Origin of the sequence: Nocardioides sp. CPCC 206347 (assembly GCF_048654605.1) — a bacterium.
Lineage (GTDB): Bacteria > Actinomycetota > Actinomycetes > Propionibacteriales > Nocardioidaceae > Nocardioides.
In genome coordinates this window covers 675,749-733,419 of the sequence record NZ_JBMCYZ010000001.1, presented here as the reverse complement: position 1 = coordinate 733,419, position 57,671 = coordinate 675,749, and the positions used below count along the sequence as shown (strand labels likewise).

The 57,671-nt window shown below is 66.4% G+C and carries 49 protein-coding genes (2 of these 49 running past the window's edge); 32 read left to right on the top strand and 17 right to left on the bottom strand.

Annotated features, from left to right (window positions below):
* Together ACOACQ_RS03485 and ACOACQ_RS03480 are read left to right on the top strand one after the other, a co-directional pair.
* Positions 1 to 1,257, top strand: the 3' portion of a protein-coding gene (locus tag ACOACQ_RS03485) for a type IV secretory system conjugative DNA transfer family protein (protein WP_378597006.1). Its footprint begins 210 nt before the window's first position; 1,257 of the gene's 1,467 nt are visible here — the last part of the coding sequence; its start codon lies off the left edge, out of view; it ends in the stop codon at positions 1,255 to 1,257.
* Positions 1,254 to 1,961 (top strand): hypothetical protein, encoded by a 708-nt coding sequence (locus ACOACQ_RS03480; protein ID WP_378597004.1) that lies wholly within the window; start codon positions 1,254 to 1,256, stop codon positions 1,959 to 1,961. The genes ACOACQ_RS03485 and ACOACQ_RS03480 overlap by 4 nt, the downstream gene beginning before the upstream one ends.
* Before the next feature lie 329 nt (positions 1,962 to 2,290).
* On the opposite strand, the gene ACOACQ_RS03475 is transcribed toward ACOACQ_RS03480, so the two are convergent.
* Complete coding sequence (locus ACOACQ_RS03475) at positions 2,291 to 2,629, bottom strand: histone-like nucleoid-structuring protein Lsr2 (RefSeq protein WP_378597003.1); 339 nt, start codon at positions 2,627 to 2,629, stop codon at positions 2,291 to 2,293.
* A 242-nt stretch (positions 2,630 to 2,871) separates the two neighbouring features.
* Complete coding sequence (locus ACOACQ_RS03470; protein ID WP_378597002.1) at positions 2,872 to 3,243, bottom strand: hypothetical protein; 372 nt, start codon at positions 3,241 to 3,243, stop codon at positions 2,872 to 2,874.
* Between the two features lie 156 nt (positions 3,244 to 3,399).
* Here ACOACQ_RS03470 and ACOACQ_RS03465 point away from each other — a divergent pair, with 156 nt between their 5' ends.
* On the top strand, positions 3,400 to 4,716 hold the full coding sequence (locus ACOACQ_RS03465) for an NYN domain-containing protein (RefSeq protein WP_378597001.1): 1,317 nt from the start codon (positions 3,400 to 3,402) through the stop codon (positions 4,714 to 4,716).
* A 188-nt stretch (positions 4,717 to 4,904) separates the two neighbouring features.
* Positions 4,905 to 5,693 (top strand): alpha/beta fold hydrolase, encoded by a 789-nt coding sequence (locus ACOACQ_RS03460; RefSeq protein ID WP_378597057.1) that lies wholly within the window; start codon positions 4,905 to 4,907, stop codon positions 5,691 to 5,693.
* Between the two features lie 288 nt (positions 5,694 to 5,981).
* Here the strand turns inward: ACOACQ_RS03460 and ACOACQ_RS03455 are convergent, their stop codons facing one another.
* From ACOACQ_RS03455 to mobF, 3 genes are all read right to left on the bottom strand, one after another.
* Complete coding sequence (locus ACOACQ_RS03455; protein ID WP_420287613.1) at positions 5,982 to 6,713, bottom strand: hypothetical protein; 732 nt, start codon at positions 6,711 to 6,713, stop codon at positions 5,982 to 5,984.
* 196 nt (positions 6,714 to 6,909) lie between these two features.
* Positions 6,910 to 7,458 (bottom strand): hypothetical protein, encoded by a 549-nt coding sequence (locus ACOACQ_RS03450; RefSeq protein WP_378596999.1) that lies wholly within the window; start codon positions 7,456 to 7,458, stop codon positions 6,910 to 6,912.
* A 186-nt stretch (positions 7,459 to 7,644) separates the two neighbouring features.
* Positions 7,645 to 13,524 (bottom strand): MobF family relaxase, encoded by a 5,880-nt coding sequence (mobF, locus tag ACOACQ_RS03445; RefSeq protein ID WP_378596998.1) that lies wholly within the window; start codon positions 13,522 to 13,524, stop codon positions 7,645 to 7,647.
* A gap of 300 nt (positions 13,525 to 13,824) precedes the next feature.
* Between mobF and ACOACQ_RS03440 the strand changes: the two genes are divergently transcribed.
* Positions 13,825 to 14,202, top strand: a complete 378-nt coding sequence (locus ACOACQ_RS03440) for a hypothetical protein (protein ID WP_378596997.1) — start codon at positions 13,825 to 13,827, stop codon at positions 14,200 to 14,202.
* Positions 14,195 to 14,707, top strand: a complete 513-nt coding sequence (locus ACOACQ_RS03435) for a hypothetical protein (protein WP_378596996.1) — start codon at positions 14,195 to 14,197, stop codon at positions 14,705 to 14,707. The genes ACOACQ_RS03440 and ACOACQ_RS03435 overlap by 8 nt, the downstream gene beginning before the upstream one ends.
* 259 nt (positions 14,708 to 14,966) lie before the next feature.
* On the opposite strand, the gene ACOACQ_RS03430 is transcribed toward ACOACQ_RS03435, so the two are convergent.
* From ACOACQ_RS03430 to ACOACQ_RS03410, 5 genes are all read right to left on the bottom strand, one after another.
* Positions 14,967 to 15,200 carry a hypothetical protein gene (locus tag ACOACQ_RS03430; protein ID WP_378596995.1) on the bottom strand — a complete coding sequence of 78 codons (234 nt, stop codon included), beginning with the start codon at positions 15,198 to 15,200 and terminating at the stop codon, positions 14,967 to 14,969.
* Complete coding sequence (locus ACOACQ_RS03425; protein ID WP_378596994.1) at positions 15,197 to 15,442, bottom strand: hypothetical protein; 246 nt, start codon at positions 15,440 to 15,442, stop codon at positions 15,197 to 15,199. The genes ACOACQ_RS03430 and ACOACQ_RS03425 overlap by 4 nt, the downstream gene beginning before the upstream one ends.
* Entirely contained in the window at positions 15,439 to 15,726 is a 288-nt protein-coding gene (locus ACOACQ_RS03420) for a hypothetical protein (protein ID WP_378596993.1), read from the bottom strand. Before ACOACQ_RS03420 ends, ACOACQ_RS03425 begins: the two co-directional genes overlap by 4 nt.
* 82 nt (positions 15,727 to 15,808) lie before the next feature.
* Entirely contained in the window at positions 15,809 to 16,813 is a 1,005-nt protein-coding gene (locus ACOACQ_RS03415) for a DUF932 domain-containing protein (RefSeq protein WP_420287612.1), read from the bottom strand.
* A 115-nt stretch (positions 16,814 to 16,928) separates the two neighbouring features.
* A complete protein-coding gene (locus ACOACQ_RS03410; RefSeq protein ID WP_420287611.1) occupies positions 16,929 to 18,488 on the bottom strand; it encodes a ParB/RepB/Spo0J family partition protein in 1,560 nt (519 codons plus the stop codon).
* Between the two features lie 310 nt (positions 18,489 to 18,798).
* Here ACOACQ_RS03410 and ACOACQ_RS03405 point away from each other — a divergent pair, with 310 nt between their 5' ends.
* From ACOACQ_RS03405 to ACOACQ_RS03385, 5 genes are all read left to right on the top strand, one after another.
* Entirely contained in the window at positions 18,799 to 19,257 is a 459-nt protein-coding gene (locus tag ACOACQ_RS03405) for a hypothetical protein (protein WP_378596989.1), read from the top strand.
* A gap of 309 nt (positions 19,258 to 19,566) precedes the next feature.
* On the top strand, positions 19,567 to 19,959 hold the full coding sequence (locus tag ACOACQ_RS03400) for a single-stranded DNA-binding protein (RefSeq protein WP_378596988.1): 393 nt from the start codon (positions 19,567 to 19,569) through the stop codon (positions 19,957 to 19,959).
* Between the two features lie 17 nt (positions 19,960 to 19,976).
* The gene (locus ACOACQ_RS03395; RefSeq protein ID WP_378596987.1) at positions 19,977 to 21,014 is read left to right on the top strand and encodes a DUF4192 domain-containing protein; all 1,038 of its coding nucleotides are present in this window, start codon (positions 19,977 to 19,979) and stop codon (positions 21,012 to 21,014) included.
* Between the two features lie 13 nt (positions 21,015 to 21,027).
* Complete coding sequence (locus tag ACOACQ_RS03390; RefSeq protein WP_378596986.1) at positions 21,028 to 21,183, top strand: hypothetical protein; 156 nt, start codon at positions 21,028 to 21,030, stop codon at positions 21,181 to 21,183.
* The gene (locus ACOACQ_RS03385) at positions 21,176 to 21,847 is read left to right on the top strand and encodes a hypothetical protein (RefSeq protein WP_378596985.1); all 672 of its coding nucleotides are present in this window, start codon (positions 21,176 to 21,178) and stop codon (positions 21,845 to 21,847) included. Before ACOACQ_RS03390 ends, ACOACQ_RS03385 begins: the two co-directional genes overlap by 8 nt.
* Before the next feature lie 304 nt (positions 21,848 to 22,151).
* Here the strand turns inward: ACOACQ_RS03385 and ACOACQ_RS03380 are convergent, their stop codons facing one another.
* Positions 22,152 to 23,834, bottom strand: a complete 1,683-nt coding sequence (locus ACOACQ_RS03380) for a TIGR02391 family protein (RefSeq protein ID WP_378596984.1) — start codon at positions 23,832 to 23,834, stop codon at positions 22,152 to 22,154.
* Positions 23,835 to 23,864: 30 nt separating this feature from the next.
* A complete protein-coding gene (locus ACOACQ_RS03375; protein ID WP_378596983.1) occupies positions 23,865 to 24,950 on the bottom strand; it encodes a DNA cytosine methyltransferase in 1,086 nt (361 codons plus the stop codon).
* A gap of 143 nt (positions 24,951 to 25,093) precedes the next feature.
* Here ACOACQ_RS03375 and ACOACQ_RS03370 point away from each other — a divergent pair, with 143 nt between their 5' ends.
* The 10 genes from ACOACQ_RS03370 (at position 25,094) to ACOACQ_RS03325 (ending at position 41,907) form a co-directional block, all read left to right on the top strand.
* The gene (locus ACOACQ_RS03370; protein ID WP_378596982.1) at positions 25,094 to 25,786 is read left to right on the top strand and encodes a hypothetical protein; all 693 of its coding nucleotides are present in this window, start codon (positions 25,094 to 25,096) and stop codon (positions 25,784 to 25,786) included.
* A gap of 1 nt (position 25,787) precedes the next feature.
* Positions 25,788 to 26,216 carry a very short patch repair endonuclease gene (locus ACOACQ_RS03365; RefSeq protein ID WP_378596981.1) on the top strand — a complete coding sequence of 143 codons (429 nt, stop codon included), beginning with the start codon at positions 25,788 to 25,790 and terminating at the stop codon, positions 26,214 to 26,216.
* Between the two features lie 78 nt (positions 26,217 to 26,294).
* Positions 26,295 to 29,060, top strand: a complete 2,766-nt coding sequence (locus ACOACQ_RS03360; protein WP_378596980.1) for a DUF1156 domain-containing protein — start codon at positions 26,295 to 26,297, stop codon at positions 29,058 to 29,060.
* 37 nt (positions 29,061 to 29,097) lie between these two features.
* On the top strand, positions 29,098 to 32,481 hold the full coding sequence (locus ACOACQ_RS03355) for a Swt1 family HEPN domain-containing protein (RefSeq protein ID WP_378596979.1): 3,384 nt from the start codon (positions 29,098 to 29,100) through the stop codon (positions 32,479 to 32,481).
* On the top strand, positions 32,478 to 33,980 hold the full coding sequence (locus ACOACQ_RS03350) for an ATP-binding protein (protein ID WP_378596978.1): 1,503 nt from the start codon (positions 32,478 to 32,480) through the stop codon (positions 33,978 to 33,980). The genes ACOACQ_RS03355 and ACOACQ_RS03350 overlap by 4 nt, the downstream gene beginning before the upstream one ends.
* Positions 33,970 to 34,974, top strand: a complete 1,005-nt coding sequence (locus tag ACOACQ_RS03345) for a PD-(D/E)XK motif protein (RefSeq protein WP_378596977.1) — start codon at positions 33,970 to 33,972, stop codon at positions 34,972 to 34,974. Before ACOACQ_RS03350 ends, ACOACQ_RS03345 begins: the two co-directional genes overlap by 11 nt.
* A 5-nt stretch (positions 34,975 to 34,979) precedes the next feature.
* Positions 34,980 to 37,931, top strand: a complete 2,952-nt coding sequence (locus ACOACQ_RS03340) for a Z1 domain-containing protein (protein WP_378596976.1) — start codon at positions 34,980 to 34,982, stop codon at positions 37,929 to 37,931.
* An 84-nt stretch (positions 37,932 to 38,015) separates the two neighbouring features.
* Positions 38,016 to 38,240: a hypothetical protein gene (locus ACOACQ_RS03335; RefSeq protein ID WP_378596975.1), complete on the top strand. Its 225-nt coding sequence runs from the start codon at positions 38,016 to 38,018 to the stop codon at positions 38,238 to 38,240.
* Between the two features lie 65 nt (positions 38,241 to 38,305).
* Positions 38,306 to 39,400: a PIN domain-containing protein gene (locus ACOACQ_RS03330; protein ID WP_378596974.1), complete on the top strand. Its 1,095-nt coding sequence runs from the start codon at positions 38,306 to 38,308 to the stop codon at positions 39,398 to 39,400.
* Positions 39,401 to 39,654: 254 nt separating this feature from the next.
* Complete coding sequence (locus tag ACOACQ_RS03325; protein WP_378596973.1) at positions 39,655 to 41,907, top strand: hypothetical protein; 2,253 nt, start codon at positions 39,655 to 39,657, stop codon at positions 41,905 to 41,907.
* Between the two features lie 374 nt (positions 41,908 to 42,281).
* Here ACOACQ_RS03325 and ACOACQ_RS03320 read toward each other — a convergent pair whose 3' ends face one another.
* The 4 genes from ACOACQ_RS03320 to ACOACQ_RS03305 form a co-directional block, all read right to left on the bottom strand.
* Positions 42,282 to 42,461 carry a helix-turn-helix transcriptional regulator gene (locus ACOACQ_RS03320; RefSeq protein WP_378596972.1) on the bottom strand — a complete coding sequence of 60 codons (180 nt, stop codon included), beginning with the start codon at positions 42,459 to 42,461 and terminating at the stop codon, positions 42,282 to 42,284.
* Positions 42,462 to 42,664: 203 nt separating this feature from the next.
* A complete protein-coding gene (locus ACOACQ_RS03315) occupies positions 42,665 to 43,762 on the bottom strand; it encodes a tyrosine-type recombinase/integrase (protein WP_378596971.1) in 1,098 nt (365 codons plus the stop codon).
* A gap of 709 nt (positions 43,763 to 44,471) precedes the next feature.
* A complete protein-coding gene (locus ACOACQ_RS03310; RefSeq protein WP_378596970.1) occupies positions 44,472 to 45,338 on the bottom strand; it encodes an alpha/beta fold hydrolase in 867 nt (288 codons plus the stop codon).
* A gap of 117 nt (positions 45,339 to 45,455) precedes the next feature.
* Positions 45,456 to 46,082, bottom strand: a complete 627-nt coding sequence (locus tag ACOACQ_RS03305; protein ID WP_378596968.1) for a TetR family transcriptional regulator — start codon at positions 46,080 to 46,082, stop codon at positions 45,456 to 45,458.
* Positions 46,083 to 46,174: 92 nt separating this feature from the next.
* Between ACOACQ_RS03305 and ACOACQ_RS03300 the strand changes: the two genes are divergently transcribed.
* Genes ACOACQ_RS03300 through ACOACQ_RS03280 form a run of 5 tightly spaced genes read left to right on the top strand, consistent with a single transcriptional unit; the run spans position 46,175 to position 50,480 of the window.
* Positions 46,175 to 47,422 (top strand): NADH:flavin oxidoreductase/NADH oxidase family protein, encoded by a 1,248-nt coding sequence (locus ACOACQ_RS03300; RefSeq protein WP_378596967.1) that lies wholly within the window; start codon positions 46,175 to 46,177, stop codon positions 47,420 to 47,422.
* Positions 47,419 to 48,318: an SDR family NAD(P)-dependent oxidoreductase gene (locus tag ACOACQ_RS03295; protein ID WP_420287610.1), complete on the top strand. Its 900-nt coding sequence runs from the start codon at positions 47,419 to 47,421 to the stop codon at positions 48,316 to 48,318. Before ACOACQ_RS03300 ends, ACOACQ_RS03295 begins: the two co-directional genes overlap by 4 nt.
* Position 48,319: 1 nt before the next feature.
* Positions 48,320 to 49,153 (top strand): alpha/beta fold hydrolase, encoded by an 834-nt coding sequence (locus ACOACQ_RS03290; RefSeq protein ID WP_378596965.1) that lies wholly within the window; start codon positions 48,320 to 48,322, stop codon positions 49,151 to 49,153.
* Between the two features lie 41 nt (positions 49,154 to 49,194).
* Positions 49,195 to 50,019 (top strand): SDR family oxidoreductase, encoded by an 825-nt coding sequence (locus ACOACQ_RS03285; protein ID WP_378596964.1) that lies wholly within the window; start codon positions 49,195 to 49,197, stop codon positions 50,017 to 50,019.
* Positions 50,016 to 50,480 carry a DUF4345 domain-containing protein gene (locus ACOACQ_RS03280; RefSeq protein WP_378596963.1) on the top strand — a complete coding sequence of 155 codons (465 nt, stop codon included), beginning with the start codon at positions 50,016 to 50,018 and terminating at the stop codon, positions 50,478 to 50,480. The genes ACOACQ_RS03285 and ACOACQ_RS03280 overlap by 4 nt, the downstream gene beginning before the upstream one ends.
* A 55-nt stretch (positions 50,481 to 50,535) precedes the next feature.
* Here ACOACQ_RS03280 and ACOACQ_RS03275 read toward each other — a convergent pair whose 3' ends face one another.
* Positions 50,536 to 51,213 carry a TetR/AcrR family transcriptional regulator gene (locus ACOACQ_RS03275; RefSeq protein WP_378596962.1) on the bottom strand — a complete coding sequence of 226 codons (678 nt, stop codon included), beginning with the start codon at positions 51,211 to 51,213 and terminating at the stop codon, positions 50,536 to 50,538.
* A 110-nt stretch (positions 51,214 to 51,323) separates the two neighbouring features.
* Here ACOACQ_RS03275 and ACOACQ_RS03270 point away from each other — a divergent pair, with 110 nt between their 5' ends.
* The 6 genes from ACOACQ_RS03270 to ACOACQ_RS03245 all read left to right on the top strand — a co-directional run.
* Positions 51,324 to 52,307, top strand: coding sequence for an enoyl-CoA hydratase/isomerase family protein (locus ACOACQ_RS03270; protein ID WP_378596961.1), 984 nt, complete (start codon positions 51,324 to 51,326; stop codon positions 52,305 to 52,307).
* The gene (locus tag ACOACQ_RS03265) at positions 52,307 to 53,266 is read left to right on the top strand and encodes an alpha/beta hydrolase (RefSeq protein WP_378597055.1); all 960 of its coding nucleotides are present in this window, start codon (positions 52,307 to 52,309) and stop codon (positions 53,264 to 53,266) included. The genes ACOACQ_RS03270 and ACOACQ_RS03265 overlap by 1 nt, the downstream gene beginning before the upstream one ends.
* A 5-nt stretch (positions 53,267 to 53,271) precedes the next feature.
* Positions 53,272 to 53,841 carry a hypothetical protein gene (locus tag ACOACQ_RS03260; RefSeq protein ID WP_378596960.1) on the top strand — a complete coding sequence of 190 codons (570 nt, stop codon included), beginning with the start codon at positions 53,272 to 53,274 and terminating at the stop codon, positions 53,839 to 53,841.
* Position 53,842: 1 nt separating this feature from the next.
* Positions 53,843 to 55,387, top strand: a complete 1,545-nt coding sequence (locus tag ACOACQ_RS03255; RefSeq protein ID WP_378596959.1) for a hypothetical protein — start codon at positions 53,843 to 53,845, stop codon at positions 55,385 to 55,387.
* 40 nt (positions 55,388 to 55,427) lie between these two features.
* The gene (locus tag ACOACQ_RS03250; RefSeq protein ID WP_378596958.1) at positions 55,428 to 56,108 is read left to right on the top strand and encodes a DUF169 domain-containing protein; all 681 of its coding nucleotides are present in this window, start codon (positions 55,428 to 55,430) and stop codon (positions 56,106 to 56,108) included.
* Positions 56,109 to 56,375: 267 nt separating this feature from the next.
* A protein-coding gene (locus ACOACQ_RS03245) for a long-chain-fatty-acid--CoA ligase (RefSeq protein ID WP_420287609.1) crosses the window boundary here: on the top strand, positions 56,376 to 57,671 show its 5' portion. It continues 249 nt past the right edge of the window; 1,296 of the gene's 1,545 nt are visible here — the first part of the coding sequence; it begins with the start codon at positions 56,376 to 56,378; its stop codon lies off the right edge, out of view.

Genomic DNA, 57,671 nt, shown 5'->3' with positions numbered 1-57,671 from the left:
CTCAGCCTGACCGAGCGGTCCCGCGAGGACCGACCCTGTGTCGTACTCGACCCGTTCGGCCTGGCCGAGGGCGTCGTCGACGAGTTGATCTGGGACCCGATCGCCGGCTGCGTGGATCCGAAGGTCGCCGAACGGCGCGCCAAGGCCTTCACCGCCGGCACCGTCAAGGGTGCGATCAACGGCGGCACCGGAGACGAGGCGGCCAGGTTCTACGCCGCCGAATCCGCGAAGGTCCTGCAGGGCTACTTCCATGCCGCGGCGCTGACGGGGAAGACCCTCGAGGACGTCTTGCAGTGGGTGGCCAACCCTGGCGCCGCCACCCAGCCGATGGAGGTCCTGCGCCGACACCCGCACGCCGAGGCGTTCTGGCACGGCCTCCTGCACGGGGCGCTCAACGGCGACGACCGCACCGCCGGCAACACCGTGACGACCGTCCAGCAGGCCGTGTCGCTGTTCTTCCAGGCTGACATCCGGCGCCGGTGCATCCCCAGCCCCGGACACCCGGCCACCGATCTGGCCGACGTCATCCGCCGACGCGGCACGATCTACCTGCTGGGCCGCGAAGACCCCTACGCCTCGGCCAGCCCGCTGATGACCGCGGTGGCCGAGCACGTGCTAGACACGGGCCTTCTGCTGGCCAACAACTCCCCATGGGGCGGCCGCCTTTGCCCGCCGCTGCTCTCGGTGCTCGATGAGCTGCCCTCCACCGCGCCACTTCCGACGCTGCGCACCAGGATGGCCAACGAGCGAGCACTGGGGCTCTCCTTCATCTGGGCGGCCCAGACACGACCGCAGCTGACGAGCATCTTCGGCGAACACGAGGCCCGCGCCCTGCTCGGACTCACCAACGCCCTGGTCATGTTCGGTGGTTCGAAGGATGTCTCGTTCAACCAGGAGATCTCCGACCTGCTCGGTACGGTCCGCATCGGCCGCGTCTCTCACTCCAGCGGCGGGTTCAACGGAGGCGGCCGCAGCTTCTCCGGTGACGACATCCCCATCATGAGGCCAGAGGAGGTCCGCCAGCTCCCCGAGCGGCAGGCCCTGGTGATCGCCGAGAACGGCAAGCCGATCATCGCCAAGCTGACCCGATGTGTGGAGGGCAGGGCCGGCGAACGACTGCTGGCCGATCAGCGCGCCCTGCGTGCTCGGCTGACCAACGACCGGCGCATGGTCATCACCCCTGAGGCACGAGCCACCGCCGCCCTGGTCGAGGCCCGCCGACTCGGGTTCCTCGACGACGTCGGGAGCGAGCTGTGACCATCGACCCGCAGACCCGCCGGTCAAACGCGGCGCCGATGGTCTACCCGTTCCCAGTCCCCGGGGATCAGGTTCGCCTGGCCTACCGCGAGCTCCACATCGCCGTCAACGGCACCGAGGATGAGCAGAAGGCTCTGGGCAACCACACCCTGCTGCCCCGCCCCTGGGAACCGGCCACCTGCCTGGACCCCGCGCTGCGGCAAGAACTGTGGCAGTGGCTCGAGGAGGTCGTGATCTGGCTCAACCACGATTACGCGTGGGACGTCGCCGGCCTCATCCCGAACTGCTGGCCACTGCACCCGCACCTGGTTCACGAGATCGCGGTCCTGGCCGACCAGCGTCGGCGTGCCAGCCTGGCCAAGACGAGCGACGCGCTCGAGGAGTGGCACCGCTACTGCCTGCCCGCGTTCGCCGACCGGATGCGCAACCGGCTGCGCGCTCACTGCGACGACGAGCACAAGCGGTGGCCGGGCAGGCCGCGCCACAACGAGCACATCGCCGAGACCAACGCCCAGCGCCGTGAGGACGCCTTCGCGCTCGACGTCGACGCGCTGCCCGCCAGCCGACGCACGCGCGACCAGCAGGAGCCGCCCGGGCAGCCGCGCTTTGGTCTGGTCGACCTCGACACCGGTGAGATTCGCGACGACAAGTTCGACCCAGGCGCCGAGCCGCGGACCCGGACACAGAAGGGTCCACGTGTCTGACTCACACAAGAGCATCGGCGGCGCTGCGACCCGCATCGTCGGGGACGGTACGCGGCTGGAGAGACGCGCCTTCGGGAAGCCAAGGCGGCCGCACGAACCCTCAGACCCTCCATTGGCAGCCGGCTGTCGACATCTGAACCTCAGCAGGGGCGGTTTCGCAAGCCGTCGGCCAGCGCCCACCTTGCCGAATGCGGCTCCGTAAGGGGCGATTCGAGGTTCGGCGTGCGTGGGCAGCAGATACTCCCCAGCGATCGATCGGCTCCGTCCCTACCCTGTGGCAGCAAGGTCCCGCCACCCGGGAGCGCTGTCGGCGGGCGCGATTGAGCTCGTTACAGAGAAGCGCTATAGGCGTCGAGCACAGCCTTGGGGAGTCGACCACGGTCTGACACCTGGTGTCCGTTCTCCTTTGCCCACGCGCGGACAGCGGCCAGATCTACCGCGGAGTTCCCGGAGTTCTTGGGTCGCGCAGGGCGGGTCGCAACTGAACGCCGGCCACTCACCTTGGTGCCAGCCTCGACGTACGGACGCAGAGCCTTCTCCAGGGCTTTTCGGTTCTTGTTGCTGAGGTCGATCGCGTATTCGGTTCCCTCGAATGCGAAGCGAACTTCGCTTGCATTTGCGGAGCCGTCGAGATCGTCGCTGACCTGAACGATAGTGGTCTTTGCCATGGCGGGATCGTCCCGCCTCGTTTCTCAAATGTCCAACGGCAGTGCGGCCGGACTAACTCAGATGCTGGGCCGCGGGCCAGACGCTGACCACCGGCAGATGCCAGGAACGACGTCCTTCGGTAGATGCGGACGGCTCTTCGGCGACTCGGTCGGGCTGGCGTCATGGTCCGCTGGCGGAATGACGCACTCACCGCGGCGGATGAGGCTGCTCGCGGCCGCCGGCCGGTCAGCAGCATGACTCCTCAAATGTGCTGCTTCAACCACTCCGGCATGTTGGGGTCATCGACCTCCCAGGAGGCTTCCAACTGCTCGTCTTCCGACCAACTGTTTTCTTTGCCGTCAAAGAACTTCTGCCTGTGGCATTTGTACTTGGAAACGACGCTTCCTTCGAGCCTGTACTCGTTCCAGTAGTAGTTTTGCTTGCCGTAGCCGTTCCATTCGTTCGTGGTGTAAATCGTCGCCATATGTTTCACCCTTTCGCTCTCGGAACGTTCGTCTTCCGTCGCATCCGCGGCACAACCAGGCATGACCGATCGTGCAAGGTCAGTCGGGGGTGTATGCGTCCACAGTGAAACGATATTGGAGAGTGCTCGGTGCAACTTGACGTCGGTCATGGCAAGTCACCTGGCGAAACAGGCCGACCCTCCCCATGGTTCGCCACACGCGGTGAGGCACTACGCCTGACGCTAGACCTACTCGCTGTCCCGCGGCCTCGCGGCGGAAGGACGCAACGTCGAGTCACCCGTGATGTTCACGGCTAGGTTTTCCACATGTGTCCATCACGCAGCGTTCTGTACCTCGACTTCGACAACGTGTTCAGCGGATTGCTCAAGCTCGACCCGAAGCTGGCATTGCGCTTTGTCGAGGAGCCGCAGATATGGCTCGACGGCTTGGCGGCCGGATCACAGGACGAATCGTCGCGCCGCTGGCTGGTGCTCCGCTGTTACATGAATCCTGCCGGCTGGGTACCGCACCCGAACATCGAGGGCACGAGGCTCTACTTCTCGCGGTTTCGCCCGTTCTTCACTGACGCGGGCTTCGAGGTCGTCGACTGCCCTCGCCTGTCGCACACAAAGAATGGCGCCGACATCCGCCTAGTGATCGACGCTGTGGAGGCCCTTCGTGCGGACGTGCACTACGAGGAGTTCGTAATCGCTTCTGGCGACTCCGATATGACTCCGCTCATCGTTCGCCTCCGGGCCTCGGACAGAAGGATCACGCTTCTCTCGCCGTCGGACTCCGCTGTGGTGCTTGCGGCCGTTGCCGACCGATTGATCGGCGGCGAGGAACTTCTCGAGATGCTCGAGTACCCGTCGGCCGAACTAGCAGATGTGCGAGGTGTCGGAGCTGACGAGCATCTCGGGCTCGATGGGCAGGCGCCGCAAGACGTAGGCACGGACGGCTCGCTAACCGAAGCGGAGGGCAGGGCAAGGTTCGCGGAGATTGTGCAAATCCGCTACGCGGAAGCATCTGAGCCTATGAACCTTGCTTCGCTGGCTCACGAACTGCGGCGTGAGCTGGGGGCGGTTGCTGCCGATAGCCAGTGGTTTGGATACGGCGGCTTCGCCAGAGCGCTCCAGGCACTCAACCTGGCCGGGGTGCGGATGTCACAGCACTTCATCTGGGACAGCACCCGACACACCGCGGTGGCGCCCGATGAGGAACTCCAGCAGCGACCGACGTTGCCTGAACCGGTGGACCGCGTGACCCAGGCGCTGAAGTTGCCTTCGCTGCCGGACCAGAGCTGGCACCACGTGCATGATTCGCTCGCCGCATTTGTGGCCTCATACGAATTCAATCTGACGGAGGCAACGCGCTGGTCCCGAGACCGCCTCGCGGAGAAGGGAGTGCGTGTTAGCCGCCAAGCCGTCGGCGTCGTCGTTCGCGGCGCCGCATACGGCGGCTGTCCGCTATACCGCCAACCGTCGCCGCGGGCCGAAGAGATCGCCGAGGCATTCGTAAACAACGTCCTCAGCCGTGCCGAAGCAGCAGATGTCGACCTGTCTTCGGAGGACATCGAGGTGGTTCGGAGGTGGTTCGGCTCGCTCCGCCGTGACGACGTAGCGACCCCGGCCCCGGCATTGTGACTTGCCCTGTCGCGGCGAAAAGACTGTGAGGATCGCGGCAATCCCGGATGGCTCGACAGGGCGCTATTCGTTTAGTTCAGGTCTGGATAGCCTCGGCGTGTGAACTTGCGGCTTGACCAGACTGTCGACCTGCCGGACGGGCGGCCCTCGGATACGCCGAGGTAGGCGATGCGGCGGGCGCGCCCCTACTGCACTTTCACAGCAATCCTGGCTCGCGGCTCGACTTCGCCTTCGCGCAACACGACGAGGCGCTCCTTGAAGCTGGAGTGCGCCTCATCGGGGTCGACCGCCCAGGCTACGGACTCTCTGACCCCAAGCCGGGTCGCGGGCATGCCGACTGGCCCGCGGATGTGAGTGCCCTGGCTGATTCGTTGGGCCTTGATCGCTTTGCCGTGCTCGGATACTCGCGGGGCGGACGCTACGCCCTCGCATGTGCCGCGCTGATACCCGAGCGGCTGACGGCGGTCGGCATGTTGAGCACCGGTACTACCCCCGACATGCCCGGTTATGCCCGCGCCTTCCCTCGCCTGGCGAGGATGGACTTCGCGTTTGCCCGTCGTGCGCCGGCCCTATGGACCAGGGTCACGAACTCGGCTGTCAGGCGCGGCAACAAGAACCCAGCGGCGGTGTTGACACCGTTCAAGCTCGTCCTGCGCACTCCGGCTGACCGGACCCTCATGGCCTCGTACCCTCACGAGCTCGCGAGAACCATCATCGAGGCCGCACGACAGGGCCCGACGCAATGGCGATTTGAGGAGACCAACCAGCCTGACCCGCTCGACTTCGACGTCGACGAAGTGAAACTACCGGTGAAGATCTGGCACGGGACCGCCGACACGCTCGTTCCCATCGTGCAGGCTCGCCACCTCGCAGATCGCCTCGCCTCCGCCGAGCTCGTGGAACTGCCCGGCGTCGGGCACCTGCACACGCCTGAACGCGTATCGCAGATCGCCAGCGAACTAACCCGACCCAAGTAGTGCAGAGCCGAGTGTGTGACCCCAGCACCAGAAGCTCATAGCCCCCCTCGCGGAATGATGCACCTTCTCTGAGTACACATGGCCGCTGATGAGTGCGCTAGCCCGGAGTTCCCACCCACCTCCACGCGAAAATGGGCTATCAGCTGTCTAACCCGCGGCCGGTTCCACGTAGTCACACCTATCAGCGCAGCCCGAGGCGAGAATCGCACTCTGAGAACCGCACGGGTGACTCTGTACCACCAGAGGGGGGGTCGTGTGGCGAGCCCGCGTACCGAAGACGCATCCGCTTCACGGTCGGCCCCCGAACGGGGACGGCGGCACGTCAAGTTGGACACCTACCTCGGCCGCGGCCGCAGCGAGCTCCTCAGCCGTTCGGGCCGGCATCGGCACGGCTTCCCACGGACGGTCCTGGCTGAACACCAGTCCCTTGCCGGTCTGCGGGATGAACAGCGCGACCGCTCCCCGAGTCGGGTCCGTGCCCGGAATGATGTTGAAGTCGTATCCGGCAGGGTCTCCGCCCTCTGGGACCGACATCATCATCGTCATGTCCCCGTCAGTCACCTCGACCGACGTGACCTCCATCCGGTTTGGACCGACCTTCATGTAGTCCCCGATGAAGAAGAAACCTTCCTGCGTCCCTTCCACTCTCATCGTGATACCGCCGACGCTCGGGACGACTCCGAAGGAGGTCAGGAACTGCATTGAAGACATCATCCGAAACGACAGCCCAAGCGCATCCGGCCCGCGGTCGCCCATGCGGGTCTGGAAGACCTCGAACGCAGCCAGGTCGCCGGCCCAAACCCGGCCGGCCTCCCGTGGCCCGTCGATGTGTCCACCGCCGACGTTCCACAGCCGCGCCGGGGATATCGCAGCGACGACGAACTCCGCATCCGCTTCGCCGAGGAGGTGCTCAAGCACTTCGTCGACCAGTCGTTCGCGGACTGTGACGAGGCGCTCGACGACCCGGTCCGGGTCGTCACCAGTCACGCCGACCACGAGGTCCGGACGCAGGATGACCATCTTCGGCAGAGCGCTCAGGTACAGGTTCCGGCTGCGTCCCTCGGCGACTCCGCCGCGGGTGTACGTCACCTTCGAGTCCGCGACCATCGTCACGTGCCCGTCCTCGATACCGGCAACCACCAAGCTCACCGCTCGACCGTACGACCTCACCCGGGCATAGAGGCCAAGAACGACTAACCGACTAGCGCCGGTGGGCCTACAATGCTTCCTCGTCGACCGCCCGGAGAAGCTCGTTCGCCACCTCGCGTGTCACGACCTGCAGGCGTCCGCCGACGTAGCCATAGAGCTTCCGGAGGCGCACATCAGACAAGAACACCTCGATCCCGGTTTCGTAGAGCTGGGGGTTCCGGGCCTGCACCAGACCCCACACGGCTGGCTTATCCGGGTCGGGCACCTCACGAGTGTCGTCGCGTCTGTCGCTCATCCGGCGGTAGACCGCTACCCGCAGCCACGGGCAGACCTCCACGGCGTACTCCACGCACTCCCGATGGCCCATTGCCTCCGCGATGAACCGCCCCTCCTTCAGCGAGAGGGGCTCGCCGACCGCCCACCAGATTCCGCGCTCGACGGCCTCGCCGCACATCGCGCAACGGCCAGCAGCAATCAGAGCTCGGAAGTGCTTGTAGTCCGCGGCCTGGAAATCCACGCCATGCCGTCCCTCCGCGAACGCGGGCACGGGCAGGTCCCACCGCTCATCCTTCGGACGTCGGCGCATCTTCGACGGAACCGGAATGGAGCCCTTCACCTCTCCATCCTCTGGAGTCCGTCAAGGCCCTGACGATGTCCGCGGCGGTAGCGACGCTGTACCGAGGCCATCGCACATCTACGCCCGGCATTGCAGCGTCACTCTGGGCTATGTCGCAGGTCTGCACGCGGCTGCCTCGCATGTCTGACAGCTCTTTGTTGTGGATCTCACGCCTGTGCTCGGGGCCTACCGGCGGAGACTGCGGCGCACTGGGTTCGAAGAGCCAAGCTCTTGTCCAGTACCCGCGTCGCGCCGGAGCCCCGGGGCGTCACGGTCGGTGGCTTCGGCGTCGTGTTCGCCGAGTCCAACCTGCCGAACGAGCCGGTAGCGCAGTTCGCGGGCCGGGCTGTCACCTAGGGGTGCTTCGGCGACCAGGGCGCGGGTGGCGGCGCTGACGTCATGGCCTTGCTCGTGGGCCTGCTGCAGCATCGCCGCGGTGGCCGGCCAGTCGCCCTGCTCCACCAGTCGCGGGTCGAGCTCGCGGGCCAGCGGCGCCCAGCGTTCCGCCGGCGACTTGGCGGACGCGGCCTCGATGCGGGCGCGGACCTCGCTGCTGCTGTTCAGCTCGGCCTGGGCGGCCTTGCGGGGGTCGGCGTCCCACGCCTTGACGGCGTCGCGCAGGTCCCGCCGCGACTGCAGTTGGGAGAGCTGCAGTCGGGCACTCACGTGGTTGGTGCCCGGCGCCCAGGCGCGGCTCGGCCGGGCCGCAAGGACCCGCATCGCGGCCACGCGGGCCTGCTCGGGCGCGAAGTTGTCGAGCCGCTCGGAGAGCAGTTGGTCGCCCAGCGTCTGGCCGCTGGCCAGCGCCGCAGTGAGGGCCGCGGGGCCGCGGTGGGCGAGCAGGTCGGCCGGGTCCAGGCCCTCGGGGAAGCGGGCGTAGCCGGGGTCGAGACCGTGCGGGGTGAGCATCCAGAAGTCGCGTTCGGCCGCGACCTGGCCGGCGAGGTCGGCGTCGGTGGCCACGATCGGGTCGCGGCCGATCGTGGCGAGCTGGGAGGCCTGCTCGTCGGTCAGTGAGGTGCCGAGCGGGGCCACGCCGAGGTAGCGGCCGGCGCTGGCCAGCGTGACCGCGATCGCGTCCATGGGGCCCTCGACGATGACCGGGACGGCGCCCTCGGCGAGGAGCTCGTCGACGACGCCGTACAGCTGAGCGCCCTTGTGGAACAGCGGGGTGTCGGCGGTGTTCAGGTACTTCGGGCCGCCCTTGTCGGCGTCGGTCAGGTCAGGTCGGCGTCGGCCGACGAACCCGAGCACCTCACCGTTGTGGACCACCGGGAACATCACTCGGTCCCGGAACCGGTCGATCAGTCGGCCGGTGCTGGCGGTGGTGGCGACCCCGGTGGCCCACATCTCGGCGTCGCTGACGCCACGGTGGCGTAGGTGGTCGACCAGGTTGGTCCACCCGGCCGGCGCCTGTCCTGGACGGAAGTGCTCGTGCCCGGCGAGGTCGATCCCGAACCGGTCGGTGAGGTAGTCGCGACCCCACGAGTCGGTGAACCGGGACTCGAAGAACGCCTGCGTGATCTCGTTGATCTCGAGCATGCGCGCGCGGGTGACCGGGCTGGCCGCGGCCTCCTGCTCCCACTCGTAGACGCGGCGAAGGTATACGTCGGTGGGTTCCAGCGGAGTGGCGTTGTCGCGGCTCAGCTCAGAGAGGAGCAGCTGCCATTCGATGTCCTGCTCCTCGTCGAGGACGGGTTCGGCCGAGACGTCGATGTCGCTGACATGGTCGGCAGCGTCGATGACCTGATCCGGCTCGGGGTGGTCGACCATGGGGTCGCCGTCGGCCTCGAGGTCGTGCGGGAGCGGCCATTCGATGTCGTCGGGATTGTCGACCAACGTGGGCGGGTCGGGCTCGACGCCGTCCCACAAGTCCACCGGCGGCTCGTCGAAGTGGTAGTCGTGCTCGTGCTCGTCGGGGATCGGTTCGAGCGCGATCGAGGTTCGCCACACCAGCGCCTGGCACTCGTCGACGTCGTCGGAGGGCAGGGCGGCGGACCCGGCCGACAGCAGGGCTTCGAGCCGCCAGCCGCGCTGCAGTCCGTGGTCGACGTTGGAGACCAGCGCAGGCCACCAGGCGCTCGCCTGGATGCGGGCGGCCCGCTCCTCGCCGAGCAGTTCGGGCAACTGCGCTGCCCAGCTGGTGGTGACCCCCTCGCCGTGAGAGCCGTCCCCGACCTGGGCGGCCACGGCGGGCGAGAGGTGGCGTGCCATGCGCCACCACAGCGCCGCCGCGGCGTGCTCGTCAGGAAGAGGTCCGGCCCCAGTGTCACCCGCCGCGGCGGTGCGGAGCAGCTGGTGGGCCTCAACGCCGGCGCGCGACATGGCCGCGAGCCGTTCGGCCAGGAGCGGGGTGAACTCGTCGCCGCGCACCTGCGGGGCCAGAGAGTAGAGCAGCTGGCGCCATTCCTTGAGCGCCGGGGTGTGGTCGCCGGTGATGCGACGGTTGAGCCGTCGCTGGTAGGTGGAGGAGGCCTTCTGCAGCTGCGGCGCGCCGGTCGGGCGACGGTCGTCGACGGGGACCTGCATGGCCGCTCGCCAGACCTCGACGTCGGCCACAGTGTCGGTGTCGGGTCGGATCCCGTTCTGCGCCCAGGACGGCAGCGACGTCTGTGCCCCGGCCCGGCCGCGGACCTCGTCGGCGAGCTGGTCGACCAGGTGAGCGCGCTGGTCGAGGTAGGCACCCCAGTGCGGGTCGTCGGCCAGTCGCTCCGGGACGCCGGGCATCCAGGGCAGTGGGCCGGTGCCGGCGTTCCGCATGCCGGAGGCGTCCAGCCGCCAGTCGAGCACCGCGGCGCGGTCCTCGGCCGAGACCAGTTCTCGGTCGCTCGCGGCCGTCCGCAGCGCCTCCACGGGGTTCTCACCCGCGGCGCCAAGCAGCAGCAGATGGGCGCGCAGCGTGGGCCAGGCAGCCTCATCGGACAGGCCGGGGAGCAGCTGGTCGACGGTGCTGTCCAGGGCCTCGACGACATCGGGACCGACGCTCGTTCGAAGGAGGTTCTCGGCGGCGACGTAGAGGCTGTCGAGGTAGCGCTGGGCTGCCTCACCGAGCCGGGTGGCGGGGTCGGCCTGCTCGCGGATGAGGCTGGTCGCGGACCGCTGTGCGTCGTCGCGGGCCAGCATCGACTCGAGGATGTCGGTGGGGGTGAGCGGACGGACCAGGGTCGGGTGGATCACCGAGTGCGGGTCGCCGTCCCCGACGACCTCGAGGTAGACGTGGTTGCCGCTCTTGCCGCGGGTGAGCATCGTGTAGAGCTGCTGGCGCGACTCGTTGCCGGTGGCCAGGCCGTGCATGGTGTCGGCGGTGACGCCCTGGGCGGTGTGCACGGTGCAGGCATAGCCGAGCTCGGTGGAGGCCTCGACGTACTCACGGGGGAGGCGGACGGTGCGGCCGTGCTGGGTGTGCTGCACGGTCAGGTCGCCGCCCTCGTGGAGGTCCAGGACGGTCCATCGGTCGCCGTTCTTGACCCAGTCGGTGGCCGAGGTGCGCAGCTTGCGGTCGTTGGTGCGGGTGATGATCAGCTCGCCAATGCTGGTCTCGTTGCCGTCGGCCAGGCGCCGGGTCGGGCCGACGCTCGCGGGGTCGGCCCCCTCGAGTCGGTGGGCGCGGGCTTGCTGGTTGAGCTCGCTGACCAGCTCTCGGGTCGGGGCGAGCATGATCGCGTCCAGCCCCGCTGCACGGTCGGCCTGCCAGGCCGCGAACACGTCCTCGGTCATCGTGGCCAGGTCGCCCACGTGCACCCGGTCGCGGTCGAGGTAGAAGCCCAGGGCCTCGCCCTTGCCCTCGCGCAGCGCCAGCGAGGCGGCGCCTTCGGCCGGGTCGGTGAACCGCACGAGTTCGGTCAGCTGCAGCGCGCCGTGGGTGGCGCGGATGTCGCGCAGCACGCCGCCGGCGCCGATCGCGGCGAGCTGCTGGTCGTCGCCGACCAGGCGGACACTGCCGCCGCGCTCGAGGACGTGCTGCACGGCGATGTCGAGGGAGAGCGTGTCGGCCATGCCGGCCTCGTCGATCACCACGAGCGTCTGGGGGCCGATGCCGGCGACCCAGTCGGGGGCATCGCCGGTGATCAGGGAGTGGGTGAGTTTGGCGAGGGTGTCAGTCTGGGTGTCGATCTGGGAGCCCATAGAGACCCTCAGCGCGTCCGCGGCCGCGGCGGAGGGGGCGAGGCCGATCACGCTGCCACCGCCGTCGGTCCAGGCCTGGGCGAGCGCCCGCATCGCGGTGGTCTTGCCCGAGCCGGCGGGCGCGATGGCCAGCTGCAGCCGGGCGCCGGAGGTGGCCATCTCCCTGACCAAGGTGGCCTGGCCGGCGTTGAGGGTGACCCCGTTGGCTTCGGACTCCAGAAGCGCCAGGGCGACGTTCTGCTCGTCGACCGCGTAGCCGTCGCGGCGGCCGGCGGCCTCCACGAGGCGCTGTTCGGCGGCCAGGACCTTGCTCGAGGTGAACAGGTGGACGCCCCCGACGGTGTAGACCGAGGCGCCGTCCAGCTTGCGCAGCTCGGGCGGCTCGGAGATCTCGTCGAAGGGGCGAGTGATGCTGACCGAGCGGCCGTCGAGGACCTCGCTGACCAGCAGGCCGACGACGGTGCTGACCTGGTCGGTGGGCACGTTGGCGGCCCGCACCTGGCGCTGGGCCTCGGCGTAGACGTGCCAGTACTGCCAGGTGGCGCGACCGCCTTCCATCGTCGTCACGATCCGGTCGCTGGTCTTGGCGAACCACGCCGCGTCGGCGACCGGGACGGTCCCGGCGGCGGTCGGGTTGATTGCGCCGTGGAGCATCTGCTGGAGGCCTCGCGGTGAGCCGAGGACCTCGACCGCCTCGCGGTTCCAGGCCTCCCGCTGCTCGGCCAGCGAGCGGGGCTCGTGCTTGGCCTCGCGGGTCTCCAGCGTGGCCCGCTGGGCCAGCTGCAGCGTCTCGATCGGTGTCGGCGGGCGGCCGTGGGTCGCCTGGAACTCGGCGGCCAGCTCCTTGCGGCGGGCCTCGACGCTGACGCGGCGCTTGGAGAAGCGGTGGTTGAGGTCGGGGTCGACGCCGACGATCTCGCGCACCGGCCGCTTCCGGGCGTCGGGATTCGGCCGTTCCGCGAACCGCACCCCCAGTGCGTCGCCCAGGTGCCGCTCGAGCGCGGTGTTGAAGGTCTCCGAGGCAGAGACCTTGGCCTTGTAGAGCAGCCGGCCGTCGATCGCCAGCCACTTCCCGTCGCGGGTCTGGACCTTGTTCGCGACCGCGACGTGGGTGTGCAGATCCGGGTCGCCGGCGCGGGAGTCGCGGTGGGTGAACGCCGTGGCCAGCAGGCCGCGGACGTCGACCTGGCGGATCCCGTTGGTGCCCTGTCGGGTGAACAGCGCCTTGGTCTCGATGAAGTCCAGCGCGTCCTTGATCGCCGCCTGGTGGGCCCGTTCGATGACCGCGGCGGTCTTGGGGTCGGCCAGTGCCCACAGCGTGGAGACGCTCTTCACCGGCGAGAACGTGAGGTCGTATCCGGCCACGGCGTTGGTCTTAGGCCGGGAGTGCTTGGCGATCGTTGCGGAGAGCTCGCGCGCGTCGGCAGGCTCGCGGCCGTGCTCGGCCCGGAAGAAGTCACGCCCGACCTCGGTGCGGATCCGCGCCCGCTCCTGAGCTGGGACCGGCCAGTCGCCCGGCAGTCCGGCGGCCTCGTTGACGGCCGTAAGGCGCTTAGCGACCTCGACCCGGAAGGCGCTGACGTCGTTCTCGTAGACCTTGTACGGGGTGCCGAGACGAGCGGCAGCCTTGTAGTCGGCCTCGGTCGGGCTCCCGACGCCGGCGCGCCCGACCCGCAGATCCAGCTCCTTGGTGCGCGCGGTGGCCAGCGGGTGGTGCCCGGCGCCGAACAGGTTCTGCATGTGGTCGGCGGTGACGACGTCGCCGGCGTCCAGGCCCTCGATGGCCTCCATGCCGGATCCGACCCACACACCGGGGGTCTCGCCCTTCTCGGTGTAGTAGCTCGCGAGCCCGACGTGACCCTTGTCGGTGGCGTCCATCGCTGCGACCTGGCGGGTCAGGTAGTCGTACCCCGACCCGGCCGTCAGCTTGTGGAGGCTCATCGTCACGGGCACCTACGTCCGATCGGGGCCTCGGAACGATCAATTTCGCCGGGAAACTTCGTCTGTTCTTTCTATTCGGCTAACCGGGAATGCACTAGGTGTGTGGAGGTTGGAAGGCGGGTGAGCGTTTGGGGGGACATCGGGGTGCTCGGGGGTGGCTGAGGGGTGTCGGTCTGAGGGCGTTGGACGGTGAGAACTCTGGGGGGCTGGAAGGTTTCTCGGCGGTAGTGATCGCTCGGGGACCGGGACTTGACGTAGGTGACTGTCAGAGTCCTATCGACACAAGTGAGGGATGAGCAGATGAGCCAGCAGACGATGCGCCAGAAGGCCCGACGTGACGCGCGGACCGTGACGTCGAAGCGACGCGCTGCACTCTTGGAACGGGCCAAGCGGCTGGAAGACCTGGCGGTGCAGGTGATGACTGCGATCGGTGAGCGGGACGCTGCGGTGGCGGCAGCAGAGCAGCGGGCCGGGAACGCGCTGCGCGAGATGACGACGGTCGAGGGCGTGACACTGCGCGAAGCCGTCGAGTGGTGTGGCGACCAGATCGGCGTACGGGAGGCGACGCGGCTACGTCGGCTGGCCGACGACGACCAGGACGACGGCGCGACCGCGACGATCACAACGACGGCGACCGCCGAGAGTGGGGGAGCGGGTGCCGGTACGGCGGTTGGATGACGCCGGCCTCGCGGCAGTCGCGGCGGCGATCGCGGACCCGAGGGCGCTCGTCCGCTATCGGGCCAAGGTGGCGACGGTGCCGGGAAGTGAGTGCCTGTGGTGGACCGGCGCGGTGGCGGGCCGGTCCGAGCGTGAGGGCACGGACGGCGGCGGGCATGGCCGGTTCTGGTACGCGCCGGGGCGGGTGATCATCGCGCACCGGTTCGCGTTCGCGGTGATGAACGGCGTGGACGCGCTCGCGCAGGCGCGGCTGCTGGGGCACCGGTGTCACAACCCGCTGTGCCAGCGCATCGCACCCGATCACGTGGTGGTGTCGAGCGCGGCGCAGAACCGGCATGAGTGGGCGGTCCAGCGGCGGCTGCCCTACAGCCCACTTGCTGACCCGCGCGGGCCGCGTCGGCGGGCACGGGAACTGCGCGACCTCGCGCGTGAGGACCCGCAGCTAGTGGCCGACGACCTCGCGCGGCTCCAAGAGCTGCTGGGCGAGCAACTGACGCTGTGGTGACCGGCAACGCGTCGTCACCACAGCGCCGCCTGGACTCCGGCACTAGCCGGTGCGTGCTGGGCGCAGTCGGTGGCGATCAAGTGGCGGCCGTCGCTGGTCGACCAGCACATCGAGTCCAGGCAGGCGTAGTGCTCACACTCGATCCGAACCAGCGGAGGTCGGCCCGTGCCGATGACCCCGGATAGGAAGTTGATCCGACGCAAGGGCCGCCCGCAGCGGACACAGCGCTGCGGGCGGCCTGCGTGTCGACGGGCCACGCTCACCCGGCCTCGGCAGCGAGGTCGAGCCGCGCGGATGCGGCGGTGGCTACGGCGGTGATCCGCGCGGCGAGCGCTCGCAACTCGGCGGGCGTTCCTTGGATCGCGATCACGTCGTCCTGGGCGAGGGTCAGGACCGGGCGGCGGTGCTGGCCAGCACCCACCCAGTCCTCGCCGGGGGTGAAGATCTGGACGCTGGTCTCGGCGGCGGCCAGCCATTCGATGTGCGCGCTCATGACTGCTCCTGGTGGGTCGGGGTGGTGCGGTGGGCGTACTCGGCGTGCAGGGCGTCCAGCGCCGTGGCGACCCTGGACAGGGCCGCGTCCAGGTGGGCGCGGGCGGGCTCGGGGGTCCAGCGGCAGAGGTCGCGCAGTCGGTGCTCGACCACGATCAGGTCGCAGGCGACCTCGCTGAGGGTGCGCTGGTCCTTGGCGGCGCTGGCCTTGGTGTCGGCGGGGGTGGCGGTCGGCTGGTTCATCGCAGCACGTCCTCGACGGCGCGGCGCTTGGCCTCGTCGAGCGTGGGGGTGTTGATGGCCCAGTGCTGGCCGTACCCGCCGTCGATGTCGGCGTAGAAGCCGGGCGCGAGGTAGGTCGCGTGGTCGCCGGGGGTGATCCGGATCAGGTACGTGCGACCGTGGGCGTGGACGCTGGCGGTGTGCTCGGTCCAGCGGCCCGGCCAGCGGTCGTCGGCGTCGACAGCGTGCCACTCGACGGGCGCGGCCTGCGACGTGGTGTCGGCGGCGGTGGTGGTGTCGGTCATGGCTCCTCCTCCTGCGGTTGGGCCGGTGGCGGGCCGGACTCGGGGTCTCAGCCCGCCACCGGAGGAACTGCGTGGTCGGCGCTCAGGCCGGTGCGAGCGCGGTCCAGGCGCGGCGCTTGATCCGGTCGGGGTCGTCGCTGGTGAGCACGCGCGTGGCGCGGGCTGCGGCCTCGTCGCCCTTGGCCCGGACCGGGGCGTAGTGGTCGACGTACTCCGCGACGGCCTGGTAGCCGGCCCACGCGGTGTCACGGATACCGGCCTGGGTCTCGGCGTCGGCGAACAGCCAGTGCAGCCGGGAGCGGCGACGGCGCTCGGTCTCGCGGACCCGCTTGGTGGCACCTGCCTCGGCCTTGCCGAACGTGGCGTCGATCAGCGCGTCGAACGCGGCGTCGGTCACGGTCTGCTGGATCAGCCGCTCGGCCTCGACCTGGAACGCGTCGATGTAGGTGAATGTCAGCCCGAGCGCGTCGCGGGCGGCCTGGACGGCGGCCTTGGCGTTGCGGGTGTGGCGGATCGAGAACGACGACTCGTGGTTGCGCAGGGCCCCGCTCTGGGTGTTCGCGCACACGACGCGGACAGGGGTGACGAGGATGCGGAACGCGCTGGTGCCGTCGTGGCTGTTGAGCGCGGCGATGTTGAGGTCGACGCGGTCGGTGCCGCCGACCGTGAGCGAGTTCGGCAGCTGCATGGTGATGAACACCTGCCGTCCGCCGCGCAGGGACCCGGCGGTGTCGAAGATCGCGCCGGACTCGTCGGCCAGCAGGTTCAGGAACTCGGCGTGGTCCTCGTTCTGCAGCGGGGTGTAGCCGCCGCCGACGACGCCGAGCGCCTCGGGTGCTCCGGTGAACGGGTTGGTGCGCACCGTGGCGAAGCCGGGGACCTCGATGGCGGTGACGCCGCCCTCGCTGACCTCGGCGGTGGTGAGCGGCAACTTGCGGACGTCCCAGCCGCCCAGGTGGCCGAGCCTCATGGCCTCCTCGGCGGTGAACGCGCGGTCGCGGACGGTGGTGCCCAGCCGGTGCCAGGCGTCCTTGCGGGCGAAGACGGCTGCTGCCTGCATGCCGTGGGTCTCGATCTCGTGGGCCATGTCGGGGTCCTCCCTGTGTCGGAATCAAACGATCTGAGTTCATTCTATGGTTTCTATTCCACTGTGGGCGGTTCTCCACAGGAAGAACCGCCCACAGGGGGAGGGGTGGAACTGATCAGGCCGCGCTGTCACTGGCCTCGGAGTCGGTCTCGTCGGTGGCCTCGGCCTCGACGCTGGCGGGCTCCTCACCCAGCAGGATCCGCTCGACCTCGCTCGGCTCGTAGCCCCACTCCATGAGCGCGCCCAGCATCCGGGCGTCCCAGTGGGACGGGTTGCGCCACGAGTGCTTGCCGGTCGTCGCCTCCCACGCCGAGACGACGGCGGCGAGGGTGGTCATGGTCGCGGCCTTCGGCGTGCTGGCCTTGGTGGCGATGTTGGCGACCTCGCTCGCGGAGTCCCAGCGCGACTTGTCTGCGCCGTGGTCGAGCAGGGTGCGCAGCATCGGGTGGTTGGCCTCCATGGCTTTGTAGAGGAAGTGCTGGCCGGTGACGACGGCCTCGCAGATCAGGGCCTCGGCTCCCTTCGGCGCGGTCTTGCGTGCCAGGAACCCGGCCAGCCACTCGCGGCGCACCGTCTCCGCGCTGGCCCAGGCCTTGTTGTTGGCGATGACGCGGCGGCGCTCCTCGCGGCGGGCCTCGGCCTGCTCCTGGCTCTCGCCGTCGTCGCTGGTGCTGCCGGTGCCACCCGCGCCGATCTGCCCGCGACGCCGGAGGCCGGAGGCGTCGAGGTCGGTGACGACCCACACGGGCACGTACTGCTGGTAGGGCTCGGCGGCCTCGTACTCCTCGTCGTCCTGCTCGCTGGCCTCGTGCTCGTCGGTCTCGTCGTACTCGTCTTCGGGGTAGACCCACTCCTTGACGACCTGGACACGGGCACCGGGCACGCTCGGCCACTCCTCCTCGGGAAGCGGCTCGCCCTCGGCAGTGACCAGCCGCTCGATGCGCAGCACCTCGTCGGCCTCCGCGACATCCTCGGCGCTCAGCACCGGCAGGCCCTCGTCCCGCAGCCGCTCGACCTCGGCGGCGTCGGCCTCCCGCTCGGCAGCCTCGTCGCGGAGTCGCTGGGCCTCGTGAGTGAGCGAGCGTCGCCAGCGCTTGGCGTTCTCCAGGCGCTCGGCGGCGTCGGGGTCGTGCTCGAACTCGGCGAAGATCGCGGCCTCTTCCAGCGTCAGGTCACCGGCGTCCAGCCGGTTGCGGCTCTGGTCGGCCTTGGTGACCGCGAGGGCAGCGTTGACGGTCGGCCGGGCGATGCTGGTCCGCTTGGCGATCTGGGCGGCGCTCACGCCGAGCAGGGCCAGCTGCTCCACGCCCGCGACGATCTCGGTCTCGCGCATCGCGGCGCGGTGGATGTTCTCGACCATCTGGTCACCGATCCTGTCGGCGTCGGCGGGCTGGGGGACGACGCGGGCCGGGATCAGGCCGGTGGGGGTGCCGACCTCGGCGGCGGTGACGGTGCGCCGCTGGCCGCGCAGCAGGACGTACTGCCCGTCTTCGTTGCGGTAGACCGTCACGGCCTCCAGCACGCCGCGCTCCTTGATCGACTTGCGGAACTCCTTGTGGTCGGCGCGCAGGTCGGTGCGGACGTTGGTGCCGACGATGATGTCGGCGGGGTCGATGTGCAGGAACTCCTCGGCCTCGGTGGCGGTGTCGGTGGGGGTCTGGATGGTGTCGGTCATGCAACTGTCCTCCGTGAGTAGAATAGAAAGAACTGACAGGGCTAAGCCTGCCAGCGGGGACCGACGCGTACCCGCCTTCGGGCCGGACCTGTGGAAAGGTGGGCACGGCTCCGAGGCTGGGGAAAACTCCGCTCGGCGGGCGCGACCTCGGCTGCGGTGGCGGGGCGCGACTGCTCCCCTTGGATGCTGGACAACGGAAGGAAGGCGCGACGGTGGGAACAGCTGGACACGGCCCCGACCGGGAATGCAGCGGCGTTGGTGTTAGCCGCTGCAGTTCGACGCCGGCGGACGAGACCAGGGGAGTGACCAGGTGACGAGCCAGACCACGATTCCAGTGGGGATCTACTGGAAGCCCGGCATCTGGGACCTGGCCAGGTCGGCCTACGTTGCCGACCTGGACACCGACCCGGAGTCGCCCGGCGCCTTCGTCGGCTGGCTCGCCCGGGCGCTCGAACTGCACGCCGGACGCTCCCCGCAGCAGCGGGCCGAGCTCGCCGCGGCCGCCGAGCAGCACCCGGCCCAGGTGAGCACCAGGAAGAGCTTCAACAAGAAGCACGACCTGCCAACGTCCACGATCGAAGCCGTCGAGGACGCGATCGTCGAGGACCGCCAGGAGCTCGGCCGCGTCGTCGCCCGATCGGCGTTCGCCCAGGAGGCCGTGATCGCGGCCGCCGACGAGGCCCGCCGGCGTCTGGGTCGAGAGCTTCCCCCGCCGCCGCAGAAGCTCAGCAACCGACCGCCGCGGCGTCGGCCGGCGCGCCAGGGGTGAGCTCGACGCCGCGCTCGAGCACGGCATCCGCGGCTACTCTCGGGCGCACGCCCCGATCCGGTACCCGAGAGCCGGATCGGGGCGTTCTGCTGCCCGGGCCCGCCCGGGCCCTTCTGGTGCCGGCACCCAATCGCCCCGGGGCGCTGCCCGGCGACCTTGGGTGCTGACCACCTTGTGCCTGCTGACGAGGAAGATCCGGCGGCCTGCGTCGCTCGAATTGCTGCGAGGTGATCGCTGCGGGGCGTCGATCCGACCTAGGTGACTGCGGACCCGTATCCGCGGTGTTCCGCAGCCACCGAGGAGGAATCCATGTCAACGACCGTCACCTTCGCGGGGAACCTCGCCGAGGACCCCGAGCTTCTCTCCACCCACGACCAGAAGCCGTTCGTCAGCTGCCGAGTCCTGGTCAACCGCCGGATCCAGAACGAGGTGGGGGAGTGGGTCAACGACGAGCCCACGCCGCACAACGTCAAGGTCTACGGCTCCGCCGCCACCCACGTTCACGACAGCTGCGGCTCCGGGGACCCGATCATCGTGCACGGCCTCGAGCGCACCGAGATCTGGCGCGACAAGGAGACCGGCGAGAAGCGCACGAAGAACGTCGTGGTGGTCGACAACCGCTTCGGCGAGGTCGGGGTCTCGCTCAAGTTCGTCTCCGCCCGGATCGAGCGGGTCGAGCGCGCCGCGGCCCAGGCCAGCTGAGGATGGGGGCCGGCCCGATGGATCTCGTCGTACAGTCCCCAGACGAGCTGCTCGCAGCGATGCCCCACGTCCTCGGCTTCAAGCCCGAGGAGTCGATCGTCCTGGTCCCGTTCGGGCCAGGCCTGCCCACTACGCGCGTCGACCTACCCACGACGGCCAGGGACAGGGAGGAGGTCTGGGACGCGCTGAGCGGCCCCTACGGCCGGCACGCCCGGCCCGGTGCCCGCGTCGGCATCGTGTGCATCACCCAGGACCGCCGCAGCGCCGAGCTCGCCAGCCATCACCTGTCCAACCGGCTGGAGACCGTCGGCATCGCCACCCACCTTCGGCTGTGGGCCGACGGGGAGCGCTGGCGGGAATTCAACACCGGTGCCACAGGTCTGCAGACCCAGGAAGCGGCCGAGCGGATCGCCGCCGCGACGGTCCTCACCGGCACTGTCCAGCCGGCGGCTAGCCGGGCCTCCCTGGCGGCCTCGCTGGTCGGGGACCGGGAACCGATCGCCCAGGTCCTCGAGACGGCCCGGGCATCCGCGGCATCGAGCACACCCAGCGCCGAGCAGGACTGGGCGCTGGACCGACTCGGGCAGTTCCACGCCGACGGCAACCGCCTCTCCGACGTCGAGGGCGCCCGGATGCTCGTGGCGCTGGAGACGATCAGCACCCGCGACGCGCTCTGGGAGGACATGAGCACCCAGAACACCGCCTCGCACATCGCTTTGTGGGGCGACCTGACCCGCCGTGCTCCGGACGAGGTCCGCGCCGCCTCGGCGTCGATGCTCGGCTTCGCCAGCTGGCTGCGCGGGGACGGAGCCAAGGCCTGGTGTGCGCTCGACCAGGTGCCCGTCGACCGGCCCTACTCCATGGCCGCCATCGTCGCCTCGGCCCTGCAGAACGGCCTCCATCCCCGGGAGTGGGAGCGCCACCAGGCGCAGATGCGCGAGGTCGCCAGCGAGCTCGACGAGTCGTTCGTGCCGAAGCCGCCTGGCGGCCATCACGCGCAGCGGGACGTCCCGCGCACTCAGCCCACCACTGACCGGCTGGCTCCCGGCCGCTGAGGAGGACATCTCGATGGACGAGCAGGACAACACCGCCACCCAGCAGAGCGTCACCGAGCGCCAGCTGCGCCGCCTGGTCGTGCCGGCGCCCGCCGCGTACGACCCCAGCAGGCGCATCGACGTCATCCACGAACCCGACCTCGACCTTCTGTGGGGTCCGGATGAGTAGCGCCCGCGACTTCGAGGCCCCTGATGGCGAGCTCGGCCGATGGATCGACGCTCGGACTATCGAGCTGCTTGAGGATCTGGAAGAGCACTGGGGAGGTCGCTTTGACGAGGCACGAGCCCGCGAACTGGTGACGGCGTACCTCGGGCTGCGTGGGTCGACCGAGGCCCTGTCGGAGGAGGATCGATTCTCCCTTCTCAACGGCGCAGCTATGGCACTCCTCGGCGATGAGTACCGACCGCCTTCGCCGACGTCGGAGTTCAGTGCCCCGGTCGATCTCAATGCAGGATTCAACGCGTTGGCCTCGCTGAGCATCGCCGCGCGTGACTGGCATCGCCACCACGCTGAGGTCCCTGATGCCGAAGGCCTTCAAACGACCCTGGTCCAACTCCACGCCTGGATCGACGCACTCGCCGACACGTGCTTCGAACTGGCCGAGCAGCTCGAACGGCTCATCGTCAGCGAACAAGGCGAGTTCGACGACTCCGTACTTGTCACCGCCCAGGTAGCCACGACCAGCGCCGACCTCCTGGATTCCGTAGCGGACCGCGCCGAACGTGAATACCTCGACACAGATGATTCGAAAGATCAGTGGGCCGCCATAGCGGCTTGTGCCAGCCTCCGGACAAGCGTCGATGACCTACGCCAGGCGACCGGAGCTCCGTAGACGAACGAACCCGACTCGCCAGCAACCCCGACGAAACCGAGCCGTCGACTGGCTCCGCACCCCGCGCGGCCCGAAGTGGGTGTTCCCGGTGGCCGTCGTTGCAACACCCGCCTACATCGGAGCGATGGCCGGCTGCATCCACCTCGCCACCCGACCCGGGCTGGGCTGGCTCAACGGGCTGGTCTTCCTCTTCCTCTGGACGCCGCCAAGTTCGCTTGGATAGGAACCCTGAGCCCGGTGCTCGCCGTCGCATCGTTCAGGTGCACACGCGGGAGTCGGATGGCCATGTAACGAGTCCACTGATCTACGGAGTGAGCACCGCGTCGTCGAGCCGTCGGCGGAGATGAGACATCAGGCTGAGTGCGTCGAGGCAGTCCTGGTGGCTGATCACCCCGAGGGACTTGATCGTCTCCAGCGTCTCGTGTGAGAGCGGATTTCGGAACGCTGACCAGATGGCTTTGGACAGCTCACGCTGTCCGTTCTCGAGATTCGTGGCGGAGGCGCCAGAGATCGATGGTGTCCCGGAGCGGAAAGGGGATGTGAAGTTCAGGCGTGGCCCGGAACCGTCACCCAGCGCCTTGCCGAACAGGGATGCCTCGGCTTCGTCAGGCAGGTTCGCCGCGGATCGAAGATCGGCAACATATTGCTTGCAGGCCTCCAGGAGCGCTTGGTAATAGTCGCCAGCCTTGAAGTAGGTCTCGCAGGCGGTCTGGATGCTGGGATGTAGGTGGCGCCAGATCAGATCTGCGTACGGCGGGGCGATTTCCTTCAGGCTCTTGACCGCCTTTCCGCGGTCCTCGTCGCTCATGTCGGTGTCGTCTGACTCGATGATATTGATGAGCTCCCGGAGTGGCTCCTTCTCGGGACCCTGCACGGTGTCAGCCCAGCCGTCAGGGTCAACCCCTGTCTCGTCTTCGATCTGCTTCTTCTTCTTGGCTGCCCGAAGTTGTCTGCGCAGCTGCGCAACCTCCTCGACCATGCGCTTGAGCAGCGCACGAATCCTCGCTGCATCTGCTTGGTCCCAGTTGACGGCTCGGCGGTCCGTCGCAACGACGTCGGGCTTGATGGCGTCCAGTCCGTCGACGGCGATGTAGCCGGTCAGATATGCATAGGCATAGCTAGAGTCCGAAGCGCCGAAGAACTCGGGCTCGTTCACGAGTCGTCCGTTGGCATATACGGCCACACCGCGCATCTGCGTTGGCAATGGCTTCTCGGCCGCGATCACGATGCCGACCACGCCGGCGCTAGACAGGTCCTGCGAACTCTCCGGCAGGTCGGAGGGGATGTCCCACTTGAACTCGCTAGCGACCGTTGAAACCCGGAGCTCCCGAGTGACCGGGATCTCCGACCCATCGCGGCCGATCACCTTGAGGTCGACCTCGCTGTCGCTGTACTGGAACAGCCGAGAGAGGCTCTCGGCGAGGTCTGCTGGCGAAATGTCGCTGGAGCGAGTCAATCGCGAGACCGTCACCGAGGTCCCGTGCGTGGACGGCTCAGCGGGCTCGGACCCTGAGGTCGGCTCGTAATCTCCGTCGTCGGTGCCGATCAAGGCTTCCCAGTTCATCGTCACGATGAGGCGTTCCGCTTGGCCTTCACGGGTCGTCGAGACTTCGATTTCGTGGCCGATGCCGAAGAGTGCCAGCTTGCCCAAGCCCTTCTTGCCAGAGACCGTTCGCTTGCCGCTCTCGGACTTGGCCGTGGCCGATGTCCCACGCCGGTTCCGGCCGATTCGCAGGTACTTATCACGGACGTCATCGCGTGACATGCCATGCCCATTGTCCTCAACCACGATGCGTTGCGACTCACCGCTGCCGATGACATGAACGGAGATCTCGGTGGCGTCGGCGTCGTAGGCGTTCGCGACGAGTTCGGCGACCGCGTTCGGGAGGCGTGAGTACATGTTCGACCCGAGGTGCTCGATCGTGTGCGGGTCGAACTTGAGGACGAGATCGTTAGCGGTGGAGTCCGCAGGAGCGACGTCAGTCATGCTGGTGCGAGGGTAGTCGGAGGCCGCGGGTCATGCGGCGTCGAAGGCCGAAAGCAGATGCCCGCCGATGGCCTTGCCGAGTGGGATCGGCACAGCGTTTCCGATCTGCCTGGCGATGGCTGTCTTGGATCCCACCCACTTGTAGGTGTCACGGAAGCCTTGGATCCGGGCCGCTTCGTGATGCGTGAGCGCGCGGGGTTCCGATGGATGCAGGTAGCGGCCCTTTTCCGGCTTGAAGAACTCCGTTCGGATCGTCACCGACGGTCGGTCCCACCAGAGTCTTCCCATGACATCGCCTGAGCCGGTCGTGTGCTTCAGCCAGCAGTCCGACTTCAGGCTGTCGGGAAGCTTGAAGCGGTTCTCGCCTTCCTTGATGTAGGCGAATCGCTTCAAGGAGATCTCCTCGTAGTGGCGCGTCAGGTGGAGTTCGTCCGTGCGGTAAGTCCCGGCCAGGGACTTTCCTGCGAACTCGTGCTCGCGGTCCGGGAGATTCCGCCGTCGGACCTCGACCGGAAGGTTGCTGAGTGCCTGGCGCAGTGTTCGCCAGTTGGCGGGATCCTTGAACTGAGACTTGATCTCGGGAAATCCGGGGTGCGGCAAGTCCTTATGGTGTCCGATCAGGATCACGCGCTTCCGGACCTGGGCCGCCCCATACTCGGCGGCATTCAGAACCTTCGCTTCGAAGCTGTACTCGCGTAGCGCGCCGTTCGGTCCGCACAACTCCTTGAACTGTTCGAACTGCGGTGACTCCAGGAACCGCGGGACGTTCTCCAGCACGAAGAACTTCGGCTGGGCCTGGACGATTGTTTTTGCGTAGTACTCCCAGAGGCGGTTCCGCTCGTCGTTCACATTCTTCTTGCCCAGTGCTGAGAATCCTTGGCATGGAGGACCGCCAATAATGAGGTCGGCAGACGGGACCTCCTCGGTCGCGAGCCAATCCTCGATCGCGCCGGCGAACACCTTGGCCTTGCCATGGTTCGCCTCATACGACGCGGCTGCGGGTAAGTCGAACTCAACTGCTCGAACTGTGGAGTAGACCCGAGTGGCGGTCTTTGCCGCGGAAGCGCGCTTGAAGCCCTCGCTGAGGCCGCCCGCGCCGCTGAAGAGGTCGAGCACGCGTACATGGGCGCGCGACGCCGACCGAGAATCCACCATAGTCCGCAACTCTAGCCGGCCCGGCCGACAGTGCGTGGGGAGTTCGGTAGGACTCGCCGGCGACACCATACGCCGGCTGCCCGACAGCGCCGTACGCTCGAAGCGTGTTGCACGAGGTGTCGGCAGAGGCCGGGTTGGGGTTCTGTCATGCCGCCCTGCCCGAACTTCTGCCGGTCGGCTACCACGGCCCGCTCGTCGTGGCCCTTGACTCAAACGTGCTGATCGACTTCCAGACGCACGGCAGCGAGATGCTGAACGACGAGATCGGCGTCGCTGAAGCGAAGTACGCCGAAGAGTTGCGGTGTCTCGCGACCTTGCTAAACCTCTGGATGCTCCGAGACATCCGATTCGTCGTCACCCCACGGGCACGCAGCGACGCCAAACGCTCGATTCCGGGCTTCGACGAGATGATCGACGGCCTGGCTGAGTCTCTGGCGTTTCAATTCGGCGACTGGACCTACCCCGCACCATCGAACGAACCTGCGCCTCCGCCGGTCGGCGATGAGCATGGTCTGCCGCCCGGTGCCGACCGCGACTTGGTGTTGGAGGCACAAGCCGCCGGTGCACACACATTCGTGACCCGCGATCGCCGCGTCCTTCGGCGGACCGTTCTGACCGGGCCACCGATGCGGATCTGCGCTCCGAGTGACCTTGCGGACGAACTGGTCACGTCTGGAGTCGGACTGATGGCCGGTGGTCTCTGCGAAGAGCAGGGGTGCCCTTACGGCAACACGATGACGCCCGCGCCGGACATCGGCAAGTGGGGTCCCTTGTTCGCCCACTTCGAAGACGAGTGACATGGGCGTCCCTGTGCCAACCACCGACTCCCGAACGGCGCAGCGCATGGCGAAACAGCGCACCAGGGATACCGCGGCCGAAGTGCAGCTGCGTCGGCTTCTCCACGCCCGCGGGCTCCGGTACCGCGTAGACGCGGCGATACCAGGGTTGCCGAGGCGGCGGGCAGACCTCACCTTCGCGACCAGTCGCGTCATCGTGTTCATCGACGGCTGCTTCTGGCACGGCTGCCAGGAACACAAGTCCCTACCGCAGAACAACGCCGACTGGTGGGCCACGAAGCTGGCCCGCAACGTCGAGCGTGACCGGGAGACGGACGCTCATCTCGTCGAACAAGGGTGGCAGGTGGTTCGGATCTGGGAGCATGAGGACCCGGAGTGCGCGGCGGATCGCGTCGAGGCCGCTGTTCGATCGGGGCAATCCAGGTCATAACGGGTTCTGTCGGACCGCTCTGGTACCTATTGAGTGGAGCCGTTCGGCTCCGCACCGGGGTCGAGTCGAGGGAACAGATTGAAGCGCAAGCTCATCGAGGTGTCGCTGCCGCTTGAGGCGATCAACAAGCAAGCCGCCCGCGAGAAGTCGATCCGCCACGGACACCCATCAACCCTGCACCTGTGGTGGGCGCGTAGGCCGTTGGCCGCAGCCCGCGCCGTTCTGTTCGCACAACTCGTCGACGATCCGAGTGCCCGGCCGGACGAGTTTCCAACAGACGAAGACCAGCGGATCGAGCGCGAGCGACTGCACGGGATCGTTGAGCGCCTAGCGGACTGGGATCACCTTCGGGACGAACGTCTCCTCGCCGAGGCACAAACCGAAATCCTTGCGTCCACAGGTGGGGTAATGCCGCGGATTCAGGACGTCTTCGCCGGTGGAGGCACGATCCCGCTGGCGGCTGTCGGCCTCGGTCTCGACGCCGAGGCATCTGATCTCAATCCCGTGGCGGTTCTGATCAACAAGGCCCTGATCGAGCTCCCCGCAGCATCTCGGGACCAGCCGCCAGTCTTCCCCGGACTTGCGGATGGCCAGATCGGTGGCTGGAAGGACGCCGCCGGACTGGCGGCCGACGTTCGTGCGTACGGACACTGGCTCCGGGACGAGGCCGCTCGCAGTCTCCGACTCAACTACCCGGACGCCAAGCTCTCCGATGGATCAACCGCGATCTCGATTGCATGGATCTGGGCCAGGACGGTTTCCTGCCCGAATCCCATGTGCGGCATATCGGTTCCACTGGCTCGAAGTTGGTGGCTTGGCAAGAAGAAGGGGAAGGAAACTTACGTCGTCCCGAGGCTGGTCGCGGACAGCAGCCATCCGTCCGGTCAGGCAGTTCGGTTCTCGATCGGGCGAGGCGCGAGCAGTGCTCCGCCAAAGGATGCCGACGGCACGGTCAAGGGGAGGGCAGGGGCGACCTGCGTGTCCTGCGGGACGCACATTCCGATCAGCTATCTCCGAGCCGAGGGGAAGGCCGGCCGACTCGGCACCCAGATGCTGGCCGTCGTCGCGGAGGGGACCCGCCAACGCCACTATCTCGAAGTAGATGACATCCATCTTCGTGCTGCTGAAGTTGGTGAGGTTGACTCGCAAATTTCCGGCATGATTGCCGAGAACCCGCGCTGGTTTTCACCGCCGGCTTACGGTCTGACGTCATTCGCCGATCTCTATACGAGCCGTCAGTTGATGACGCTCGCAACGTTCTCTGATTTGGTTTCTGTGGCCCGCGAACGTGTTGTCGAAGACGGAGGGACCAGCGCCTACGCGGACGCGGTTGCCACATACCTGGGATTCGCTGTGAGTCGCCTCGCCGACTACGGGTCGTCAATGGCAACGTGGATGCCCGATCCGAAGAACGAAGGACTGCGAAACACATTTGCGCGCCAAGCGATCCCGATGACTTGGGACTTTGCAGAGGCCAATCCGTTCTCGGATTCCTCTGGAAACTTCGGCTTCATGCTCCGAGGAATTGTTCGTGTGTTGGAGAGCCTGATGCCACGGGCGATCGGGGTGGCTCGCCAAGCAGACGCGTCGTCCGCATCGCTTCCCGGAGCGGTGCTATCAACTGATCCGCCGTACTACGACAACATCGGATACTCGGATCTGTCGGACTACTTCTACGTGTGGCTTCGCCGTTCCTTGAAGGGCGTATACCCGGATCTGCTCTCGACCCTTTTGGTACCAAAGGCTGAAGAGCTAGTAGCGAATCCGTATCGCCACGGGGGTAAGCGCGGCGCGCAAGAGTTCTTCGAGGACGGGTTCCGCAAGGTTTTCGCGACTGCCCGGGCATCCGCTTCTGATGGATATCCCATCACCGTCTACTACGCGTTCAAACAAAGCGAGGCTGATGAGGATGGCGAGGCTTCGACAGGATGGGAAACACTGCTCGAAGGCATGATCACGGCGGGCTGGGAAATTACCTCGACATGGCCGATGCGCAGTGAGCGAAGTGGCCGAATGATTAGCCTCGGAACGAATGCCTTGGCGTCGTCGATCGTCCTGTCGTTGCGACCTCGACCGACGTCGGCACAGATCATCGACCGTCGCGGATACCTGGACTTGCTTCGAGACGAACTGCCGTCGAGGTTGCGCGAACTGCAGCACGGTGCGATCGCTCCAGTCGATTTGGCGCAGGCCGCGATCGGGCCGGGCATGGCGGTGTTCTCAAGATTCACCCGAGTAGTTGAGCCAAACGGGACAAGCGTGACCGTTCGTGCTGCCCTCCGCGTTATCAACACTGTCCTCGGTGAGGTCCTCTCCGACCAAGAGGGAGACTTCGACACTGACACGCGTTGGTGCGTGAAGTGGTTCGAGACGCACGGCTTCGACAAGGCTGGCTACGGCGAGGCCGAGACGCTCGCGGGGGCATACAACACGTCGGTTGCGGGACTCGACCGATCCGGTGCCGTCTACGCCAAGGCGGGCGAGGTCCGACTGTTGACGAGTGGCGAGCTTGCGAGGTCGTACCGCCCGGAGCGCGACGAGCACATCACGCTGTGGGAAGTGGCGATGCATCTGGTCAAGGCACTCGACGAAAGCGGACTGGCCGAGGCGGGACGGATCCTCGACGGAGCGTCGACACGCGTCGACGTCGAGGCTGTTAAGGAACTCGCGTATCTCGTGTTCTCCCATGCGGAGAAGCGATCCATGGTCCAGGTGGCTGGCATGTTCAACGCGCTAGTGACGTCGTGGCCCGAGGTCACCGCGGCTGCGAAGGCTCACGCAACTGCTGCCCCAAACGCGACCGAACAGGTCATGCTTCTTATTGATGACGAGTTGGACGGGTAAGGAGGGGGCATCAATGGCAGTTAGCAATCGTGAGCGCGTGACGCGTGCACTGGAGATCTCGGCGGACGCTCTCGGGCCGTTTGTCTCCCGCCAGCTCGCCCCTCATGTCCCGGCTGGGATGGAGTGGCCGTCCATCCTCCGTGTTCTTGACGAAGAGAAGGGGAACGACAAGGCTGGCTTCCTCTACGCGCCTTCGGACCTTGCGCTTCAGCTGCGCGTGATGACCGAACGCCTCGGCGCGCTCGGCTTCCCGTTCTCCACCGCGTTGTCGCGTGCCGAGCAGAACCTCGCGGGCGAACTCCGCGAGGTTCGGAATCGAGCGGCTCACGGGGCGCCGTTCAGTTTCGATGACACGTACCGTGCGCTGGACACGGCTGAACGGTTGCTCCGCGCCGCGGACCAACCTGCTGCCGCTGACAGGATCAAGGCCGAGCGAAACGACCTTCAGCGCACCCAGATCGAGGCAGAGACCCGCCGCGATGTCCGAGAGAGCACGTCAATCTCGGGGCTCGGCGACGTCGACCTCACGCCGTGGCGTGAGGTGTTGAAGCCGCACCCGGACGTGCTAAGCGGGCGCTTCAAGGAGTCCGAGTTCGCGGCGAACCTGCACTCAGTCGCACATGAGACAGGTACCACCTCCGCCGAGTACTCGGACCCTGTCGAGTTCTTTCGGCGAACGTTCCTCACTACGGGGCTCAAGGATCTCTTGACGCAGGCAGCCAACCGTGTCGCCGGCGGAGCCGCCGCGGCTCCGGTGATCAATCTTCAGACAACGTTCGGTGGTGGCAAGACGCACTCGATGCTCGCTGTCTGGCACCTCTTCTCGTCGGTGCCGTCGGCCCAGCTCCCGCAAGAGATCCAAGAGATTCTCCACTCCGCCGACCTCGCCGACACCGATCGAAGCATTCGTCGTGTGGCCGTCGTCGGCAATGAGATTGCCGCTGGGCAAGCCCGCGAGCGTGACGGGCTGACAATTCGGACGCTTTGGGGGGAGATCGCGCGCCAGCTCGGAGGAAAGGAAGCATTCGACCTGTTGGCGGAGTCCGACGCCAACAGCACAAGTCCGGGCGACCACCTCCGGGACGTCCTGACTCGCTACTCGCCGTGCGTGATCCTGATCGACGAGTGGGTTGCCTACGCCCGCCAACTCGGGGACGACGACCTTCCAGGCGGCACGTTCGAGACCCAGTTCACCTTTGCCCAGCTTCTAACTGAAGCCGTTGCCGCGACGCCCGGTGCGCTCCTGCTGGTGTCGATCCCTGCGAGCGATGTTCGCCGCGAGCAGGACGGAACGTCCGAGTTTTTGGCCTCCGACCTGGAGACTGGTGGCGAACGTGGTCGTGCCGCACTGCGCCGACTTGAGCACGTTGTTGGCCGGGTCGCTCATCAGTGGCATCCCGCTTCGGCCCAGGAGTCGTTCGAGATCGTGCGGCGTCGGCTGTTCGAGCAGCCCGACGCACAGGCCTTCCGACAGGTGGCAGCCACGGCCCGCAAGTTCGTAACGTTCTATCGCGAGCACCAAGGCGAGTTCCCCCGTGAGACGACCGAGGACGCCTACGAGCAGAAGATCCGTTCTGCATACCCGATCCACCCCGAGCTCTTCGCACGGCTCTACGAGGACTGGTCGACGCTCGAACGTTTCCAGCGCACCCGGGGTGTGCTTCGGCTCATGAGTGGCGTGGTCAAGGAACTCTATGCGGCAGATGACGACTCGCCGTTGATCATGCCGGGGTCGGTCCCGATCGCGGCTGACCAAGTCGTCGGTGAACTGACTCAGTACGTCGACGCTCAGTGGCGCTCAGTCATCGACTCGGACGTCGACGGGCGTGACAGCCTCCCGTTCCAGATCGATCGCGAGCGCCCGCTATTCGGCAAGCGTGGCCTCACACGACGCATCGCGCGCGCCACGTTCCTCGGCTCGGCAGCGACCCTGCAAAGCGCACACAAGGGGATCGAGCGCAACCACATCTTCCTGGGTGTCGCGATGCCAGGCGACACAGTCGGCAACTTCGGGTCCGCACTCCAGATGTTGAGCGACCAAGCGACCTACCTGTTCTCGGAGGGCGTCCGCTACTGGTACGACCTACAGCCTTCGCTCAATCGCACTGTCAACGAGCGCGCAGCGAACCTGCATGAAGAAGACGTGTGGGCCGAGGTCGTCACCCGGCTCAAGCAGGCGGGGCAGGCGGGTGCCGACTTCGCGGGAGCCATCGTCGCTCCTGAGGACACCTCCGACGTGCCCGAGGCGGAGGCCGTCCGATTGGTTTACGCCCACCCGCGATTCACGCACAAGAACAAGGACACAGACTCCCGAGCGATCAGATTCGCACGGGACGTCGTCGCCAACCGCGGGAGCGCCAGCCGCGAGCGACGAAACACCTTGGTCTTCCTGGCCGCCGACGAGCAGCGCTACGCCGAGCTGGAGTCGATCGTCCGACAGCACCTCGCATGGCGCAGTGTCGTCAAGGACAAGGACCATCTCGACCTGACCCAGCAGCGCGTTGCGCTCGCGAGCGCCAAGGTTGACGAGACAAACAAGGTTGTCTCGCAACGGATCGGGACCAGCTGGATCTGGGCGCTCTATCCGCGCGATCGCGGCGAGAATGAGCCGTTCAGCATCTCAGTCGTGCGCGCGGACGGGGACGACGATCGACTAGGCGTCCGCACCGGTAAGAAGCTCGTCAAGGAGGACGTGCTCCGGGTGCAGATTGCGCCGGCCACGATCCGCCACGACCTGGACTCCAAGCTGCATCGGGTCTGGAACGAAGGACGCATCCGCGTCGGCGACCTGTGGGACTACTACACGAAGTACCCGTATCTCCCACGCCTGCGCGACAAGACCGTCCTGGTGCGCGCCATCGAGGATGCCGCCATGGACATTGCGTGGACCCAGACCGGGTTCGCGCTGGCGGACGACTACGACGCGACAACAGGCGACTTCATGGGCCTGACCGTGCCGCTGGAGGATGGTCCTGCCGTCGTCACCGACGACACCTACCTGGTCGCCCCGCACGTCGCATCGGCACAGCGTGCCCGCGAACAGGCTGCGATCCGGTCCAGCGAGCCGGCCGTCCAGGTCCGCACGAGCGAGCCCACCTCAACTGACCCACTTGCTCCCTCGGTCACGACGACTCCGTCGCCCGTGACCGAAACGTCGTCGGTGGTGGAGCGCGCACGATATGAAGGCCGATACGAGGTCGACGCGAGTGAGCCGGATGCCATTGCCGGCAGACTGCGTGAGGTGATCGAGGAGGTCCTTCGGCACATCGTGACTGCCCCGGGTGCCGAGAACGTCTCCATCGTTCTCGAAGTCAGTGCCGAAAACAGTGAAGGTTTCTCCGAGGCCGTGGCTCGGACAGTTCGCGAGAACAGCAAGGTTCTCGGGTTCGACAAGAGCGACTTCGAGGACGTCGAATGGTGACAGCCTCGAACGATGTCATCGAACGGATCAAACTCGCCCCCGACGCGGGCCTGGTCAACAGCCTCGGGGCCAACCACACCTTGGAGTCGGCTATCGCCGACCTCGTCGACAACAGTATCGATGCGGGGGCGTCCCGAGTTTCGATCCGGCTGCTGACCCGTAACGATCGCCTCACGCAGGTCGAAGTGCTCGACAACGGCAGAGGCATGGACGCTGCCGGGGCGAACGCCGCCATGACGATCGGTCACCAGCGTGAGTACGTGGACGGGGACCTGGGTCATTTCGGAATGGGCCTCAAGGCAGCGTCGTTCGGTCACAGCGACGTGCTCACGGTGTGGTCCACGCAGTACGGAGCAACGCCTGTAGGGCGTCGCATCCGGCGCGCCGATTTCTCCAAGGACTTCACGTGTGAAGTGCTCTCGGCCGACGTCGCAGCCGAGCATGCTGCCGAGCGACAGATCGTTCTCGGGTCTCTCGAAGGGACGTCGATCGTTTGGACCGATGTTCGCAATGCGTATCGCGGTCGGAACCCTGAAGAGGCACGTAGTTGGCTCTCGACGCGCAACGAAGTCCTCAGAGCGCACCTCGGGGTCACGTTTCACCGGCTCCTGACCGCCAAGCGGCTTCAGATCGACGTGCTTATCGACGAGCTGGGAGAAGCCCTTGCAGGCCCGGGAATCCCGGTGATGCCCATCGATCCATTCAGCTACGCAACCTCGGGGCACCCGGAGTACCCCAAGGACCTCGTCGCGAGGGCTGGCGAGACGCGGGTCAAGCTGAAATGCCATGTGTGGCCAGCCAAGTCCGACGTCACCGGCTTCCGGATCGGCACCAAAAGCGGTGAACAGTTCCAGGGTTTCTACATCTACCGAAACGACCGCCTGCTCCAGATCGGCGGCTGGTCGGACACGGCCACGCCTACCGCGGCACGCCAGCTCGCGAGAGTCGTGTTGGAAGACACGGGTGCCATAGGTCCATTCGTGACGATGAACCCCGAAAAGAGCGGCTTGAAGTTCGAGCCTGTCTTCCATGACGCGATCAACAAAGCCGAAGCCGGCGACGGCACCACCTTCCTGACCTACCTCCAGGACGCCGAGTCGATCTACACCGACGCGAACAAGCGGAAGCGCCAGCGCAAGCCGGTAATCCGGCCGGACAAGGGTGTAGCGCCGGCGGTCCGCAGGCGCATTGGGACCGAGTTGTCGTTCATCGACGGCGAAGCTGTCAACATCAAGTGGAAGCGCATGCCAGCGGGCGAGTTCCTGGATGTGGACCACCCGGACAAGACCCTGTGGCTCAACAGTCGATATCGCGCATTGTTCGCTCCTGACGGCGGGAGTCTGAATGACGCCCCTGTGCTCAAGGCATTGGTCTTCCTGCTGACCCACCACGTCTTCGAAGGTCAGTTTCTCGGGTCGCGGGACAAGGATCAGATAGCTCTTTGGCAAAGTGTCCTTGGGGCCGCTGCGGCCGCCGAGGAGCACATGCGTGGCGAGTGAGGACGAAGCGATGACGATTTCGCCGGATGATGCGCGGCATCTGACTTTCACAACTCTCGACGAGCTGTGGGCGAACGGCGCACCCATGGTGCTGCCCATCAAGGGTGAGCCGGCTTGTCGCCTCCAACTCGACCCCAAGAACGGCCTCATCACACTGGTCACGGCTTATGACACCCCCGAGCCCGACGTTGCCAAACTCAAGAACGTCGGCTTCAGTGCGGTGTCGTCAGGGGACGAGGAGTTGGCCGAGCTGACGGTTCGTGTCGAGGGCAGCGTCCACGGTGCCTATGGCTTACTCGCCACCATTGCCGACGAGCTCCAGATCGAGAAGATGCCGCTCGCTGCGGCAGTCGCGGCCGGAGTCGCCCGCCATCGAAATGTGTTCGCCAGCCGCGGTGCGATGACCACCGAGAAGGAGGTCGGGCTGATCGGAGAGTTGCTCTTCCTGGAGTTCCTCATCCATCAGGTCGGCGCGGGTCCGGCGGCGGCTGCTTGGCAAGGTCCACTGTCCGAGGAGCACGACTTCACGTTCGACTCGGTCCACATCGAGGTGAAGACGACCAGTGGTGAACGACGGCGGCACGTCGTGCACGGACTGGACCAGCTCGTGCCGCTCCGGGGGGTGCCGCTCAGCATGCTGTCGATCCAGCTCACGAGGAGTTCCCCGGACGGTGGTCGGACCCTTCCGCAGGTGGTGGCAAACGTTCGAAAGATCGCTGGCGGTCACCAGGTGGGAGTCGACGCGATGTTGTCCAGCTTCGGCTGGCAGGACGAGGACGCCGACCTGTACGCGACTTTCTGGGCATTGCGTTCCGAGCCGCGTGCGTACGACGTCAAGAACGACTTCCCGGCAATGACCCCTGACTTGGTAGCACCGGTCGTACCCAATTTCGCACTTCTGTCGGACGTCTCGTACAGAGTGGACCTGACCGACCTGCATCATGACGCGCTTCCCGACCCCATCGGCGGATTCGTGGAGTCGAAGGAGAGCTGACGCACGTGACCGACCAGCGCCCTGGATGGGCCGACGCCCTGACAAACGTGTTCGTGGCCCTGAAGAACCAACTACCCACGCCACTGCTTCCTCTGCTTGCAGCAATGTCCGGATCGACCGTCGACGAGCAGGAACTAGCAATGTTCGTGCGCGGTGCGGACGAGAACGAGTCCGCCCTGACCCAAGCTCGCATGGCACTGGCGAAGTGGGACAGCCAAGACGACCACGTCGCCGCTGACGGCATCGCCACGGCACCGCGGACGCAGGAGCGCCGCTCGGCGATCTACAACGGACTCGGTCTTGTCGGTGAGGCGGCGGCGGCATTCACCGAGAGGGTCGAGGTATTCGAGCTTCCCGCCATCGTGATTTCGAAGGTCTTCGAGCCTTGGTATCCGGCCGAGCGAAAGCTCAGGACCAGCGTGTACTGGGATGACTACGAGACGTACTTGCGTGATGTGAAGAAGTGGCCGGCCTCATCCATCTCGTCCCTCGACGAGACCACCTCCGAAGTGATCGAGCGACTCAGTCGCCCGACCCGACCCGAAGCGAAGCAGACGAAGGGCCTCGTCGTCGGCTACGTACAGAGCGGGAAGACCGCGAACTTCACCGGAGTGGTCGCCAAGGGGATCGACGCCGGCTACCGCTTGATCATTGTGCTCACCGGGACGATCGAGATCCTGCGCTCCCAGACTCAGAGGCGCATGGACATGGAACTCATGGGGGTCGAGAACATCCTCGGCGGGCAGGACCCGACCGACCCTGCTGTCGCCAAGGAACTCGACTACCAGCAGGACGAAGAGTGGAAGGCAGATCGCTTCGTCAAGCACGGTGATGCTCTCACCCTTCCGGGTGTCGTCGAGATCGCCCGTGTGACTAGTCATCACAGCGACTACAAGCGGCTGCCCCAGGCCATGACGAAGCTCAAGTTCGCACGCAAGAACAAGCAGAAGCCGCTCAATGACGAGGAGAACCTCTTCCACTCGGGTGCCTATGTCGCCGTGCTCAAGAAGAACAGCGCGCCGCTGAAGAAGCTCATCCAAGACTTGAAGCCACTGAAGAACGACCTTGCTGAACTACCTGTTCTGATCATCGACGACGAGTCGGATCAGGCATCGGTCGACACGACCAACCCCGCGAAGTGGAAGAAGGGCTCGGCCGAGAATCGCAAGCGCACCACGATCAACCAGTTGATCACGGAAATCCTCAAGATCTGCCCCCGTGCCCAGTACGTCGGCTACACCGCGACACCCTTTGCGAACGTGTTCGTCGACCCCGACGACGAACGCGACCTGTTCCCGGCAGACTTCGTCCTGTCGCTCCACAGGCCGCCCGGCTACATGGGCGTTCAGGAGTTCCACGACGTCGGCAAGAGGTGGGACGACGAAGAGAAGACCGTCGCCAACTCGAACGAACTCGCCCACATCCGTCCGCTCGTCGGTGATGTCGACACCGATCCAGTCGGTCGCATCGAAGAGCTTCAGGAGGCGCTCGACGCGTGGGTCCTCTCGGGAGCCATCAAGAAGTACCGCGAGGGAAGCTCGGACGTCGCGTACCGCCACCACACGATGCTGGTGCACGAGTCGGTCAGGAAGGACGACCACGCCGACACCGCCACCGACGTCCGGTCGCTGTGGGGCAAGGCCAAGTTCAACTCGTCCGAAGGTTTCGCACGGCTGAAGAAGCTCTACGACACCGACTTCCGGCCCGTCATGGAAGCCCGCGCAGCGGGCGCTCCGATCCCCGCTTCCTTCGAAGACCTCAAGCCGTTCATTGGGACGGCACTGGCCGAAATCACGATCGACGGTGACCCGGTCCTCATCGTGAACTCGGACAAAGAGATTCAGACCCAGCAGAAGAAGCTCGACTTCGAGGCCGACAAGGTGTGGCGCATTCTCGTCGGCGGCACCCAGCTCAGTAGAGGCTTCACGGTCGAAGGACTCACCGTCTCCTATTTCCGACGCAAAGCCGGCCAGGCAGACACCCTCATGCAGGCCGGGCGCTGGTTCGGATTCCGGCCCGGCTACCAAGACCTCGTTCGGCTCTACATCCGGCGCGACTCTCAGGTCGACCTCTACGAAGCCTTCGAGGCGCTCCTGATGGATGAGGAAGCGTTTCGAGCGGAGCTAAGCCAGTACGCCGGGTTCGACGAGAATGGCATGCCCCTCTTGGAGCCGCGGCAGATCCCGCCGCTAGTCAGCCAGCACCTTCCCTGGCTCAAGCCGACCGCCCGTAACAAGATGTGGAACGCCGTCATCGCCAATAAGGCCCCGACGGACATCCAGGACCTCTACGGGCTCCCGCCGAGCGGAAGCGACGAGAACCGCAAGAACCTCGACAACGTCGTGGTGCCGCTGCTCAAGCACGCGACCACCGAGGTCATGCTTCCGTACGAACTTGACGGCAAGGCAGGCTTCCACCAGCGGGCCAGAGTCGGCCTCGTGGGCGCCGATGAATTCATCCAGCTGTTCGGCAACCTGGCGTGGAACGACGAGTACGAGGCCAACATCAAGGCGTTCCGTGGCTTCATCAAGAAGGCGACGGACGACAAAAAGATCACCGACTGGGCCGTTGTCTGGACCTGGCCCAACACGGGCGGACGTCTCTTCGACATCCCGGAGCTCGGCGGCGATGTCTCTGTCGTGAAGCGCAAGCGCCGCGCAGGGCGTATCGACTTCGTCGGCTCGGACCGCAAGCACCGTGCAGCCGCGAGGCCGATCGCACTCGGGGAAGCGGTTGCCCCGCTCGGAGAGTCCTCGACCCGCGGGGTCATCCTCATTTCGCTGGTACCTGACCGCGAGCCAGATGAAGCCACGACGCCGATCGACCGAAAGGATCTCGTGGGCCTGATTTCAATCGCCGTGCCAGCCAAGGCGGTGCCGAGGAGCAACCTGATCCAGTGGACCGTCATCAACTCGGCGAACCCCGATGACGTGGTCGTCGACCAGTCGGCCCAATAGCTCCACAGAAACCCCGGCGCGATGACTTTCCACAGAATCGGGGCCGGAAGTGACACATCGTGATTGCGCGGGCAAGCTGGATGCATGACGGCGAAGGATGGACGGATCGGGATCTTCCGTTCCCGCGTCACTCGTGACGGCGAGGCGTTGATGCGGGACGGGCAGCCCTACTTCCAGATGAGCCGCATGCCGGAGGCGAGCCGGCCGGACGGCGACCGCGACCTCTTTGAGATCCAGTTCGCAGACGGAATCTGGATGCTCGTGCGGGAAGACGACCTCGTCGCTGGCGTAATCGGGCAGGTGGAGTAGCCGAGCGTCGTCCGGGCGCGAATGGCGCCGGCGATCTGTCGGCGGACCTTCGTAGGATCGGTTGCGTGAAGACCCTGATACTCGACTCCAACGAGCTTGCTCGGGACTTCGTGTGCATGAGCCTGCGCTATCAACTGCTTGAACACAGCGGTCCATCTCCCTGGGTCCAGGTCCATATTCCAGCAGTCGTTCTCGAAGAGACGGTCGCGAACTACGAGCGTGCTCTGGCCAAGGCAGGCGACGCCTCTGGCCTTGCCGAACGAGAACGCCGTCGGCTCGGCCTTGACGTCATTGGCGCCCTCGACCGCGATGCCTACCGTGACTACCTGTTGGAACGATTCGACTACCGGCTGGGCTTCACTGTCCTCACATGGCCCGAGGTGCCGCACGTCGACCTCGTGAAGCGAGCCGTGACAAGAACGCCGCCGTTCAACGCGAATGGAGGCGGCTACCGCGACTCACTCATTTGGGCCGACGTGTTGGAACTCGCTCGGTCTGGCCGGGATGTCGTGCTTGTGTCCTCGGACAAGATCTTCGCCGGACCCGATGGCAACCTCGCGGAGCAGCTGGCCGCAGAAGTGCGCGACCTCAAGGGTGCCGTGGAGCTCACCCAAGAACTGGGGCCTTGGCTCCTCGACGCCCTGCCCTGGGGGGCCGATGGGATGACCGATGCGGTGATGAGCGCGCAGGACCGCGAGGTCTACGAGTACATGCAGACGTCCGATATCCAGGGCGAGCTGGAACCTCACATTGTCGACCTCGGTTTCGAACGGTCTCCGTACAACGTGCTGGTCGACGACGTGCAGTGGGACGGAACCTTCACCAGAGTCTCAACCTCGGTCGGTCCCGATGGCCTCTACGTCGCCGAGTACGACCTAGACGAGACGGTCTCAATCGCGGCGACATTCAACGCACTAGATGTGCGGGATGCGGGCTGGGCCACGAGTAAGACCGACTCGCTCGGTCAGGTCGTTCTCGAAGGGGATCTTCCAATGGTGGTGCGGATGGCGGTCCTGTTTGGCGGCGATGTGTCGTTCAGCATCGAGGAGATCGGCTGGCGGCGATCCGATGGCGTCGGCCCAGGTGCCGATGTGTATCGACCCGAATTGGATCAGATGCAGCCGTCCATGTTCGATTCAACTGGCGCACCACACACCTGAGGACGGACGCGGGGCGGGAGTACGAGTGGATGAGCCGAGCGTTGGCCTCATCTTTGTCAGGTGCGGCCAGGAGCCCGCGTCACGCGTTCATCCACGACGACTTGCGCTTGTCCCCCGGCCCGAAGAGGTCCTCTCGATGTTGGGGGACTGCCAGGCCCGTTGTTCCTCGGGTGTACCGATCGACGTTGACAATGGCGCCGCGGTGACGCATTCTTTTCTGGTACACCGTAGGAACAACCAAATTGGAGCCGGGGATGAAGTTCTACACCGCCAGCAAGAGCCGAAACCAGGGCCGCGAAGCGTGGTCGGTCATCTTCCGCCACCCGGCCCGCCTGGACCTGGCAACCGGTAAGACCGGACGTCGCGTCCGTCGCGGACTTGGCACCAGCGACGAGACCGAAGCAGGAATGCTCGTCGACCAGCTCAACGAACTGCTCAGTAGCCCCCAGCTGTGGGAAGCCACCGCTCGGTCGACGGCGGTCGGTCGCTTCGACGCCCGGATCGTCGACATCTTCTACGAGGGTCTGGAGGCCGCGGAGGTCGACTTCGCCGAGCTTCGCGATGCCATCGTTCCGCTGCCGGGTGAACATGACGGTTACCGCACGGTCCTGCTACTCGGCACCACTGGCGCTGGCAAGACCACTGTCGTACGGCAACTGCTTGGCACCGACCCGGACACAGAGCGCTTCCCTTCGACATCAACTGCGAAGACGACAGTCGCCGACACCGAACTCATCACGACCGACGACGAGCTCTACCGCGCCGTGGTGACCTTCGTTCCTCGTGACGAGGTAGTCGACTACGTCACCGAGAACGTGTCCGAAGCTGCGCTCGCCGCCTTCCGCAAGCGATCCGACGACGAGATCCGCCGTCGCCTTCTCGACCACATCAACCAGCGCTTTCGGTTCAGCTATGTGCTCGGACGCGGCACTGCCCCGACCGGTGATGATGACCTTGCTGATGATGACGATGTCGAAGACTTCGAAGACATCGATCCTGATGAGTACGGCACCGTCGATCTCGCGACCACGACAAGGGTCGTTACGAACGCCGTTGAAGCGGTGAAGATCGTCGTGGCCCGCCACGCGAGCGTTATCAGCGAAGCCTTTGCGGACATCGAGGAGGACGAGCGCGTTTTGGAGGAGCTCATCGAGGAGAGTCTCGACAGCGATCTACGGCAGTCCGACGAGTTCCACGAGATCGTCGACTCGCTCTTCGACGAGATCGAGAAGCGCTTCGCCGCGCTGGATGTGGGAGACCTGACGCGCAACCGCCAGGGCTGGCCGACTACCTGGTCGTGGGAGTCCGATGACCGAGTGGCGTTCATCAAGCTGGTGACGCGCTTCTCCAGTAACTACGCGCCGCTGTTCGGACGCCTTCTGACACCGCTGGTCAATGGCATCCGAGTGAGCGGGCCCTTCCAGCCGGACTGGGCGTCAGCGCCCGTCCGCCTGGTTCTTGTCGACGGCGAAGGACTCGGTCACACCCCGAAGTCGGTCGCGACGCTCTCTACCCATGTCGCGACTCAATTGCAGAATGTCGACGCGGTCTTGCTTGTGGACAACGCTGCGCAGCCGATGCAGGCTGCCCCAGTCGCAGCGCTCAAGGGCATCGCTGTCTCGGGCAACGCCAGCAAGCTGCACGTCATCTTCACTCACTTCGATCAGGTCAAAGGCGACAACTTGCCGGGGTTCAGCGACCGCGAACAGCACGTCCTCGCATCGGTCGAGAACGTGCTGAAGTCCATCGGCGACGAACTCGGCCCCGCCGCCGAACGCGTGCTGCGCCGTCGAATCGACAGGGCGCGCTTCTTCGTTGGCGGCATCCAGGATCAGCTCGACGCCAAGAAGAAGGCTGGCTCGCGCTCTATCCAGCAACTCGACGCCGCCTTGGACCTCCTGGCGCACCCGGAGCGCGCCGCCGATGCCGGCCCGAGTCGCCCAGTGTTCAACCGCATGAACCTGTCACTGGCCGTGATGGAGGCAGCAAAGACCTTCCACACCCGATGGCGCGGCATCCTCGGTCTGGACTACAACCCGGACGCGCCCAAGGAGCACTGGACTCGCGTCAAGGCACTCAGCCGTCGGCTGGCCGAGGGATGGAACGACGAGTACGACAACCTCAAGCCTGTGGCTGACTTGCGTTACCACCTTCAGATGCAGGTCTACCTGATGCTGCAGCGCCCGGAGCGCTGGTCCGGCGGCGAGCCCAGCGAGGACGAGAAGCAGGCGACCATCGACGCTCTCTCGAATGCCGTGACGAACCGGCTCGTGGAACTGACCCAGCGCCGCCTCCGGGATGACGTTCGGCTGGGCTGGCAGGAGGCCTACCTGCAGAAGGGACCGGGGTCGACTTTCGTGCGAGCCCGGATCATCGCCAACGACGTCTACGACCGTGGCGCTCCGATCCCGACAGTGAGTGCGTCGCCTGATCAGAACCGCTTCTTGCGTGACGTCGCCGATGCTGTAGACGAGGTCGTTCGCGAATACGGTGGTGATCTCGAGTGAGCCCACATTGTCGATTCGCTCGGAGTTCGCCTGATACCGCGGATTCGAACCACGGCCACTTACTGGCCACAAACAATGGCCCGCGTCTCCAGAACGCTCCAATAGAGTGGGGCTCTGTCCGTGAGGTTTCCGCTCAACACCCCGAGGAAACCCACGTTCGTCCAAGTTGGACGGTAGTGGTCCGGACGCCGATCACGTCCACAGGTCGCTGGTCCAAATGTCTGTCCGACCTCGCCTGTTCGACCTCGTGGGCGCGCGCAGGAGATTGTTCGTGTGCCACATGCTGGACTCGGCCATGACCTGCCTGAGTCGCCATTCGTGCCGGTTCGACGGCTCGCCGCGTGAGTCTCGCCCAACTCCAGTCCAGCGGGCCATTACGACGCCGCCGCCAACGAATCGACGTACCCTTCCAGATCTGACTTTCGGACCCGGCGGGTGCGGTCGATGTGAACGGAAGGCAACTCACCTGACTTCAGCAGCTCGTAGACCTTCGAGCGACTGATGCTTAGGTAGGCGGCGACCTCTGGGACTCTGTAGAGCAGTTTGTCATCCATGGCTTCCTCCGGCGGCGACGTCGCTGACAGTCACCTATGGGAGTTAGATGGCCTCGAGCGATCAGATGGGCCAGAAATGCTCTGAGTCCACGGCCGCTCAGGACAGCCGTACGCCGGAGTGTGTCGCGGGGTCCGCGGCTCGTACCGCGCCGACAATGCGTCGTTCGGTTGAGCACCACAGCGATCTGACTCGTCAGCGTTGCTCATTTGTCCCTGGTTTGAACGCGCGTGAGCGCGTCGAGGTTGCGCTGGTCGGTATCGGGGAGGGTGTGGAGGTATTTCTGGGTGGTCTGGATCTGGGAATGGCCCATCCGTTCCATCACGGACTTGAGGTCGGCGCCGCCGGCGAGCAGCCAGGACGCGTGGGCGTGCCGCAGGTCGTGGACGCGGACGGGGAAGTCGACTCCGCTGGCTTTCACGGCCGGGAGCCAGGTCCGGGTGCGGAAGGTGTTGCGGGAGATCGGGGTGCCCGCGGTGGTCGCGAACAGCAGTTCGTCGCGGCCGATGCCGTTGGTCTTGATGTGTTCGGCGATCGTGTCGAGCCAAGCCTGGCGGACGCCGAAGGTGCGGGGTTCGTTGTCCTTGGGGTAGGGCTTGGCCAGGTAGCGTTCCCCTGTGGGGGAGTGCTTCTTGGAGACCTCCACGATCGTTTCCTCCACGGCCAGGGTGCGGCGCAGGAAGTCGATGTGGCGGGGCTTGAGCGCGATGAGCTCGCCCCAGCGGAGTCCGGCCTCGATCAGGGTCTCGATCATCAGCCGGTGCTGGGCGGGGAGGGCGGCCAGGAGCCGGTCGAACTCCTGCGGGGTCAGGGTGCGAGTCCTGCGAGTAATCACCTTGGGCAGCTCGGTGTGGTCACACGGGTTGTAGACCAGGACCCGGTCCTTCACGGCGCGGCCGAAGATCGAGGACAAGAAGACGTGGTACTTGCGGATCGACCTCGGCGAGAGACCCTCGGTGTGCGCCTTGGTCACCCAGTCCTGCACCAGAGAGGGCGAGATCCGGTTGAACTTGCGCTGGCCGAAGAACGGGTAGAAGTGCTTGTCCAGGTTCGAGACGTAGGCCGCACGGGTGGAGGCCTCCACGTGCTTGTTGGGCAGCCACTCGGTCTCGACGTACTCGCGGAAGGTGATGTCGCCCAGGGAGGAGTCGTGCCATGAGCCGGCGAGGACCTTCTGTTCTTCGCGGTTGGCGGCACGTTGGGCTTCGCGGCGGGTGGAGAAGGACCCGGCCGAGCGTTTGTGGCCGTCGGGGTCGCGGTAGACGCCCATGTAGGTGGTGCCGCGTGCTCCGGTGCGTTCCATGATCCACGCCATCGCCTGAGACCTCCCGAGAATTGTCGTGTGGGCCAGTTGTAGGCAAAGTCGGCATGGACCTGCTGGGACGTTCGTGGACGTCCGTGGAACCGAAATGTGCCTCTGACCTGGGAGTTTACCCGAATCGTGAGCGTGGAGCGAGGATCGAAATTGCCTGTAGGTATAACTCATAACCCAGAGGTCGCAGGTTCAAATCCTGCCCCCGCTACAAAGTATAAGTGCAGGTCAGAGGCGGTTTCCGAAGAATTCGGAGGCCGTCTCGATCTGCTCTGCGGGGTGCTTGTAGGCAATTGTGGGCAGTCGAGCTGCCGCGACGGCAGCGCTGCGTCCGACGTCAGTGGATACGCATGGATCGCGATGGCCACTGGTGGACTCACCGGACTGAGCGCCGTCCCTTTGCCCGGCCGCGCGTCGGCGTTGACCCAGAGGTCAACGACTCACGATCTGTATCGTCGAACCGTTCTCCTGCCGCGCGGCAAGGGTGGCGATCGTCCCTGTGAACGACGGCGTTCGCGACCTCGCCCAGCGGTCGCGCTACCCATGGCAGTTGGGCTCGCCCACGTGGCGCGAGTCCCGGTTCGCTAGCTGACGGCGGCGGCGATGGGGCCGAGGCTGTCGAACAATTCTCGTTCGTCACGGATGCGGACTCCGTGCTGGCAGCGTCCATGATCCGTTCCCCTGTTCAGTTGGTAAGGGATCAGTCGGCGAGGAAGGCGGTGGCGACGGGAGCGAACTGGTCGTGGAACTGGAAGATGCCGCCGTGTCCGGAGTCGGGATAGATGATCAGCTCCGAACCCTCGATCCGGCGGTGCAGGTCCTCGGAAAGGATCGAGGGCACCATCCGGTCGTTGTCACCGTTGGCGATCAGCGTCGGCTGGGTGATGACCGAGAGGTCGTCGGGCTTGCCGCGCCCCCACGCCTTGATCGCCTTCAACTGCGTCTGGAACCCAGTGAGCTTCATCGGTGCGTCCCGGTCGGCGGTGCGCTCCTGCAAGCGCTTCACGAAAGCCTTGGCTGCCGGCTTGCCGGTGGCGTTGCGGTTGAAGAACAGGAACTCCTTCGGGTCCGAGCGGGTCAGAGTGGCGCGCAGAATGTCGTAGTAGGTCGTCCGGGCGACCTTGTCCATGTCCTTGCCACCCTTGGGTCCGGTGCCGGTCAGAACGAGCTTGCGCACCAGGCCCGGGTTCTTGACGATGAGCGCCTGGGCGATCATGCCGCCCATGGAGAAGGAGAAGATGTCGATCGTGTCGTAGCCCAATGCCTTGATGAAGGTCAGGGCGTCGTCGGCCATGGCCTCAATGGTGTCGGGGACCGAGCCGCTGGAGGCTCCGACGCCGCGGTTGTCGAACGCGATGACGTGGCGGTTCGCGGCGATCGGGTCGACGATGCGGGGGTCCCAGTTGTCCAGGGTCGCGGCCAGGTGGACGAAGAACACCACCGGGATACCGCCCTTGGGTCCCAGCTCGCGGTAGGCGAAGGTGACACCGCCTGCGGTGATCGTGCGCGCAGGGGCGTCCCTATAGGCCGTGACGACGGCGTCACCGGACTGGTGCTGGTTGTTCATGACGTTCTCCTTCTCTGTGAATACGGATGGGTCGGACGGCTCGGGATTCAGGCGGCCTGTTCGATCGTGGAGAAGTCGGTGTAGCCCTCGACGCCGCCGGTATAGAACGTGTTGGGATCAGCGCCGTTGAGACTCGCGCCCGCGCGCCGGCGCTCGGCGAGATCGGGGTTGGCTGTCGGCGATCCGCATCGCGTTCTGGTACCCCGAAGCGAGAACCAGATCTGACAGCTCAGGATCGGTGACCGCGCGGGCGAGCTGGAGCGACGAAACCAGGAGCGTGAAGAGACCGATCGCCCGGTCCCGGGCACCCACGGAATCGACGACGGCGAGGTGTCCTGTAATCGCGTCGATGAGCGCCCGCGCACCGTCGGTGTACGCCTCCCGGGTGGCAACGTCCTGACGCGTGATCTCGTCGAGCAAGGCTGCCGAAGGGCAGCCGTTTCCAGAGTCGTCGCGGTGCTCGGGGGAGAGGTATTCACGGACGAAGGTCTCCACCGAGGCGAGGCCGAGGGGCAGTGCCTCGACCCGCGCGACCTGGGCGGCGAGCTGATCGGAGACGACCGTGGCGATCAGGTCGTCCTTTGACGCGAAGTGTCCGTAGAAGGCGCCGTTGGTCAGGCCCGCGTCGGCCACCAGCGCGGAGATGCCCGCCCCGTCGAACCCGTCGCGCTTGAACCGGCGGCCGGAGGTTTCGATCATCCGTCGTCGCGTCGCGTCCTTGTGTTCCGGTGCGTACCTGGCCATCGCCACATTCCTTTCGTCGTTCTACTTGCGCCATCATAGCATTACGAGCATACTAGTATGAACGTAATGCAACTCGTGAACCAGGAGCCTCGATGTCTGCACTCACCGACCCGCTGGAACTTCCCTGCGGCGTCCGCTTGCCCAACCGAATCGCGAAGGCAGCGCTCAGCGAGGCGTTGGGTGACGCGGACAACTCACCCGACGAGCGGATCGTCACGCTGTATCGCAGGTGGGCGCAGGGCGGCTACGGCCTGCTCATCACCGGCAACATCATGGTCGACCGCGGCCACCTCGGAGAGCCCGGCAACATCGTCATCGAGGACGACCGGGCTCTGGCCCGGCTAACCGAGTGGACCAAGGCAGCGCACGACGGCGGTGCGGCGATCTTCGCCCAGCTCAACCACCCCGGACGCCAGTCCAACCTGCTGGCCGTCGGGCACAAGCCGGTCGCTCCCAGCCCGGTGGCCCTGGCCATGCCGGGCGCCGCGACTCCGCGCGAACTGACCCCCACCGAGATTGAGGACATCATCGACAGGTTCGCGACCGCGGCCGGGGTGTGCGAAGAGGCAGGTTTCGACGGCGTCGAGCTGCACGCGGCCCACGGCTACCTGGTCACCCAGTTCCTCTCGCCGCTCACGAACCTGCGCACCGACGAATGGGGCGGCACTCCGGAACGACGGATGCGGTTCCTCATCGAGGTCGTGCGACGGGTCCGGCAGCGGGTGAGCCCGGGCTTCGCCGTCGCCGTCAAGCTGAACTCGGCCGACTTCCAACGGGGAGGCTTCACCGAGAAAGACTCGCGAGCCGTGGTGGCCGCACTGGCCGGCGAGGCCGTTGACCTGATCGAGGTCTCCGGTGGCAACTACGAGTCCCCGGCGATGGGTGGTTCCGAAGCGCCCGCCACCAGGGCACGCGAGGCCTACTTCCTGGACTACGCGCGGTCCGTCCGTCGCGAGGCAGGCGCCGTGCCGATCGCGGTGACTGGTGGCTTCCGCAAGCGCACGTCGATGGACGACGCGCTCAGCGCGGGCGACTGCGACCTCGTCGGCATCGCCCGACCGACGGTCACCGCCACCGACGCCGCTGCGAGCCTCCTCGACGGAAGCACGACGACGCTGGTGACCCACGAGATCCAGGCCGGCATGCGCCGGTTCCTCGGCCGCCTCACCGATCTGAAGGCGCTCGACGGGTTCTTGAACATCAGCTGGAACGTCGACCAGCTGCACCGGCTCGCCCGCGGCCTCGAGCCGGACCTAGACCGAGGCCCACTGGTGACCGCCCTGGCGATGGTGCGTCGCAACGGCCGGGTGTCCTTCCGCCCGAAGCGGGGCGTCTCATGACCCGCGTGACCCGCACGCCGTACGACCTCACCGACAAGGTCGTGCTGATTACCGGCGGCAACGGCGGCATCGGTGCGGCGACCGGGCGGGAACTGCTTCGCCGAGGTGCGCGGCTCGTGGTCGCCGACATCGACACGACGACTCCAGAACGTGCGGCGGCGCTCGGCGCTGACCGGGTCCTCGGTTGCGTCGCCGACGTCCGGGACCGGTCTTCGCTGGATGACGTCGTGGCACAGGCGGTGGACCGCTTCGGCCGCCTCGACGTCGTGATGGCCAACGCCGGCCTGCTGGCCAAGGCGGCGACCCTGCGCAATACCCCTATCGCCGACGTCGAGGCCACGCTGGCAGTCAACGTCACGGGGGTCGTCAACACGGTCGCTGCCGGCATGGACGAAGTCATCACGAACCGGGGCCAGATCGTGCTGATCAGCTCGGTGTTCGCCTTCATCAACGGGATGGGAACGATCCCGTACGCGATGAGCAAGGCCGCCGTCGAGCAACTCGGCCGAGGCCTACGCCTCGAACTCGCCGACCACCAGGTCTCGGTGCTCACCGCCTACTTCTCGCTCGTCGACACCGACATGATCAAGCACGGTGTCGACAACGACGACGTCGTACTCGAGCTGCTCTCGACCCTGCCGAAACCCATGCTCAAACGCGTCAGCCCGGCCTCCGCTGCGAACGCCGTCGTCGACGGGCTCGAGCAGAGATCCGTGCGCGTCATCCACCCCGAGGTGTGGCGCCCCGTTTCGACGCTGCGAGGCATCCTCGGCCCCAGCCTGGATGCCAAGTTCGCCGTCGACCGCCGCATCCTCGACGTCCTCGCCCGCCTCGACGCACGCTCGACCCCGACCGCCTCTGCCCACGCATCCCGCACCACCGACGAAGGAAACTGACATGACGACCTGGCGAGACACTCCCACCAAGACCGTCACGATCGACGGGACCCCGTTCGCCTACCGGCAGCTTGGCGACACCTCCGGCGTACCGGTGGTCTTCCTGCACCACTTCACGGCAGTCCTGGACGACTGGGACCCGCGGATCATCGACGGCATCGCTGCCCAGCATCACGTGATCGCGTTCGACAACCGCGGCGTCGGCTCGACCGGCTCCAAGGTCCCCAACGACATCGAGCAGATGGGCGCCGACGCGATCGCGTTCATCCGGGCGCTGGGGTACGACGAGGTCGACCTCTTCGGGTTCTCGCTGGGTGGGGCCGTCGCTCAGATGGTCGCACTCCAGGCGCCCGACCTGGTCCGACGGATGGTGCTCGCCGGCACCGGCCCCCGGGGCGGCGGCGGCATCTGGAAGATGCCGTTCATCGTGGGCGGTGCCTACGCCAAGGCGTTCGCGACCCGCAAGGACCCACGAAACTTCCTGTTCTTCCCCCGCAACACCGAGGGAAAGAAGGCGGCGAAGGAGTACTTCCCGCGCCTTGCCGAGCGCACCCAGGACCGCAGCCGACCGATCTCCCGGCAGGCGGGCGTTGCTCAGCTGCGGGCCATCACCGCAGGTGGCCTGCACGCCCCCGACGACCTGTCGGTCATCAAGGTGCCCGTCCTGGTCGCCAACGGTGACCACGACCTGATGGTCGCCAGCGAGCACTCCGCCGACATGGCCCGTCGACTCCCCGACGCCAAGCTGGTCGTCTATCCCAACTCGGGTCACGGCGGCGTCTTCCAGCACCACGAGGAGTTCGTCCCTGAGGTCCTTGCCTTCCTGGCCGACTGACCTTCCATGACCAACCCATCACCCGAGCTTGGAGCAATCACATGCCAGCTGTACTAGTGACCGGTGCCAGCCGAGGGATCGGCCTGGCGATCACCCGACACATGAGCGATCTCGGCTGGGACGTCTACGCCACCGCTCGATCAGCCGCTGATCTCCTCGACCTCGACCAGTTGCCGAACGTGCATCCCATCCAGCTGGACATCACGGACCGGTCCGCCGTCGCGGCTCTGCACGAGCATCTCCCGCCCGCTCTCGACGGCGTGATCAACAATGCCGGCATCATCGTGCAGGGCCCCGTCGAGGCCACCTCGATCGATGACCTGAACCGGCAGTTGGACGTCAACGTCACGTCCCAGATCGCGGTGACCCAGGCTGTGCTTCCGCAGATCCGGGAGGCCCGCGGCCGGGTCGTGTTCATGTCCTCGGTCAGCGGATTGATCACCCTGCCGGGCACCGGCGCCTACAGCGCATCGAAGTACGCCCTCGAGTCACTGGCCGATGCGCTGCGGATGGAGCTGCGCCCCTGGGGGATCCGGGTCTCACTGATCGAGCCCGGGCCCACGCGCACCGACATGTGGGGAGACGCGCTCGACGACTACGACCGCATGACCAAACAGCTGAGCCCCGCACATGGTGAGCTGTACGCCTCGCACCTGGTCGGCACCCGCAAGCTCCTGGGCCGCATGCAAAAGCTCGCCGGCGATCCCCAGAAGGTCGTCTCGGCTGTCGACCGTGCACTCACCTCACGTCGCCCGAGGCGTCGCTACCGCACCGACAACCTCAGCCGCGTGCAGCTCGCGCTAACGTCGGTCACCCCGACCGCCGTCAACGACGCGGTGCTCGCAGCCGCCACCACGTCCAAATGAGCACCGTCGAGTCGTCCCCTGCCGCCGAGAGGCGTAGCCGACGACGCCTGCAGTGGACCCTCGCGGTGCTAGCAGCCGTCCCGGCCGCCAGCGCCGGACGCGAGTTAGTTCTCGGCCCTCAAGGAGTGCCAGGCGGATCGCCGGACGTGACCCCGACGGTGGACAGCGCGCTCCGCTACGCCAACGTGTTCAAGTTCGCCGTAGGACCTGTCATCTGGTCCCAGCTCGGACGGGTCGAGCGATCACCCGGCGTGACCTACGCGCTGGCCAGCCTCTTCGTGGGCGGATTCGCCCGTCTGAGGTCCTGGCAGCAGCGGGGACGGCCCCACCCGGTCACCGTGGGAGCGGTCGTGCTCGAGATTGCCGCACCACCGCTGTTGATCGCCTGGCAGCGGCGCATCCGCACCCGCTCGCGTCGACGCAGCACCAATGCCACCGCCCGACGAGATGGCCGTGAGTGAGCCCGTCGAGGCCCTGTACCCGCAACTGCACCGCACTGCCTGAACGCCCAGAGCGTTAGAGATCACGGACGGAATCGTGGGAGGCCTTGGCGCGCTCGGCGCTGTCGCCGTGTCCCACGAAGACGCAGACCGTTAGTGGCTGCAGCCGCTCGTGAACGGGGTCGCTCAAGTGCGCGAAGTGGCCCGCCAGTTCCAGGGTGACGAAGCCGTGGACACAGCTCCACAACTGGTCGGCGATCAGTTCTGGGTCTTCCTCGGCGCGAACTCGGCCGCCGTGAACCAGGCGTGTAGACGCCTGCACCAGGCGCGCGTACGCCGCCCTGAAGGCCTGCGTGCGCCTGTCGTCGCGTCGAGGTTCCGAGGGGCGATAGCTCCCCCGTGTGGAGAGACCGAACATCAGGTCGTAGAGATGCGGGTTGGCTCGCGCGAGCCGGCGCGTGGCCAGCGCCATCTGGAAGAGGTCCGCCACAGGATCGTCACTGGCGGAGGTGGAGTCGAAGGCCCGAGCCAGTTCCACGAACCCCCGATCCACGACCGCCTGGAACAACTCAGGCAGCCCGCCGAGGTGGTAATAGACCGCGCTCGTGGAGACCCCGGCCGACTCGGCGACCGATCGAGCCTTGATCTCCGACGGCCCTTCGGTGGCAAGCAGTTCGATGGCGGCATCGACGAGTTGCTCGGCGACCTGTGCTCGGGTCGCGCGGCTGGCTAGCTCTCGGCTGGCGGTCGGCAAGTGATGGGCCTTTCGAGGGTTGTTCGGGCTCGGGGGTTGTCATCTGTGACGACGACCACTAGCCTCTCGTATAACGAAGTTTAGAACAAGGTTTCACAAGGATGATGATGATGACACCTTCCGAGCACGGCGACAGGCCAGGCATCCAGGTCGAGGATCTGGGCGGTGGTGTGCTGCTCGCGCGCTTCACCCGCAGTGAGCTCGGGCTGTTCGGCCGCGACGACGCCCCAGAGCTCGTGGCACTGGTCGAGCGCGCAGACCGTGACCCAGAGATCCGCGCTGTGGTTTTCACTGGCTCGCACCCGGACCGATTCATCAGCCATGCGGACCTGGCCTGGCTGCAAGAGGACGGTTCGGTGATTCCTCCGGTGAGCCGCAAGATCACCAGCTCAGTGGCAAGGATCGCGCGTCAGCTCAACCGAAACCGGGGTTCCCGATGGATGGCGCGCAAAACCCCGATGACCGGGGCGCTCCAACTCGACGCCATGCACAAGTCTCTGTCGCTGATGACCACCAGCTCGACAATCTTCGTCGCTGCTCTCAACGGCTCGGCGCTGGGCGTGGGCGCCGAAATCTCCTGGGCCTGCGACCTTCGTCTGATGGCCGAGGGTGACTACGTCATCGGGCATCCCGAGGTCCTGCTCGGCTTTGCGCCAGGCGCCGGGGGCACCCAACGACTGCCTCGGTTGATCGGTTCGCACCGGGCACTGGTGGCGATCCTGGAGGGCAAACCGTTCCCCGCCGAGGAAGCGCTCGCTCTCGGCGTGATCGACGAGATCGTCCCGTCCACTGACCTGATTGCCCGGTCGGTCGAAAGGGCGACACATCTCGCGGCGCGGACACCTCAGGCGATCGCCGCCATCAAGCGTGCCGTGAACGTGGGTGCTTCGCTGCCGATGGCCAAGGGTCTGCACCTGGAGCGGACCGAGTTCCTCGCATCGCTGCCGCAACGGGCGGCACAGGAGATCATGCTGAGCTACCTCCGTGACACCGCCAAACAGGGTGAGCTGCCGCTCTACCAGCCCGGCGGATACGCCGCCGCTCTCGAGCACGGCAACGCTGCAGTCGAAAGCCAACGTGAGGAAGTGAAGTGATGGCACGCAAGCCAAGAAGGGGCTTCAGCCGACGCACCGTGGAGTTCCCGTCCGGCGACTCCTACTGCACGGCCTGGCTGTACCTACCTGACAATCCTGGCGATGCGACGCTGCCGGCGGTGGTGATGGGTCATGGACTCGGCGCGACGCGAGAGATGGGTCTGGCACCGTACGCCGAGAGGTTTGTGGCGGCCGGGCTCGCCGTCCTGGTGTTCACCTATCGCCACCTGGGCGACAGCGGCGGCGAACCACGCCAGGTGCTGTCGATGGCACGCCAGCTCGCCGACTGGGACGCCGCCCTGGAGTACGCCGCCGACCTTCCGGAGGTGGACCGAAACAGGATGGCCGTGTGGGGGAGCTCCCTCGGCGGAGGCCACGCCATCCGTGTCGCCGCCCGGCACCCGGAGCTCCTGGCCGCCGTCGCCCAGTGTCCCTTCACCGACGGCTTGGCGTCGGCGGCATCGCTTGGCATCCGCGAGACTCTGGTCATTTCGCGCTTCGTCCTCCGCGACCTCGTGGCAGCGGCCCGCGGCAAAGACCCGGTCACGATCCCAGTCGCGGCGCCTACCGGCCAACTGGGCCTGATGACCGCCCCGGATGCACTGCCCGGTATGCACGCGCTGCTCCCCGCCGACTTCGAGTGGGTCAACCACGCTGCGGCCCGCAGCGTCGCCAGCCTGATCCGCTACCGCCCCGGCCGATCGGCCAAACGCATCGAGATCCCCATCCTCATCTGCATCAGCGAGACCGACTCGGTTGCACCACCCGCACGGACCGAGCGCTACGCGCGTCAGGCGCCACGAGGAGATGTTCGGCTGTACGACGCCGGACACTTCGCCTTCTACATCGGAGAGGCATTCGAGCAACTCGCAGCAGACCAGACTGAGTTCCTGGTCAGTCACCTGCAAGCCGTTCCGACTCTGCGCGCTGCTTCCGCGCCGGCCCCTAAGGCCAGGTAGCCGAAATGTCCGACGGGGCGCTCCGGTTGGTGTTGTGGTTCCTCGGCCACTGCATCGCCCAGGGATCCCGGTTCATGCCGTCGGTGCGGTCGCAGATCACCCGCACGCTGGTCTTCGAGCTGTCCGCGGGGGAGAAGGTCGCACGGCACTGGGCTTTCGACGGACCGCAGCGCCGCGCGACGACCACTCAACGTGGACCGGCGGCAGCCGCGGACTGCACGGTGCACTTCGACTCGAGTGCGCAGGCACTTCGCGCGCTGGTCTCGTCACGGACAGTCGACAAGGTCGTCGCTGGGCTCCACGACGGCACGGCGCAGCTGCAGGGGAGTGCGTTCGTCCTGCTGTGGTTCTACGGACTCACTCGCAAGTTCGTGAAGCTCGGCCGCTCCAGCGGCCCTCGCTACCGGCTCCCCGACCCCTACCTTGCTCACGATCCGGCGGCCTGCGGAGCAGAGACCATCATCGTCGAGCCGGCGGTCGTACGCCTCGATCCTGCCTGGACGGACGCCTGGCGCGCACGCTCGACCCTGTTGCAGGTCAGGTCGACCACCGGCGAGCCGGTTCTGGAGCCATGAGATGAGCCACTACTCGCTCGAGACCTCGACGCCCTCAACCGGCTTGAACGACCGCTCCCTCGGTTGGCTCAGGTTCATGTGGGACAAGGCCACCACAGACGATGACTGGTCCGACCAGGGCGAGCCACACCAGTGGTGGGACCGCTACAGCGAGCCCCCGATGTGCGCGTTCCCGCGATTCGACATCGCCGAGATGGCCTACGTCCTCCCCATGATGGTGGAGGCGACTCCCGCGTGGCGGGAGGGCTACACCCGCATCCTCGACGAGCTCGCGAAGCGCTACGTGACGTTCTGGGGTGGCATCGACTGGAACACCCTGATCGGACCCGACCCGAACGTCGACAGGTACCCCCCCGAGTGGCTGACGGTCGTGCCCGAGCACCTTCGCGGCCGGTACGCCCTCCCCGGCTGGACCGGGAACGGCATCGAGCCCTGGGGGCTACAACCGGACCCGGTCGGATGTGACGGCAACCTTTTCTACCGAGGCTGGCTGAACCTCCTACTGAGCATGCGCCACTACGTGTCCGGGCAAAGGCCGGAGACAAGACCCTTCGACGTGACCGGCTACCAGAACCGGCAGTTCACCTGGACCCACGAGCGCATCGCGAAGTTCATCTCCGCGCAACTGGTGGCTCGACCCCAGGGCGCGCACTGTGAGAACACCAAGATCTGGCCGTTCTGCATGAGCGCGGCCGGGCTGGGCCTCAAGCTCTACGACTCGTTGCTCGACACATCACTCAATGAGCCCTTCCTCGACTGGGTGGGGTACGCCGAGAAGCACTACATGGGCCGCGACCGCAAAGGCCGCATCGACTGGGTGGCCTTCTACTACGACCCGATCGAAGACGCGACGATGACCTTTCCGGGGCCGGTCAACGGCTACAGCGCATTGGTTCTCCTGCACTACCTCTACCCGCAGAACCCTCAGCTCGGCCTCGACCTGTACGAGTCGGCGATGCGGCAGCTCGGCTGGAGCAACCCCAAGGTCCCGGTCATCCAGCTGGCCGACGATCCACAGCTGCTGTCGACGGCGCTGTGGATGGCGCGTGAGATCGGCGACACCACCACCTGGGAACGTCTGCGGGAGGTCTCAGAAAACCAGTTCGAGCCGCGGTACTTCGGCGAAGGAGACAGCCGCTTCGCCTTCTGGCTGGGGGAGTCGTCTCCATGGCCGCGGGGTCAGATCAACGCCACCATGATGATGATCGAATGCGCCGAGCCCGGTGCGTGGTCACGCGTGTTCACCTCCCCGAACACCACGATTTACGACGAGCCAACCGTGCGTGACCTCGACTACCCGCTGATCGGCGTACGACGCACGCATCACGATGCCCAGCGCCGGGTCCTGCAGATCGACACCTTCGCCGCGACCCCGTCGCAACGGGGAAGCCAGACGACCTTCACCGTCGACAACCTGCCGCCCGGCCCTTCCGTATCGCTGGAAGTGGATGGTCGCAGTTGCGACACCTGGCGCCGTACCGCCCCTGGAGCCGTCGCGATCGACCTCACCATCGACAGCCATCGCATCAGCCTGACCTACGGCTGACCGAACCGCTTGCCACCCCAACCCGACGAAAGGCATACCGATGAGCACCAACGCCATCCTGGCCCAGCGACTGACCACGCTTCTCGGCCTCACGCGCCCACCAGTCGCGGTGAGCTTCGATGCCCCTGCCGCCGAAGCGGCCTCCCCGATCGCCGCGCAACCAGCCGGCTGCTGCTTCTGGACACCCGCGCAGCAGCAGCGTCTCGACACCGTCGCTGCAGACCACGCGAACTGCAGCGTTGGCAGCTACACCCACGGGCTGATCCCCCTCGACCTGGCGGCCTCCGGCGCCGACACTGCCGCCCTCGTGGGCAGTGGCTGGGTCGCGGAGGAGGACCTGATGAATGCCGCCGCGCTCCCGTTCCAGCCAGGCTCCATCACCTACCAGCCACTGGCCGAAGCGGAAGACCCGGACGTGGTCCTGGCCCAGCTCTCGGCCACAGGGTTGATGACCCTGCTGGGCGCGGTCCCCGAACTCACCCTCGCCCGCAAACCCCAGTGCGTGATCGTCCCTCTCGCCGCCGCTGGACAGGTTGCCGTGAGCCCGGGCTGCGCAGTCAGCCGCACGCGCACCGGCCTCCCGGATGAGGAACTCACATGCGCGATTCCAGCGCGGAATCTCGAGTCGATCATCGAGCGCCTGGAAGCATCAACGACCTCCGACCGAGTCGTCAGCGAGTTCGCGGCCGCTGACATGGCACGCAACTTCGCCACGGTCTGAGCGGCGCTCTCGTGGACGCCGCCAGCGCACTGATTCCCATGTTCGTGTTCATGCTGACCCCTGTCTTGATCCCCGTCGTCGTGGAGCTTGTCGGGAGGGTGTCTGACGGCGTCGGCAGGAGATCCAGGCGAAAGCGCCGCCCCGCCGCGCGCCGGGTCCGGCAGGTAGAGGCGGACACACCCCAAGTCATCGCATCGTGATCTCGCACTCGGACCTACTTGCACGTTGATCGGCCACATCAGGCTCACGTTTTCCCATAGGAGTGTCATGTTGAATCTCTCGGTCCTGCTCGAGGACTCTGCCCGCAAGTACCCCGACCGTGACGCGGTTGTGCTGGGGGACACCCGGCTCACCTATGCCCAGGTGAACAGCGCAGCGAATCAGGTTGCGAACCTGCTCGTCAGCCGGGGCATCCAGCCCGGTGACAAGGTGGCGCTGAGTTGCCCGAACTTGCCGTACTTCCCGATCGTGTACTACGGGATCCTCAAGGCCGGCGGTGTGGTGGTTCCGCTGAACGTTCTGCTGAAGGGCCGCGAGGTGGCCTACCACCTCAAGGACGCCGACGTGAAGGCCTACTTCGCGTTCCAGGACACCCCGGATCTGGCCATCGGCGCCGAAGGGTACGCCGGCTTCCAGGACTCCGAAGCCGAGCACTTCTTCCTGATCACCGCGGACCCGGCGGCGCCGTCCCCCATCGAGGGAACCGAGACACTCGGCCAAGCCCTTGCGGGCAAGTCGCCGGTCTTCGACTCGGTGGTAACTGAGCCGACCGACACGGCGATCATCCTCTACACCTCCGGCACGACCGGCCAGGCCAAGGGCGCCGAACTCTCCCACGCCAACACGATGATGAACGTGCTCACCATCAACCGGCTCCTGAAGAACCAGCCCGCCACGGACACCCATGTGCTGACGTTGCCGCTGTTCCACACCTTCGGCGCAACCGTGCAGATGCACGCGGGCTTCTCGATGGCTGCGACCCTGCTGCTGGTGCCACGCTTCGACGCCGAGCAGGTGATCGGGCTGATGCAGAAGGAGGACGTCACAGTCTTCGCCGGCGTGCCGACGATGTGGTGGGGTCTGCTCGCCGCACTGGACGCCGGCATTGACGTGGACCGGATCGCCCGCAACCTGCGGATCGGCGTCGCCGGCGGAGCCAGCCTCCCAGTGGAGATCATCAACCAGGTCAAGGACAAGCTCGGGATCACCATCCTGGAGGGCTACGGACTCTCCGAGACCTCGCCGGCGGCAACGTTCAGTGACCCCGACCGGGAGCCCCGCGCCGGCTCGATCGGAGTGCCGGTCTGGGGAGTCGAGGTCAAGCTGATCGACGATGAGTGGAACGAGATCACCGAGATCGGAGAGATCGGTGAGATCGCGATCAAGGGCCACAACATCATGAAGGGCTACTACGGCCGGCCAGAGGCGACGGCCGAGGTGATCAAGAACGGCTGGTTCCGCTCCGGTGACCTGGCACGCAAGGACGAGGACGGCTGGTACTACATCGTCGACCGATCGAAGGACATGATCATCCGCGGCGGTTTCAACGTGTACCCGCGCGAG

Excerpts from the sequence above, each read along its gene's own strand:
- ACOACQ_RS03265 (WP_378597055.1), top strand. The coding sequence starts at position 52,307 with ATGGCACGCAAGCCAAGAAGGGGCTTCAGCCGACGCACCGTGGAGTTC.
- ACOACQ_RS03320 (WP_378596972.1), bottom strand. The coding sequence starts at position 42,461 with ATGGATGACAAACTGCTCTACAGAGTCCCAGAGGTCGCCGCCTACCTA.
- ACOACQ_RS03295 (WP_420287610.1), top strand. The coding sequence starts at position 47,419 with ATGACCCGCGTGACCCGCACGCCGTACGACCTCACCGACAAGGTCGTG.
- ACOACQ_RS03280 (WP_378596963.1), top strand. The coding sequence starts at position 50,016 with ATGAGCACCGTCGAGTCGTCCCCTGCCGCCGAGAGGCGTAGCCGACGA.
- ACOACQ_RS03395 (WP_378596987.1), top strand. The coding sequence starts at position 19,977 with ATGGATCTCGTCGTACAGTCCCCAGACGAGCTGCTCGCAGCGATGCCC.
- ACOACQ_RS03415 (WP_420287612.1), bottom strand. The coding sequence starts at position 16,813 with ATGGCCCACGAGATCGAGACCCACGGCATGCAGGCAGCAGCCGTCTTC.
- ACOACQ_RS03470 (WP_378597002.1), bottom strand. The coding sequence starts at position 3,243 with ATGACCGACGTCAAGTTGCACCGAGCACTCTCCAATATCGTTTCACTG.
- ACOACQ_RS03310 (WP_378596970.1), bottom strand. The coding sequence starts at position 45,338 with ATGAACAACCAGCACCAGTCCGGTGACGCCGTCGTCACGGCCTATAGG.
- ACOACQ_RS03380 (WP_378596984.1), bottom strand. The coding sequence starts at position 23,834 with ATGACTGACGTCGCTCCTGCGGACTCCACCGCTAACGATCTCGTCCTC.
- ACOACQ_RS03385 (WP_378596985.1), top strand. The coding sequence starts at position 21,176 with ATGAGTAGCGCCCGCGACTTCGAGGCCCCTGATGGCGAGCTCGGCCGA.
- ACOACQ_RS03270 (WP_378596961.1), top strand. The coding sequence starts at position 51,324 with ATGACACCTTCCGAGCACGGCGACAGGCCAGGCATCCAGGTCGAGGAT.
- ACOACQ_RS03430 (WP_378596995.1), bottom strand. The coding sequence starts at position 15,200 with ATGAGCGCGCACATCGAATGGCTGGCCGCCGCCGAGACCAGCGTCCAG.
- ACOACQ_RS03475 (WP_378597003.1), bottom strand. The coding sequence starts at position 2,629 with ATGGCAAAGACCACTATCGTTCAGGTCAGCGACGATCTCGACGGCTCC.
- ACOACQ_RS03335 (WP_378596975.1), top strand. The coding sequence starts at position 38,016 with ATGACGGCGAAGGATGGACGGATCGGGATCTTCCGTTCCCGCGTCACT.
- ACOACQ_RS03440 (WP_378596997.1), top strand. The coding sequence starts at position 13,825 with ATGAGCCAGCAGACGATGCGCCAGAAGGCCCGACGTGACGCGCGGACC.
- ACOACQ_RS03390 (WP_378596986.1), top strand. The coding sequence starts at position 21,028 with ATGGACGAGCAGGACAACACCGCCACCCAGCAGAGCGTCACCGAGCGC.
- ACOACQ_RS03465 (WP_378597001.1), top strand. The coding sequence starts at position 3,400 with ATGTGTCCATCACGCAGCGTTCTGTACCTCGACTTCGACAACGTGTTC.
- ACOACQ_RS03365 (WP_378596981.1), top strand. The coding sequence starts at position 25,788 with ATGGGCGTCCCTGTGCCAACCACCGACTCCCGAACGGCGCAGCGCATG.
- mobF (WP_378596998.1), bottom strand. The coding sequence starts at position 13,524 with ATGAGCCTCCACAAGCTGACGGCCGGGTCGGGGTACGACTACCTGACC.
- ACOACQ_RS03300 (WP_378596967.1), top strand. The coding sequence starts at position 46,175 with ATGTCTGCACTCACCGACCCGCTGGAACTTCCCTGCGGCGTCCGCTTG.
- ACOACQ_RS03255 (WP_378596959.1), top strand. The coding sequence starts at position 53,843 with ATGAGCCACTACTCGCTCGAGACCTCGACGCCCTCAACCGGCTTGAAC.
- ACOACQ_RS03325 (WP_378596973.1), top strand. The coding sequence starts at position 39,655 with ATGAAGTTCTACACCGCCAGCAAGAGCCGAAACCAGGGCCGCGAAGCG.
- ACOACQ_RS03285 (WP_378596964.1), top strand. The coding sequence starts at position 49,195 with ATGCCAGCTGTACTAGTGACCGGTGCCAGCCGAGGGATCGGCCTGGCG.
- ACOACQ_RS03250 (WP_378596958.1), top strand. The coding sequence starts at position 55,428 with ATGAGCACCAACGCCATCCTGGCCCAGCGACTGACCACGCTTCTCGGC.
- ACOACQ_RS03420 (WP_378596993.1), bottom strand. The coding sequence starts at position 15,726 with ATGACCGACACCACCACCGCCGCCGACACCACGTCGCAGGCCGCGCCC.
- ACOACQ_RS03455 (WP_420287613.1), bottom strand. The coding sequence starts at position 6,713 with ATGGTCATCCTGCGTCCGGACCTCGTGGTCGGCGTGACTGGTGACGAC.
- ACOACQ_RS03290 (WP_378596965.1), top strand. The coding sequence starts at position 48,320 with ATGACGACCTGGCGAGACACTCCCACCAAGACCGTCACGATCGACGGG.
- ACOACQ_RS03260 (WP_378596960.1), top strand. The coding sequence starts at position 53,272 with ATGTCCGACGGGGCGCTCCGGTTGGTGTTGTGGTTCCTCGGCCACTGC.
- ACOACQ_RS03400 (WP_378596988.1), top strand. The coding sequence starts at position 19,567 with ATGTCAACGACCGTCACCTTCGCGGGGAACCTCGCCGAGGACCCCGAG.
- ACOACQ_RS03305 (WP_378596968.1), bottom strand. The coding sequence starts at position 46,082 with ATGGCCAGGTACGCACCGGAACACAAGGACGCGACGCGACGACGGATG.
- ACOACQ_RS03425 (WP_378596994.1), bottom strand. The coding sequence starts at position 15,442 with ATGAACCAGCCGACCGCCACCCCCGCCGACACCAAGGCCAGCGCCGCC.
- ACOACQ_RS03410 (WP_420287611.1), bottom strand. The coding sequence starts at position 18,488 with ATGACCGACACCATCCAGACCCCCACCGACACCGCCACCGAGGCCGAG.
- ACOACQ_RS03315 (WP_378596971.1), bottom strand. The coding sequence starts at position 43,762 with ATGGAACGCACCGGAGCACGCGGCACCACCTACATGGGCGTCTACCGC.